The organism is Streptomyces sp. NBC_01537 (assembly GCF_045040445.1).
Taxonomy (GTDB): Bacteria; Actinomycetota; Actinomycetes; order Streptomycetales; family Streptomycetaceae; genus Actinacidiphila.
This window is the reverse complement of record NZ_CP109392.1, coordinates 3599638-3654967: the sequence shown is the minus strand read 5'-3', so window position 1 is coordinate 3654967 and position 55330 is coordinate 3599638. Positions and strand designations below refer to the sequence as shown.

The following is a 55330-nucleotide window of genomic DNA, read 5'->3' as shown; positions in this document are numbered from 1 at the left end:
GCAGCGTCGTCACCTCGCGCTTCGCCCCGTTCGTCGGATTCGTGTACGTGATCCGCGCCCTCGGGTCCATCCCGTGGAACCGCGCCATCGCTCCCGCCAGCCGCACCAGCGCCGCCCCCGCCGCCTCGGTCGGCCCCTGCTCCACCAGCGTCCCGAGCAGCGCGATCCCGATGTTCCCCGAGTTGAACCCCGCCACGTGGAAGCCCGTCACCACCCTGCCCTGCCGGTCGTGCCCGGGCAGCCCGTCATTCCCCGACCAGCGGCCCTCGTAGATCCGGCCCGCCTCGTCGATCAGGAAGTGGTAGCCGATGTCCCCCCAGTCATTGGTGATCGCGTGGTGCTCGTAGATCGCCCGCACCGTCGCCGCCGGATCCGGGTCCCCGTTCTGCGTATCCGTGTGATGCACCGTCATCGCCTGCGCCGGCTGGTACACCGTCGGCGAGTTCTCCGTCCCGTCCGCCTTGAACCGCTTCCCCTCATCCGCCCCCCAGGCCGCGCGCGGTACGTACTCCACGTCGTACGCCGCCTCAGCGGCCGCCTTCGGCGCGAACGCGATCCCCGCCGCCACCGCCGCAGCCGCGCCCGCGGCCCCGATCACCCCCCGACGGGACAGCCGGGACGAGAAGCTGACGCTGCGGGCGGCGCGATGCGCGGGAGGAATCCACATGAATCAACCCTAGAAAGATAATCCTTGAAATATCAGGCGAAATGCCGCGATCTCACCCATATGGGTTGCGCCCTTTACCCTCCGGCGAGACGCTGTATACGAGCCCAAGAACCGCTAGCCGGAAGGTTGAGCGCCATGCGCATGCTCCTGACCGCCCGCTTCAACACCGAGGCCTCAAATCATCTCGTCGCCGACGGCACCATGCCCAAGGTCATCGAGGGCATCCTCGAGCACCTCAAGCCCGAATCCGCCTACTTCACCGCCATGGAGGGCGAGCGCACCTGCTTCATCGTCTTCGACATGAAGGAGTCCTCCCAGCTGCCCCCCATCGCCGAGCCCTTCTTCCAGGCCGGCGCCAAGGTAGCCGTCCGCCCGGTCATGAACTTCGAGGACCTGCGGACCGGCCTCTCCCAGTACCCCGGCTGAGCCCTCTCGCCCCGTCTCAGCCCGTCTCACCCGGCCTGGAACTGGAACCGGGTATCCGAATCCACCGGCAGCATCAGGCAGTTCCCGTTACCCGGTGCCCACTGGTCCGGGATCAGGAACACCCGCCCATTCGACTGCGCCAGCAGCCGCAGCCCCCGATAGCGGTATCTGAACTTCGGGAAGATCGGCCGGTTCGAGCCGACCTCCCAGGACTGCTCCGTGTGTGGCATCAAGGACGGCCCCAAACCCCTCCACGTCCGGGAATGGACGTGCAAGGAGTGCGGGACCGTCCACGACCGCGACGAGAGCGCGGCACACAACACTCTGGCCGCCGGACGGGCGGACAGGCTAAACGCCTCGCAGAGCGCAGGTAAGACCAGGGCGAGAATCCCGGCACAGCGTGTTGAAGCAGGAAGCCACCCAGGCGGTCACGCGACCGTGGCAGGAATCCCCGGTGGATAACTAAAGGCCGGGGAGCACGTCAAGACGTGCAGACGTTCTTCAGTTCGGCGGCCGCGTCGTCGATCTTGCTGGAGTCCGGATTGGTGTCGCCGTTCAAAATGGCCTTGTTGTAGTCCTTGATCGCCTCGTTGAGGTTGTCGACCGCCTTGTTGACCTTGCCGTCGTCCGTCTTGTCGCTGATCTTGTCGAGGTTCTTGTCGATGGTGTCGATGGACTTGTCGGTCTGCGTGGGGTCGTTCGCCGCGTCCACGCCGGCCTCATGGATCGCCTTGAGGCTGTCGGCGATCGTGTCGGCGTTCTGGAAGCAGCCCAGTGACTTGTCGACACTGTCGCAGCCGGTGACGAGTCCGGCGGTCAGCGTGACGGCCACTGCGGCGGTGGCGATGGCGGCAATACGGCGTCCACGTCGGCGGATCGCGGTCATGGAAGGGGTCCCTTCATCGATTGGCCTTGCAGGTGACTGCGGGAGTCACCATCGGCTTGTCTTGACGTCAATTGCGGGCTTGCGGGCTTGCGACTTGCGGCTTGCCGTGCAGGTCAGGCGCGGTGCTGGGCCCCGGCCCCGGCCGGCTTCTTGCGGCCCGCGATGAGGCCGCCCGCCGCGCCCAGCGAGACCAGGCTCATGCCGGCGGCGGTTGCGATCCCCTTCACGCCGTCCATGGTGAAGTAGCAGTACGCGGCCACGCCGCCGTTGAACAGGAACAGGAACCAGAGCGTGGACGGCTTCGACAGGAACGCCTTGATCCTCGGCTTCTTCGCGATGCGCGAGCCCGCCAGCATCGAGACGGCGATGCCCGCGTAGGTGGCCACACTCTTCTGCGTGCCGTCCAGGACGGTGCCGGAGGCGGTGCTCGCGGCGAGGCCGCCCACGAAGAACGACCAGAGCAGCAGGTTGGCGACGAACGACTTCACGGCGGCGAGCAGCGACTTCACGGGATTTTCCTTCGGGACGGGGACGCGTAGGTCTCTTTCGATCTCTGCCGACTACGATCCCGTCGCCCGCTCGCCGCCACGAGGGACCGCTCACCCGAATCCGTGGTGTAGCCCGCTACACCATGGCCCCCAGCAGCCGGCTGACCAGCCGTACAGACCTCAGCGACCGTCCTGCCCTTGGTTCTGCATCGAGGGGGTCGGTTGCGAAAGCCCCACGGCCGTCGGTCACGCTTTGAGCCTGGTCAGGGTGAGCAGCCACATTGCTTGGAGGGGCGAGTTCATGGCCGTACATCCCGCTGTTGAGGCACTTCTCAGAATCGTGCCAGCGGATCACGGAGCGGATGAGCAGCTCGACTGGTCGACAGCCGAGGGAACGTTGGGTGCCAAGCTGCCGAGCGATTACAAGTCGTTCATGGCTGTCTACGGCGGTGGGGACATCGGGGAGCTGGGCATTCTGCTTCCGCTCCCTGTCGAATATCCCCAGTGGGATCCAGGCAGCATTAGTGAGCACAGTGAGACCTTGCGTGCTATCTGGGATGAGGAAGGCGGAGTACGCGGTGTTTCCCTGGGCGCGGACGCTGTCCTGGCTTGGGGCACTGGCTGCAATGCGAACGAGATGGGCTGGCTCATGGCCGGCGCGGACCCGGACCGTTGGCCGGTGGTGGTGTGGAGGCGCCACGGCCGACCGCGATGGGCGATGTTCGACTGCGGCATGGTCGAGTTCGTGAGACGGATGATGCTTGCTGAGTTCGACGAGTGCCCACTCAGCGACAAGTCGCTGTGGGGACGCGTCGAACCCTTCGTGCACTGGCGCGAGCAGCAACGCCGGTATCTGGCGGGGCTGGACCCGATGACCGGAGAACCCGATCCCGTGATCCAGGGCTTCCTCGAATGGCCCAAACCTTGACCGAAGGGCGTGCCAGGGCCTCCGGCGCCAAGGAACTACGCCCGCGAGGAGACCGCCCGCTGTGATCGGCTGGCGCTACTCCCGAACGACGCGGCCACCACACAGGGAGATACACACTTGCGGTTGAGCTGAGTCGCCACGACGATGCGGGTATGGCGCTTGACTCCTACGGACAGCCTGCCGTTCGTGGCGAGGGGCCGTTCCAGTTCTTGATCATTGGCGTGTCGGGGGTGACCCCGGACGGTGGCGTTCGCGTCTTCGGTCACCACCGCGCAGGCGCTTGGGAGGACCGACAATCTCTTGAGCTGGTCTATCGCGATGGCGTCGCACACCGCATAGAGCGAGCAGATATGGAACCGCCTCTCAACTCCGTGTGCGCTGCGAGGGGCCAACGGGTGCTTGTCCTCCATGGCTTTCGGGTCGAGCAGGTCCACCGCAACCACTGGGTACGTGCGCAACGCGAAGGTCTGTTGTCAGAGCTGTACGGCACCGAAGTGCAGCAACCACCGCGACCGCAGCCGACCGTCACCGACTCCAGCCAACCGACTGGCCAGCCGAGCATGCATCGTCGACCGACCCGCCTGTAGTTCGGAAATCGGCCGCGGGGCGGTGTCAGTTGGTCAGGTGTCTCATGTGCTGGTCGTCCTCGCTCATGAGCTCTAGCGAGTACCGGAGCCCGAGCTCTTCCAGGACGCCGGCCAGGTTCTCGAAGCCGCCGAACGAGCCGGGCCAAGGCCCGGTCAGTGAACGACCACGCCTGGGACAAGGGCTGCGAGGGCGGATACGAAGCTGCCTACGCCCGCCAGCGTGACGATGGTGGCCTTGCCGTCCGAGAACAGGCCCGCGCAGAACGCGCGAATCTGGCGGCGGAGGATGAGCATCCTTAGCTTCTGCCAGCGGTGCTGCCGGATGTGACAGCCCAAGAGGAGCCCGGACGCGTTGTTGCGGCAACCGTCCTCACGCCCGCGTACCGGTGCACCGCACGTCACGGGTGCCTGGAAGAAGCACCACACGGCCGTGAGCGCCGAGAGCACGATCACCACGGCTGGCCCGGCGGCCGAGTTCACCCATGCTGCTATCAACAGAAAGCCGGCCAGAACGCCCCACCACTGACCCAGGCCGCCGAACGCTTTTGTCCTTGCCCCCGAAATCGCCATGGGGGGATCTGCGACTCGGGAGCCGCGGTCATGCAGGCTGACCCTCACAATGGCTTGATCGCTGCGCAAGCAGGCCGGTTCCTCACGGAACCGGGGTCCTCCGCTTAGTCGTCGTCGATCGGGGCCATGGCGAGAAGGTCCTCGTGGGGTGCGTCGAGCGGGCGGTGGCTGTTTCTACGAGGACCCAGCCCGGCAGTTCCTTGCGGAGGTCGGGCTGGAGATCATCGCTGTCGGGGTCGGCCAGCCGGTACAGCACGTTGAAGGTGGTCTCGCGGGCGATCAGGCGGGCGATCTTGCTCAGGTCCTGCGGGGTGACGCCGAGTTCCAGGGCACGGCCGATGGCGGTGCCCTCTGCGCCTGGGTTCTCGCCGAGAGCACCGACGGATGCCTCGTTCCAGGCTCGGATGTCCTGCGCCAGCCCCCGTAGAAGCCGGTAGCGGGCTACCTGAGGGATGTTTTCGTCAGCTTCCGATTCCGCCCAGACCTGTGGTTCGTCGGCGCCGAGGGCCGCAAGCAGTCGGGTCAGCTTTCGCCTGTCGGCCACTCTGGTTCAGCCGTCGGTCTTGGCTACCCCGATCCGGCAGGACTGGCCCGTGCCGCCGATGCCGCAGTAGCCGGCGGGGTTTTGTCGAGGTACTGCTGGTGGCTGCAGCCTCTGGCATTAACTGCACAAGCGGTATTGCTCCGTGTTCTGTGGGCGGATCTCAAGCGGATCCAGTTGGCATCGACTGGCACGCGGCCCGGACGCTTTGCGCGAGGCCAGGCTCGCGATCACAAACTCTGCACAGGCGGCACAATCCTGACGACGATGATCAACTTTCCTCTGGGGGCGACCAGAAAATAGAACCACCCGCCTGCGGCGTCCATGCGGCGCAGGCCGCCAGGGCGCGGTCCGTTCCCAACGTCTGCAAGGTCGACACCCACGTGGGCGAGTTCGACGAGTTGATCGGCAAGACGCTCAACTTCGGTGACGGTCTCCGAAGGAATGCCATCGGTCACGTGTGCGCAGTCTGGGTCGTACTCCCAGCGCCAGGCATCGTTCACCGCTGTGGCGGGGTGACCGCTGTGTGTGCCTCGTCCAGCATGTGGCCGATCTCGGCAGCGGCGGACCTGGCCTGGGCCGTGTCGCCCGTGGCGGCGGTGTCTTCCAGTTGCCGCAGCCGTTGGGCGAGATGCGGTAGCCGCTGGATGTGTACGTAGGCCGCCCATTGGGCGATGAACCGTCGGAGTGGAAGCAGGTCCGACTCCTGCCGGGCGGTGTCGGCTGCCTGGTCGAGCTCGCGGGTGAAAGCGGGAAGGGCTGCGGGAGCGATCTGGGCGACAGCCTGCCGGAGGGCCGTGACGGTTGAGGGCGGCTGCGGAATCAGTGGCCGCCTGGCGGCAGGGCTGGTCATGGTTTCTCCCATGGGTGAGATCCTGCTCCTCGCGACCACCCTACTCAGCGCAAACTGGCTGCCGCCCTCCGAACGAGTGACCTTCAGCCGGTCAGCCGTCGGTCTTCGCCACGCCGATGGGGCAGGACTGGCCCGTGCCGCCGATGCCGCAGTAGCCGGCGGGGTTTTTGTCGAGGTACTGCTGGTGGTAGGGCTCGGCGGGGTAGAAGGGGCCGGCGGGGAGGATCTCGGTGGTGATGTCGCTGTAGCCGGCGCGGGTGAGGACGGGCTGGTAGGCGGCGCGGGAGGCGTCGGCGGAGGCGGACTGGGCGGGGGAGTGGGTGTAGACGGCGGAGCGGTACTGGGTGCCGGTGTCGTTGCCCTGGCGGAAGCCCTGGGTGGGGTCGTGGGCTTCCCAGAAGACCTTGAGGAGGGCTTCGTAGGAGACGAGGGCGGGGTCGTAGACGACGCGGACGGCTTCGGTGTGGCCGGTGAGGCCGGAGCAGACCTCTTCGTAGGTGGGGTTGGCGGTGTGGCCGCCCTGGTAGCCGACGAGGGTGGTCCAGACGCCGGGGGTCTGCCAGAACTTGCGCTCGGCGCCCCAGAAGCAGCCGAGGCCGAAGTCGGCGATGGCCAGGCCGTCCGGGTAGGGGCCGGCGAGGGGGTTGCCGAGGACGGTGTGGCGGGCGGGGAGGGCGAATCCGGGGGTGGCGCGGCCGGGGAGGGCCTCGTCGAGGGTGGGCAGCCGGGGCGTGCGGCTGAACAGCATGCGGTGCTCCTCCTGGGCGGGACGGATGATGTATCCGGTCAACGTATGGGCGGGGTGGTGGATTCCCCTCAGCGGCTGCGGGCGGCGTTCGCTACGGCGATGTCGCGCAGCCGGCGGATGTACCAGAACGCACTGTGCCCGCAATAGGTGCTGACCTGCGCATTTATCCGCCCGGAAGGCGCCGGGTGTTGCGGGCGTGTGTCGATCCGGGCGTCGGCCCCGGCGGTTGGCGCGCCGCGCCCCACGGCGAGCACTACGCTCGACGGCATGACCGACAGGCACCAGCAGCAGCACCAGAACTTCGAGACCCTCGCCATTCACGCGGGCCAGGCCGCCGACGCGCAGACCGGCGCCGTCGTGACGCCGATCTACCAGGTCTCCACGTACAAGCAGGACGGGGTCGGCGGGCTGCGCGGCGGCTACGAGTACAGCCGTTCCGCGAACCCGACCCGCACCGCGCTGGAGGAGAACCTCGCCGCGCTGGAGGGCGGCCGGCGCGGCCTGGCCTTCGCGTCGGGGCTGGCGGCGGAGGACTGCCTGCTGCGTACGATCCTGGCCCCGGGCGATCACGTGGTGATCCCGGACGACGCGTACGGCGGCACCTTCCGGCTGTTCGCCAAGGTCGCCGAGCGGTGGGGTGTGCGGTGGTCGGTGGCCAACACCTCGGACCCGGCGGCGGTACGGCAGGCCATCCGGCCCGAGACGAAGGCGATCTGGGTCGAGACGCCGAGCAACCCGTTGCTCGGCATCACCGACATCGAGGTGCTGGCGGACATCGCGCGGCACGCGGGCGCGCGGCTGGTCGTGGACAACACCTTCGCCAGCCCTTATCTGCAGCAGCCGCTCGCGCTGGGCGCGGATGTCGTCGTGCACTCCACGACCAAGTACATGGGCGGGCACTCCGATGTCGTCGGTGGCGCGCTCGTCGCGGCCGACGCCGCGCTGGGCGAGGAGCTGGCGTACCACCAGAACGCGATGGGGGCGATCGCCGGGCCCTTCGACGCGTGGCTGGTGATGCGCGGCATCAAGACGCTCGCCGTGCGCATGGACCGGCACAGCGAGAACGCGACCAAGGTCGCGGAACTGCTGCGCTCGCACCCCAGGGTCGAGCAGGTCTACTACCCCGGGCTTCCCGAGCACGCCGGGCACGACATCGCGGTGAAGCAGATGAAGGCCTTCGGCGGCATGGTCTCCTTCCGGGTGGCCGGAGGCGAGGAAGCGGCGGTCGAGGTCTGCAACCGGGCGCGGCTCTTCACGCTCGGCGAGTCTCTCGGCGGCGTCGAGTCGCTCATCGAGCACCCCGGGCGCATGACGCACGCCTCGGCGGCCGGCTCAGCCCTTGAGGTCCCGGCCGACCTGGTCCGGCTGTCGGTCGGCATCGAGTCGGCGGACGACCTGCTCGCGGACCTGCGGCAGGCGCTGGGCGGCTGAGCTGGGGTTTTCGGCCACCTCGCCGGACGGGCTGAATTTCAGCCCGTCCGGCGTTTGAGGACACGCCCGGAGGGCGTTCGGAGTCCAGAGGCAGCGCCCATGGTTGCCTGCGACCTCGGCGGCCGGAGGCCGGCGCAGCGGGCCGAAGCAAGCGAAGCGCCCGCGAGGGGCGCAGGGGGAAAGGTCCCCTCAGAAGCCGGTTGACGGCGTCGTGTCCAGCGGGTCCGGCGTCGGCCACCACATCGCGAGCAGCACGATGGCCGTGATCACGGCGGCCAGCAGCAGCACCCCCAGCACCAGGTGCGCCGTCCGGCGGCGCCGCAGGAGGCGGCGGCCGCGGTCGGCGGCGCGGGCGGCGAGGTCGGCGGCGACCGCCGGGTGGGGGGTGTCCAGCAGGCGGCGGACCTGCTCCTCCTTGCGGTCCATGTGGCCATGGCACCGCAAGGAGGAGGGCGGGTCAAGAGGAGCGCGGCTCCCGTACGACGGCCACGCCGCCCGGGGGCAGGGTGAGGGAGCCGGAGACAGGCTTGCCGGTGAGGAGTTCGAGGCCGTCCGCGACGATCTCGGCGCCGGAGCCGGTGTGGTCGATGAGGAAGAGGTAGTCGGCGTCGGTGCCCCGGCGCCGTACGGCCTCGACGCCGGCCGGGACGGCATGCGCGTGCGCGGGCCGTACTCCGGCGTCGGCGGTGATGCGGCCCAGCAGGGCCGCGAGGGTGGCCGGGTCGGGGTGGGTGGCCAGATACCAGGCGCGGCCGTGCCGGGTGACGGCGGGGACGCCGGCAAGGGGGCCGTCGGCGAAGGAGGCGACGACCTCGGCGCCGGCCGCCTGGACGCGTACGCGCTCGCTCCACAGGTCGGCCGTGGCCCCGGGCGGCACGTCGCCGGTGAGGCCGACGGTCTCGCCGGGAAGGAGCGGGAACAGCTCGTCCGTGCGGACGCCGAGCAGGTCGCGGAAGGCGCCGGGGTAGCCGCCGAGGCGGATGTGGCAGTTGGGGTCGACGGCGCCGCTGTGGAAGCCCACGGCCAGGGTGCCGCCGGCCTCGGTGAAGCGCCGCAGGTTGTCCGCTCCGGCGTCGTCGACGAGGTAGAGGCTGGGGGCGAGGACCAGCTTGTAGCCGTCGAGGGAGTCGCCCGGCCGGACGAAGTCCACGCCGATGCCGGCCCGCCACAAGGGCGCGTACCAGTCCCGTACGAGCTCCTGGAAGCGCAGCAGCTCGCTGGGCTGTGAGGGCAGCTCCAGGGCCCAGCGGGCGTCCCAGTCCCAGACGATGGCGACGGAGGCGTCGCCGGTGCTGCCGCGCACCTCGGCGAGGGCGGCGAGGTCGGCGCCGAGCTGGACGGTGTCGCGCCAGATCTGGCTGTCGGTGCCGGCGTGCGGGAGCATCGCGGAGTGCCACTGCTCGGCGCCGGCCTTGGCGGCGCGCCACTGGAAGAAGGCGATGCCGTCGGCGCCGTGGGCGACATGCGCGAGCGCGTTTCGGCGCATCTCGCCAGCCGTCTTGGCGCGGTTGACGGGCTGCCAGTTGACGGCGCCGGTGGAGTGCTCCATGAGCAGCCAGGGGCCGCCGGCGAGGGAGCGCATGAGGTCGCCGCTGAGCGCGATGTCGATCTGCGACTGCGTGTCGGTCGAGATCAGGTAGTGGTCGTTGGAGACGACGTCCAGCTGCGGGGCCCAGCGCCAGTAGTCCAGGGCGTCGAAGTTCTGCATCACCATGAAGTTGGTGGTGCAGGGGATTTCGGGATCCGCCGCGCGCAGGACGTCCCGCTCGGCGGTGTACAGCGACAGCAGCTCGTCGGAGCAGAAGCGGCGCCAGTCCAGCTGCTGTGTGGGGTTCGGTACGGCGCCTGTCGCGCGGGGCGGCAGGATCTCGTCCCAGGCGTAGTACCACTGGCTCCAGAAGGTGGTGCCCCAGGCGTGGTTGAGGGCGGCCAGGTCGTCGCCGTAGCGGGCGCGCAGCCACCGGCGGAAGGCGGCCGCGCTGGTGTCGCAGTAGCAGGCGGCGTTGTGGCAGCCGTACTCGTTGTGGATGTGCCACATGACGACGGCCGGGTGCGAGGCGTACCGCTCGGCCAGTACGCCCGCGATGCGCAGCGCGGCCTTGCGGTAGGCGGGGCTGCTTGCGCAGAACGTCTGGCGGCTGCCGTAGGACAGCGTGCGCCCGTCGTGGTCGACCGGGAGGGCCTCGGGGTGGGCGCGGAAGAACCAGGCGGGCGGGGCGGCGGTGGGGGTGGCGAGGTCGGCGGCGATGCCGTTGTCGTGGAGCAGGTCCAGGAGGCGGTCCATGCGCGAGAAGTCGTAGACGCCCTCGGCGGGTTCGAGCAGGGCCCAGGAGAAGATGCCGACGCTGACCATGGTCACGCCGGCCTCGCGCATGAGGCGCATGTCCTCGGCCCAGATCTCCTCCGGCCACTGTTCGGGGTTGTAGTCGCCGCCGTAGGCGAGGCCGGGGAGCCGCAGTTCGGGGTGGTGCGTCATGGTGCTTCTCTCTGGGTGAGGCCTCTGAGGCGTGGAAACGCCGGACGGGCTGAGGATTTCAGCCCGTCCGGCGTATGGGGTCGATCGGCTCGATCAGCCCTTGTTCGCGCCCAGGGTCAGTCCGCTGACGAACTGGCGCTGGAGGGCGAAGTAGACGATCAGGGTGGGGATGGCGGTGAGCAGCGCGCCGGCCGCGACCAGGTTGGGGTCGGTGAAGTACTGGCCGGAGAGGTTCTTCAGCGCCGAGGTGATCGGCATGTTCTCGCCGGTGGAGATCAGGACGACGGCCCAGAAGAAGTCGTTGTAGATCCAGATCGACAGCAGGGTGGCCAGCGCGGCCATCGCCGGCTTGCACAGCGGCAGCACGATCTGCCAGTACAGCCGCCACACCGAGGCGCCGTCCACCAGGGCGGCCTCGGTCAGCTCGTGCGGCAGGGAGCGCATGTAGTTGCTCAGGACGAACGCGCAGAAGCCGGACTGGAAGGCCACATGGATCAGGACCAGGCCGAGCGCGGAGTCGTAGAGCTTGCCGGAGACCGTGATGCCGGGCAGGTCGACCAGCAGGTAGAGCCGGTAGAGCGGGGTGATGATGACCTGCTGGGGGAGCAGGTTGCCGGCGGTGAAGACCAGCAGCAGCGACAGGTTGATCCGGAAGTCGAAGCGGCTGACGTAGAAGGCGACGCAGGACGACAGGAACAGGGTCAGCAGCACCGCCGGGACGGCGATGATGAGCGTGTTCACGAAGTAGTGCGTCATGCCGGACTGGGTGAAGGCGTTGGTGAAGTTGTCCAGGCTCAGCTTGTCGGGCCAGGACACGTAGCCCTTGGTGCTGGTCTCCTCGTACGGCCGCAGGGCGGCGTACAGCGCCCACAGCAGGGGCGCGAGCCAGGCCAGCGCGGTGCTCGCGAGGAAGACGTGCAGCAGCACCCGGGCCGGGCGGACCCGCCCGGTCTTGCGTGGAACGGCAACGGAGGCGCTCATGCTCGCCGCTCCTTCCGGAAGGTGCTGATCAGGTAGGGGATGATCACGCCGAGGGAGATCAGCAGCAGGACTACGGCGATAGCGGAGCCGTATCCGATGCGGCTGGACTCGCCGATGATGTTGTTGGTGACCAGGATCGAGAGCAACTCGGTGCCCTGGGTGCCGCCGTTGAAGACGTAGACCAGGTCGAAGGCGCGTAGCGACTCGATGATGGTGACGACCAGCACGATGGTGTTGATCGGCCGGAGCACCGGGAAGATGACGTTCTTGAACGTCTGCCACTCGTTGGCGCCGTCCAGCGCGGAGGCCTCGCGCAGCGAGGGGTCCACACCCTTCAGGCCGGCGAGGTAGAGGATCATCATGTAGCCGGCGTGCCGCCAGGCGGCGGCGACGAGGATGGCCCAGAGGTTGAGGTTCGGGTCGCCGATCCAGTCGATGTAGTGGCCCGGCTTGTTGGCCCCGATGACGCTGTTGATGAGGCCGGTGTCGGGGTTGTAGACGAGCTGCCACACGAACCCGATGACGGCCATGGACAGCACGACCGGCAGGAAGTACGCGGCCTGGTAGATCCGGGTGAAGCGGATCTTCTTGTCCAGCTGCACGGCCAGGAACAGGCCGAACGGGGTCGGGATCAGGAACAGCACGACGAACCAGATGACGTTGTGCTGGACCGCCGGCCAGAACTGCGGGTTGTCGTTGAACAGCTGCTGGAAGTTGTCGAACCCGACCCACTTGATGGAGCTGAAGCCGATGCCGTCCCAGGTGGTGAAGGCGAGGGCTATCGACGCCAGCGCCGTGACCCACACCAGGGCGACGTGCAGGATCGTCGGCACGCCGGCCATCAGGCCGAGCGTGAGCCGGTCGCGCCGCGTGAGCAGGCGCCGGTGGCCCTGGGGCACCCGGCGCTTCTTGACGGCGGTTGTTCCGGGGGTGCCCGGAGGCGGCGCGGCGGCCGCCTCCGGGGTGCTGGGGGTTCCGGTCCCGGTCCCGGTGATCTGGGAACTCATGAGGAGGCGAAGATCGTCTTCTTCTGGCGTTCGATCGACGACAGCAGGCTGTCGATGCCCTTGGGGTTGCGGATGAAGTTCTGCATGGCGGGCTGCATGACGGTCGAGGTGAAGTCGGGGCGGCTGTCGCGGTCCATGTACTGGGTGAGGTGCTTGGCGCCCGCGATCAGGTCGTATCCCTTCTTCTGAAGGGCGGAGTACGCGCTGGTGCTGGCCTTGTCCGAGGCGGCGACGACGCTCGGGTCGGCCTTGAGGTACGTCTCCTCGGCCTTCGGGGTGCCCAGGAACTCCAGCAGCTTGACGGCGCCGGCGTGGTTCTTGGGGCTCTTGCTCATCATGTAGCCGTCGGTGGGCGCCTCGACGGTGTCCTGGCCGAAGGACGGGTCGATCTCGGGGAAGGGGAAGAAGTCCAGGTCGGCCAGGTCGGCGGCGTTGGTGAACTGCTGGGCGACGAACATGCCCAGGAGGTACATGCCGGCCTTCTTGGAGACCACGGACTGCGCCGCGTCCTGCCAGGTGCGGCCGACGGAGCCGTCCTGGTGGTAGGGGAGGATCTCGGTCCAGTTGTCGAACGTGGCGCGGGTCTTGGCGTCGGTCCAGGACGCCTCGCCCTTCATCAGCGAGATGTGGAAGTCGTAGCCGTTGGTGCGGCAGTTGATCTGGTCGAAGGTGCCGAGGGCGGGCCACGCGTCCTTGTCGCCGAAGGCGATCGGGACCAGGTTGTCCTTCTTCATCTGCTGGCACAGGGCTATGAAGGCGGACCAGGTGGTCGGGACCTCGTAGCCGTACTTCTTGAAGACACTCTTCCGGTAGAAGATCGCCCAGGGGTAGGTGGTCAGCGGCACAAAGTAGAACTTGCCGTCCGCACCCTTGCTCAGGTCCTGCATGGCGGTCGGGAAGTTGCCGCTGATCGTCTTCCACACGTCGTCGATCGGCGTCGACAGGCCCTTGGCCGCGAAGAACTGCATGCGGTAACCGGCGAACCAGTTGAACACGTCGTCCGGCGTGCCCTGGAGGTAGGAGTTGATCGACTCCTGGAAGGTGTTGTGATCCTTTGTGTTGACGTCGACGCTGATCCCGGAGGACGCCTCGAACGCCTTGTAGACGCTCGCGTAGGCCTTCTTGGGCACCGCGTCCGAGCCGTTGGAGCCGAGGGTGACCGTCTTGCTGTCGGACGAGGTCGAGCTGCCGCCACAGGCGCTCAGCAGCGGAATTCCCGCTCCGAGTGCCACTGCGCCGCCGACGCCGCGCAGCACGCTGCGGCGGCTCGGGCCAGGGAGGTGGAGGGGAGAGGGTGAGGGGCGCATTCCGTACTCCTGACGTGTATGCCCGCACGGCAAGAGTGTTCGGGGGGACACCGAACCACTCAGAAACCAACGCAACCGAACAGGCGTGGGAGTAATAACAGCCGTATGTCCGGTCAGGCGTCAAGGGTTTCGGTTTCACTTTGTGGAAACGTAATCGACACGTTTCGAACGGGCCGGATGATCAACGTGCCTGCGGCTGCCCGGGGGGCGCCAGCACCGCACCGCGCGCTGTCGGGCGGCTGCGCAGCGTGGCGGTCGCCCGCAGGCAGATGGCCCGTACGCGGTCGGCCGGCAGGCCGAGCTGGGCGGCGGTCTGCTCCTCCGCGACGCCCTCGAAGAGCCGCAGTACGACCACCAGCCGCTCCTGCGGGGTGAGCCGGGCCAGCACCCCGTCGCCGGGGCGGTGCCACCAGGGACGGTGCGCGTAGCGGCGTACGAGGTCGGCGCGCGTGTAGGCGTAGGGGTCCTCGCCGCGCATGCGGTACCAGTCCGCGTAGGTGCGCGACAGCGCCGCGCAGAGCAGGGCGTCGGCGGCGGGGTCGCCCGTGAGGAGGGTGGCGGCATGCAGGAGCCGCCCGGCCGCGCCGGCCGCGAAGGCGGCGAACTCGGCGCTGCGCAGGCGTTCGGCTGCAGCCCGGCGCTGTCCCACAGCGCCATGGGACGGCAGGGCGATGCCTCAGGTCAAGAGGGCTGGCAGGAGGGCGGCTAGGAAGGCTGCTCGTCCGGCTGGGTGACCGACGAGTGGTAGTCGGAAAGAGCGATGTTGAAGCGGCCCAGGAGCTCGCAGAAGGTCTCGCGCTCCGCCTCGCTCCAGCCCTCCGTGACAACGGCCATCAGCTGCTGCCGGGAGGCCCGTACCTCGTCAAGACGTGAACGTCCGCGCGGGGAGAGCGCGAGGACGACCGCGCGCCCGTCCTCGGGGTGCGAGGTGCGCTTGACCAGGCCCGAGTCGACCAGCGGGGCGACCTGGCGGGTGACGGTGGAGGAGTCGATTCCCATGCCTTCGGCGAGTGCCTTGACACCCATCGGGCCTTCGAGGTCGAGGCGGTTGAGCAGCAGATAGGCGGCCCGGTCCATGGAGTTGCGGGCCTTGCCCACCCCACCCAGGCGGGTCTGCTCCGCGCGCCGGGCGAAGAGCGCGACTTGGTGCTGCAGGCGCTCGAGGAGGTCGGTCGTTGTCTCCGATGGAATGGGCATGGCCGGAAGCTCGCGTTCTGTCGGTCCTGCGAAGGTTGGGAGAAGAGTACGCGGAGGAGATGCGGCCCGGACCCCGCCGCGGAAAAGAAGGTCGGAGCCGGTACGTTGCCGCGCGCACGCGCGGATCATGCGCTGTGGCTGGACCGTACTTGCGCGACGACTGCGTACGTTTCAGGCCACCCCGGCCGGGCTGCGACACTGGGCCCCATGCAAAGCCCTGCGCATGGCCCCGCGGCACACTCGATCACGCTCGACGACATCCGTGGCGCCCACAAGATGCTCTCCGGCGTCGCGCGCATGACGCCCATGGAGGGCAGCCGCCACCTCTCCGCCCTGGTCGGCTCCCCGGTGCACCTCAAGTGCGAGAACCTGCAGCGTACGGGCTCCTTCAAGATCCGTGGGGCCTACGTGCGCATCGCCGGGCTGAGCCCCGAGGAGCGCGCGGCCGGCGTCGTGGCCGCCAGCGCCGGCAACCACGCGCAGGGCGTGGCGCTGGCCGCCTCCCTGCTCGGGGTGCGCTCGACCGTCTTCATGCCGGTGGGCGCGCCGCTGCCGAAGATCGCGGCGACGCGGGAGTACGGGGCCGAAGTGCGGCTCCAGGGCCAGGTCGTCGACGAGTCGCTGCGCGCGGCGCAGGCGCATGCGGAGCGGACGGGCGCCGTCTTCATCCACCCCTTCGACCACCCCGACATCATCGCCGGGCAGGGCACGGTCGGCCTGGAGATCCTGGAACAGTGCCCCGAGGTGCGCACGATCGTTGTCGGCATCGGCGGCGGCGGTCTCGCGGCCGGGGTCGCGATCGCCGTCAAGACCCTGCGGCCCGACGTGCGCGTCGTCGGCGTCCAGGCGGCCGGCGCGGCCGCGTACCCGCCCTCGCTGGCCGCCGGGCGGTGCGTACAGCTCGATGCCGTCGCCACGATGGCCGACGGCATCAAGGTCGGACGGCCCGGCGATGTCCCCTTCGCCGTCATCCGCGACCTTGTCGACGAGGTCCGTACCGTCTCCGAGGACGACCTCTCCAGCGCGCTCCTGCTCTGCCTGGAGCGCGCCAAGCAGGTCGTCGAGCCCGCCGGCGCCAGCCCCGTCGCCGCGCTCCTGGCCGCCCCCGGGGCCTTCGAGGGGCCCGTCGTCGCCGTCCTGTCCGGCGGCAACGTCGATCCCCTGCTGCTCCAGCGCATCCTCCGCCACGGCATGGCCGCCGCCGGACGCTACCTCTCGCTGCGGATCCGGCTGACCGACCGCCCGGGCGCCCTGGCCGCCCTGCTCGAGGTGCTGTCGGCGAACGACGCGAACGTGCTCGACGTCGGCCATGTGCGGACCGATCCCCGGCTGGGGCTCACGGAGGTCGAGGTCGACCTCCAGCTCGAGACGAAGGGGCCCGAGCACTGCGAGGCGGTGACGGTGGCGCTTCGGGCGGCGGGTTACGCGGTGCGCTGACGGGGCGCAGCTCATGGGCCACTGTCAGTGGCCCATGGCACCGTGGAGGGGAATGCCGCAGTCGCGGGAAAAAGGGTTGACGCGATATATCGCGTCTGGGAGGCTCGCTCGCGCTGAGGTAAACCCTGGACAGGAGAGACGGGATGACGGGCGCCATCTATGCCGAAGGCCTCGTGAAGACCTTCGGAGACGTACGCGCACTGGACGGAGTGGACCTGGACGTGCCCGAGGGCACGGTGCTGGGGCTGCTGGGTCCGAACGGCGCGGGCAAGACCACGGCGGTGCGCGTGCTGACGACGCTGCTGAAGCCGGACAGCGGCAAGGCGGTCGTGGCCGGGGTCGACGTGCTGCGGCACCCGAACGAGGTACGCCGCCAGATAGGCCTGTCGGGCCAGTTCGCGGCGGTGGACGAGTATCTGACCGGCCGGGAGAACCTCCAGATGGTCGGGCAGCTCTACCAGATGAGCGGAAAGGCGGCGAAGGCCAGGGCGGGGGAGCTGCTGGAGCAGTTCAACCTCGCGGAGGCCGCCGACCGCACCGCGAAGACGTACTCCGGCGGTATGCGCCGCCGCCTGGACCTGGCGGCGGCACTGGTGGTGCGGCCCCCGGTGATGTTCATGGACGAGCCGACGACCGGCCTGGACCCCCGCAACCGGATGGCGCTGTGGGACGTGATTCAGGACCTGGTGGCGGGCGGCACGACGCTCCTGCTCACCACGCAGTACCTGGAGGAGGCGGACCGCCTCGCGCACGACATCTGCGTCATCGACCACGGCAAGGTCATCGCACGCGGCACCTCGGACCAGCTCAAGGCCCAGACGGGCGGCGAGCGCGTCGAGGTGGTCGTGCACGAGCGCGATGACCTGGCACCCGCGACCGAGGTGTTGCGGGGCTTCGGGAAGGGCGAGCTGAAGGTCCAGGACCACACACGGCAGATCACGGTCCCGGTGACCGGCGGGGCGAAGCTGCTCGCCGAGGTCATCCGGGAGCTGGACACCCGCGGCATCGAGATCGACGACATCGGGCTGCGCCGCCCGACCCTGGACGACGTTTTCATCTCGCTCACGGGGCACGCCGCGGAGCTCAAGGAGGAGGAGAGCGAATGACGGCCACCGTCGCCGCCCAGCCTGCCGCGGCGCAGCCGCGCAACCCGGTCAGCCAGTCCGTACGCGACTCGCTCGTGGTCGCCAAGCGCAATCTGATCAGGATGATGCGCATCCCGGAGATGATCATTTTTGGCATGATCCAGCCAATTATGTTCGTGGTGCTCTTCAGCTACGTCTTCGGCGGGTCGATGAACGTCGGCGGCACCACCGACCCGGCCGTCTACCGCGAATTCCTGATGGCCGGCATCTTCGCCCAGACCGTCACCTTCGCCACGGCCGGCGCCGGGGCCGGCATCGCCGACGACATGCACAAGGGCCTCGTCGACCGCTTCCGTTCCCTGCCCATGGCCCGCGGCGCGGTCCTCACCGGACGTACGCTCGCCGACTCCGTGCAGACCGCCCTGACCCTGCTCGTGCTCGCCGTCGTCGCCCTGATCGTCGGCTGGCGGGTGCACGAGGGCATACCGAAGGCGCTGGGCGGCTTCGCCCTGCTGCTTCTGCTCGGCTACGCCTTCTCGTGGATCGGCGCGCTCATCGGCCTCTCCGTCCGTACCCCCGAGGCGGCCACCTCGGGCGGGCTGATCTGGCTGTTCCCGCTGACGTTCGTGTCGAACGCCTTCGTGGACTCCAGCCAGATGACGCCCTGGCTGCGGCACCTCGCGGACTGGAATCCGTTCAGCGCCACCGTGCAGGCCTGCCGTGAGCTGTTCGGCAACCCCGGGGTCTCCTCCTCCGGTGCCTGGCCGATGCAGCACCCGGTGTGGGCCTCGCTGATCTGGTCGGTCCTGATCATCGTGGTCTTCCGGACGCTGGCGGTGCGCAAGTACCGCTCGGCGACCTCCTGACCACGTCCTGGTCACGTCCTGACGCGACGGTGCCCCCGGCCTGTACGAGATGTACGAGACCGGGGGCACCGAGGGCTCGGGCTCAGGCCTGGTACGGCTTGACCGCGAGGATCTTCACCGAGGCCTTCTTGCCGTTGGGCAGCTCGTAGAACGCGTCGTCGCCCGCCTTCTTGCCGTTGACACCCGAACCGAGCGGGGACTGCGGCGAGTAGGTGTCCAGGTCGTCCGACACGTACTCGCGCGAGCCCAGCAGGAAGGTCAGGGTGTCGTCCGGGTCGCCGTCGAAGGCGATCGTGACGACGGTGCCGGGAGCGACCACGCCGTTGTCGGCGGGAGCCTCGCCCACCTTGGCGTGCTCCAGGAGCTGGGTCAGCTGACGGACCCGGAGCTCCAGCTTGCCCTGGTCCTCGCGTGCCGCGTGGTATCCGGCGTTCTCCTTGAGATCGCCTTCCTGGCGGGCTTCCTCGATCTTGGCGACGATCTCGGCGCGTGCGGGACCCGACAGATGTTCCAGCTCGGCCTTGAGCTGGTCGTACGCCGCCTGGGTCAGCCAGGTGACGCTGTCGCTGGTCTGGGTCACAGGTGCTCCTCGTCGGTACTCGGTCTTAAGAGGCCGCGCCGGTGGGGCGCGCGGCGTCGCGGGATGATGGGCGGCGCCTGGCGGCGTTGTCGTCGGTCGCCGCAGCTCCGCCGCGTCTCCCTCCTCCGCCTTGCCAGGCTTGCCCCTCGCCCCGCTCCTTCTCCCGCGCTCCCCATCGGCGCGGCCTCTTACTTACAAATGAACGCCCTACCCACAAAGATGCGTCTTCGAGGGTGGGCGAAACCACGAGCGTAACAATTTCCGCCCACAAAGGGCGAGAGGGATACGTCGCGGAAGCGTCAGGCGGGCTGGCAGCCGACCAGTTCGGCGCTCGTTCCCCGGGCTGTTGTGCGAATGGTGACCACAGTATCGATTTGGGTCTTGTGCGCACTCAGCCGCACATCCCGGCGGCCGACCTCGTCGCCGTCCTCGGAGACCGAGCGCAGCGTGCACACAGCGGTGGTCCCGGCGTCCTTGAGGACCTCGATATGGGCCTGCACCGCCGCGTCCGAGACCACCTGGAACTTGATCACCTCGCCGCTGACCTGCGTACCGGTGATCTTCGCCCAGCCGAACCAGCCGACCAGCACCAGCGCGATCGCCCCGAGCACGATCCCGACCCGCTTCAGGGTGCGGTCGGCCCGCGCGTCGGCGTCGGAGCCGCGTCCGTAACGCCCCTCCGGGAGCTGTTCGCGCACGGCGGTCATGTCGGTGGTCCTCCTGGGAGGGGCTCCGGGATTAAACAGCTCCTCGTTTCGGTCACTATAGAAGCCGCGTCCGCGACCGATGACAGAGGATCCCGCCTTGACCGAGCAGCTGCGACTGATGGCCGTCCACGCCCACCCCGACGACGAGTCGAGCAAGGGCGCGGCCACCATGGCGAAGTACGTGTCCGAGGGGGTGGACGTCCTGGTCGCCACCTGCACCGGCGGGGAGCGCGGGTCCGTCCTCAACCCCAAGCTCCAGGGCGACACCTACATCGAGGAGCACATCCACGAGGTCCGGGCCAGGGAGATGGACCTCGCCCGCGAGATCCTCGGCGTGAAGCAGGCCTGGCTCGGCTACGTCGACTCCGGCCTCCCCGAGGGCGACCCCCTGCCCCCGCTCCCCGAGGGCTGCTTCGCCCTCCAGGACGTGGACGAGGCGGCGGGCACCCTCGTCAGGCTCATCCGCGAGTTCCGGCCGCACGTGATCACCACGTACGACGAGAACGGCGGCTACCCGCACCCCGACCACATCATGACCCACACGATCTCCATGGCCGCCTTCGAGGCAGCCGGTGACCCCCAGCGGTACCCCGAGGCCGGCGAGCCCTGGACCCCGCTCAAGCTCTACTACAACCAGGGCTTCAACCGGCAGCGCACCGTCGCCCTCCACGAGGCGCTTCTCGCTCGCGGCCTGGAGTCCCCGTACGGCGAGTGGCTGGAGCGCTGGAAGTCCTTCGACCGCCCCGAGCGCTCGATCACCACCCACGTGCCCTGCGCCGACTTCTTCGAGATCCGCGACAAGGCGCTCCTCGCCCACGCCACCCAGATCGACCCCGACGGCGCCTGGTTCCACGTCCCCATGGACATCCAGAAGGAGGTCTGGCCCACCGAGGACTACGAGCTCGCCAAGTCCCGCGTCGACACCTCGCTCCCCGAGGACGACCTCTTTGCGGGCGTCCGCGAGGCCGGGTAGACAATGGGTCCCGTGACTTCGACATTCGGCACGGCCGCCGCCCAGCTCGTCCCGCTCGCGGTGAAGGACCTGGACGAGAACAAGGTGACGCCCGGTCTTCTGGGCTTCGTGATCTTCGCCTTCATCGGGCTCGCCCTGTGGTGGCTCATGAAGAACATGGCCAAGCAGTTCAAGAAGATCGACTTCGACGAGACGCCGCCGGAGGAGCCGCAGGCTCCGGCGGCTCCTCCCGCGACGGCGGGCGCGCCCGCGTCCGGCTCCGGCAAGGCCGAGCGCGAGGAGTAGCCGGGCGGGGTGACCCAGGCCCGGTCGCTCCCTGCGAAGGAGGTCCGCCGCGCATGGCCGCAGCCGCACTGCTGGAGGACACCTTCGACAGGGTGAGCGCGACCGTCCCCGAGGGATGGCGCGTGGAGCTGATCGAAGGGGAAATCCACGTCAGGCCTCCCGTGGATTCGGAACATGAGGAGATCATCTCCGAGCTGACAGGCCAGGTGCGTGATCACCGTAAGGATCTGACGCGCTTCACCAACATCGGGCTCAGGATTCCCGGTGCCTCGATGAGCGGGAAGGTCATCCCTGATGTGGTGATCGTTCCGAAGCGGAGCTATCCGTTCGAGGTGGAGTACTACGATCCGTCCCCTGTAGTGCTCGTTGCCGAGGTGACGTCGCGCAGCACCGGAGACCGCGATCGTGGTGCCAAGCTTCGCGGTTACGCCCGTGCCGGGATCCCGGCATACCTACTCATTGACCGGGCTGCGGGCATAGTCACCCTGTACACCCAGCCCCGAGGTGAGCGATACGCCATCAGGGCGGAGGTCGAGATCTCCCAGGTGATCACTCTCCCTGAGCCTCTCGGGTTCGACCTCGACACGAGCGAGTTCTGAACGGAGTCATACCGATCCGAGCAGGCCGTTGAGGATGCCCTCCTCGGCGAGGTGGAAGGCGAGACCGCCCACGGGAGCGAGCACGGTGCACAGCCAGTAGCGGTGCACCCCGGCACGCGCCAGGTAGGCAGTCAGGAGAGCGGTGAGCAGCGCGCCGACGGTCAGGAAGACGACTGCCTGTCCCCAGTAGTGGAGCGTCAGACCCAGCCAGGATGCCTCCCCCAGCACCACCATGGTGATGACCGCCCCGGCCACCGCCCGCACGTCCCCCCGCCCGCGCCGTACCGTCCATCCGGCCCACCCCAGCAGCGGCCCTCCGGCCAGCCCTGCCACCGACCACACGGCGGCGGTTCCGAGCCCTGCGGCCCCGAACGTGTCCCCGAGCGCGGATGAGGCGTAGTAGCTGCCGCAGGTGGCGAGCATCATCAACGCGCCGCCCCAGACGGCGAGCGGCCGGACACGGATCAGAGCGCCGGCCGCGGCTGTCCAGATGATCCAGGTGGACACCGAGTTGGTCGCCCGCTCCAGCAGGGGGGTCGTCCCGTGCAGGCCGTACGTTGCCCAGCCGAGAAGCAGCCCGAAGCCCACGGTCGCGGCGAGGACGGTGATGGGGGTGTCGCGACGGGACGCGGTTGCGGTAGCCATGCCACAGCACTATACACATGGTGTATACGCGCGATGAATAGTTGCTGCGGCGCGAAGACCAGCAGTCCGCCGCAGGCCGTCATGCGCCCGCGACGGCCAGGACCGTGCGCGCTCCGCGCGAGGGCATCATGCCGAGTTCCCAGGCGCGCCAGGGGGAGCCGACCGGGATGCCGCGGTCGAGGAGCAGGGCGAAGGCGTCGGCGTACTCCTCGAGGTCGAGGTCGCGGGCCTCGTAGGTGTCGGCGAGCAGGGCGGCGAGGTCGGTGCGGGCGCGGGCGGCCTGCTCCTGCGACAGGAGGGGGCGGAGGGTGCACTGGAGGAAGACGGACCAGTCGAGGCCGCGGCGGTCGCCGATGGAGGCGAAGAGGTGCTCGGCCTGTTCGGTGAGGGCGAGGGCCTCGGGGACGCGGGTGTTGCCGGCGTCGATGACGGCTAGTTCGAGGCAGGTCCAGGCTTCGCCGTGGGGGACGCCGATGCGGTGGAAGTCCTGGCGGGCGTCCTGGAGGAGCTGGCGGGCGAAGCCGCTGTTGCGCAGGTTGCCGGTGCGGGCGGCGCGCTGGTCGCGGGTGACGCGGGCGGAGTGGTGGCGGGCGCAGGCGAGGCCGTAGACGTCGCGCATGCGGGAGAACATGGTGCGGGAGCGTTCGAGGGAGCGCAGGGCGGCGTCGAGGTCGCCGGATTCCTCAAGGGTGTGGCCGAGGTAGTAGAGGGACCAGGCTTCGCCGCGGGCGTCCTCGCAGGCGCGGTGGCGTACGAGGGCGTCGCTGAGCTGCTGGGCGGCGGCCTGGGGGTTGCCGTGCAGGAGCTGGGCACGGGCGAGCTGGGTGGTGGCCCAGGCCTGGCCGCGGGCGTCGCGGGTGGCGGTGAAGGAATCGAAGGCGGAGTGCAGCTGCTCCTCGCCGCGCGTCACGTCGCCGGTGCGCAGGAGGAGCTGGCCGAACTGGAGGCGCGCCCAGCCCTGGCCGTTGGCGCTCTCGCTCTCGCGGTGGAGGACGAGCGACTCCTCCAGCAGCGCGCGGGCCTCGGTGAGGCGGCAGGCGTCGCGGACCACGGCGGCCAGGGCGTGCAGGGTCCAGGCGCGGTCGCCGCGGGTGTCGTCGCCGTCCTGCAGGGCCAGGGCCTCGCGGAGCTTCTCCTCGGCCTCGGGGAGGTTGCCCTGCTGCTGCAGCGTGATGCCGAGGCTGCTGAGCGCGCGGGCGGCGCCCGAGGGGTGCTGGGCGTCGAAGTAGAGGTTGACCACCGACGACAGCGTGGAGCGGGCCTTGTCGAGCTCGCCGAGCTGGCGGGCCGCGATGCCGGTGCGCCACTGCACGGAACGGATGAGGGCCGGGCTGTCCGGCGCCTGGGCCGAGGATCCGCCCCCGGCCGCGGTGGCCAGGTCCTGGTACCGCTGTGCGAGGTCGTTGATCTCGCCGAGCCGGTAGAGGTCGCCGCGCAGCACGCAGTAGTCGCACAGGGCGCCCAGCAGGTGCTGTACGGCCCGCTGGTCGACGCCCTCGACGTGGCGCAGCGCGGCGGTGATGAAGCTGGACTCGTCGTCCAGCCAGCGCAGGGCGAGGTCGAGGGAGGTGAAACCGTGCCGGGCGGCCGCGTTGGCGGAGAAGTCGGCGCGGGTGGAGGTCCGGCCCTCGACGAGGCGGATGACGGAGCCCGCGAGCTCGGCGTAGTTGCGGATCAGGCGTTCGTGGGCGGCGGCGCGCTCGGCGGGTTCCTCCTCGTCGAGCAGCCGGTCGTGGGCGAAGCTCCGTACGAGGTCGTGCAGGCGGTAGCGGCTGCCGCGTACGTGGGTGATGAGCCCGGCGTCGGCGAGGTCTCGCAGCCGGCGGTCGGCCTCCTGCTCGTCGGTGGCGAGCAGCGCGGCGGCGGCCGCCCCGCCGAGGCTCGCGCGGCCGGCCAGGGCGAGTCTGCGCAGCAGGCGGCGGGAGGCGTCGGGCTGGTCGTGGTAGCGCAGCGCCAGCGCGCGGTCGACGGGATCCTGCGGACCGTAGACCGCAAGGTCGGCGGCGAGCCGGCCGACGGAGCGGTGCCCCAGGGCGGATCCGGCGACCCGTAGGGCGAGCGGCAGCCCGCCGCAGAGCCGGCGGACTTCCTCGGCGGCCCGTGGGTCGAGAGAGCCGGGGGCGGCGTAGGCGGTGAGCAGTTCGTACGAGGCGTCGGAGTCCAGCGGCTCGACGGCGAGGGTGTGCACCCGGGCGCCCGGGGCCGGCAGGTCGATCGGCTCGGCGGTGGTGACCAGGACGAGGCTCTCGGAGTGCCGGGGGACCAGGGCGCGGATCAGGCCGGGGTCGGTGGCGTCGTTGAGGACGACGATGACCGGGACACCGGTGAGGTGCTTCTGGTACTGCTCGCTGAGGCGCCGCAAGTGCTGCTCGTGCGACGGCCGTTCGCGGAACAGCAACTGCTCGCGGGGCGCGCCGAAACGATTGAGCAGGTGCAGCAGCGCGTCGCGCGTGGACAGCGGCGGCTCGTCGGAGGCCGCCCCGCGTACGTCCACGACGCAGGCGCCACGGAACTGGTCGCGCAACTGCCGGGCGGCGTGCAGCGCGAGCGCCGAGCGGCCCGAGCCGCTCGGCCCGTGCAGCACGACCACCACCGGCCCGGCGTCCGGCGAGACCCGCGCCTGGTGAACCCACTGGGAGATCTGCCGCAGTTGGTCCTTGCGGCCGGTGAACGGCCCGTCCACGTCCGGGACATGGCCGAAGGACTGCTCCAGCAGGCTCCGGGCGCGGGCCGCCGCGCTCCGGTCCGTACGGCGCGGCGCGGGCACCGCCTTCACAGCGGGCGCGGGCGCGGCCGGGACCGCCTCGGCCGGCGCGGAGGCCTCCACCCCCTGCCGCTCCACGAACGGCCGCACCCCGCGCTCCTCCACCGCCGCCAGCCACCGCTGCCGCGCCTGCTCCCGGGCCTGCTCCGGCGACCGCTCCGGCGCGCCCCCCGTCGCTCTCAGCGCCACCGCCGCTCCGGCCCCCACCACGGCCACCGCCGCCGCCGTCCCGGCCGCCGTGCCCGCCGACGCGCCCAGCCCCAGGTCCGCCGCGAACGCCGCCACCGCGCCCGCCGCCGCGACCAGCACCGGCCCGGTCGGCATCCGCTGCCGCTCCTGCCCCGGCGCCTGTACGTACGCCGCGTACTCCGCGTCCGCCGCCTCCGCTATCTCGTCCAGCGCGGCCCACGCGCGCTCCAGCAGCGGCCCGGCCCCGATGCTCCGTTCCAGCAGTTGTTCGACCTCGGCCCGGTGTGCTGCCCGCAATCGCGTCGTCAAGACGTCTCCCCCCTGTGGTCCGCCACCCCGCCCGCTGTGTGTGAGGCTGGGAACATGGCCAATCGACTCAGCGGTTCCACTTCCCCCTACCTCCTCCAGCACGCCGACAACCCTGTCGACTGGTGGCCATGGGGCGACGAGGCCTTCGCGCAGGCCCGCGAGCGGGGCGTGCCGGTGCTGCTGAGCGTGGGATATTCCAGTTGTCACTGGTGCCATGTCATGGCGCGGGAATCCTTCGAGGACGAGGCCACGGCCGCCTACCTCAACGAGCACTTCGTGCCGGTCAAGGTCGACCGCGAGGAGCGGCCCGACGTCGACGCCGTCTACATGGAGGCCGTCCAGGCCGCCACCGGCCAGGGCGGCTGGCCCATGACCGTCTTCCTCACCCCCGGCGCCGAGCCCTTCTACTTCGGCACCTACTTCCCGCCCGAGCCCCGGCAGGGCATGGCCTCCTTCCGCCAGGTGCTGGAGGGCGTGCACGCCGCCTGGCGCGACCGCCGCGACGAGGTCGCCGAGGTCGCCGCGCGGGTCGTCAAGGACCTGGGCGGGCGGTCGCTGGCCTACGGGGGCACCGCGCCGCCCGGCGAGTCCGAACTGGCGGCGGCGCTGCTCGGGCTGACCCGCGAGTACGACTCCGTACGCGGCGGATTCGGCGGCGCCCCGAAGTTCCCGCCGTCCATGGCCCTGGAGTTCCTGCTGCGCCACCACGCCCGCACCGGCGCGGAAGGCGCGCTGCAGATGGCGCACGACAGCTGCGAGGCGATGGCCCGCGGCGGCATCTACGACCAGCTCGGCGGCGGCTTCTCGCGGTACTCGGTGGACCGGGACTGGCTCGTGCCGCACTTCGAGAAGATGCTCTACGACAATGCGCTGCTGTGCCGGGTCTACGCCCACCTGTGGCGCGCCACCGGCTCCGACCTCGCGCGCCGCGTCGCCCTGGAGACCGCCGACTTCATGGTGCGGGAACTGCGCACCGCCCAGGGCGGGTTCGCCTCCGCTCTGGACGCGGACAGCGACCGCGCCGACGGCACGCACGCCGAGGGCGCGTTCTACGTCTGGACCCCGGACGAGCTCCGCGAGGTGCTCGGCGAGGCCGACGCCGCCCTGGCCGCCGAGCACTTCGGGGTCACCGAGGACGGCACCTTCGAGGAGGGCGCGTCCGTGCTGCGGCTCGTGGGCGGCGAGCTGGCCGACGCCGAGCGCATCGCCTCCGTACGGCAGCGGCTGCTCGCGGCCCGGGAGGCCCGGCCGCGCCCCGGGCGCGACGACAAGGTGGTCGCCGCCTGGAACGGGCTCGCGGTCGCCGCGCTCGCCGAGACCGGGGCGTACTTCGAACGGCCCGATCTGGTGGCCGCCGCCGTGGACGCGGCGGATCTGCTGGTCAGGGTCCACATGGACGAGCACGGCCGGCTCGCCCGGACCTCCCGCGACGGCGCCGCGGGCGCGCACGTCGGCGTCCTGGAGGACTACGGCGACGTCGCCGAGGGCTTCCTCGCGCTGGCCGCCGTCACGGGGGAGGGCGTGTGGCTCGACTTCGCCGGGCTGCTGCTCGACTCCGTACTGCGGCACTTCGTCGGAGAGGAGGGCACCCTCTACGACACCGCCGATGACGCCGAGGCCCTGATCCGGCGGCCCCAGGACCCCACGGACAACGCGGCCCCCTCCGGGTGGACGGCGGCGGCCGGCGCCCTGTTGTCGTACGCCGCCTACACCGGCTCCGCCACGCACCGCGACGCCGCCGAGGCCGCCCTCGGCGTCGTCGGCGCCCTGGCCGGGCGGGTGCCCCGCTTCATCGGCTGGGGGCTCGCCGTGGCGGAGGCCGCGGTGGACGGGCCCCGGGAGGTCGCGGTGGTGGGCGCGGCCGGGGACGCGGGCTTCGCAGCCTTGCACCGGATCGCGTTGCTCGGGACGGCGCCGGGGGCGGTGGTGGCCGCAGGCGAGCCGGGCAGCGAGGAGTTCGCGCTGCTGGCGGACCGGCCGCTGGTGGACGGCCGGGCGGCCGCGTACGTCTGCCGGCATTTCGTGTGCGCCGCGCCCACGGCTGACGCGGACGTGCTGGCGGCGGCGTTGGGCGCCGAGGCGTTGTGAGGGGGCGTTCCACCGCCCAAGCGCCGGGCGGGCTGAGATTCAGCCCGTCCGGCGCCGGTACAGGACGCGGTCGACCACCACGAACCGCAGGGCGAAGACCACCACCAGGCTGAGCGCCGTGGCCGGTATCGGCGGGATGCCGAGAGCGGTGACGAGCAGGGCAAGAAGCGGGATGCGCACGACGAGGTCCGCGTTGCCGAGGGCGGCGAAATTCAGCATGCGCAGGGAGCGTCGGCGCTGGCGCCGGTGGTCGCGGTAGACGAGGGAGTCGATGATGAGGAAGTTCCAGATCAGGCCGGCCTGGTTGGCGATGATCTCGGCGGGGACGTAGTGCATGCCGGTGCCGTGGATGAGCAGCCACAGAACGGCCAGGTTGGGCAGAAAGCCCGACGCGCCGACGAGGCCGAAGGCGATCATGCGCGCGCGGGATTCGGCGGTGCGCAGCAGCGCGAGGTGGCGGAGGAAGCGCAGGCCTTCGCGGATGGTGGACTTGGACTCGCCGGCGAAGCGCTCGCCGAATTCGTAGGGGAGTTCGGCGACGCCGCGCGGGCGGCAGCGGACGGCGAGCTCGAGCAGGATCTTGTAGCCGAGCGGACGTAGACCCTCGCTGCGCGTGCCGCGTTCGACCGCCTCGCGGCGGATGGCGAAGAACCCGCTCATCGGGTCGGAGACGCCCCGAAGGGCGCGCGGGAAGATGGCCTTGGCCACGAACGTGGAGGCACCGGAGACGAGCACCCGGTAGCCGCCGGCGAGGCCGCTGCGGCTGCCGCCGTCGGCGTAGCGGCTGGCGACGACGAGTTCGGCGCCGGTTCGCTCGCCGCCGGCGATCAACTCGGGGACGAGGTGCGGCGGGTGCTGCAGGTCGGCGTCCATGACGACGATCCAGGGCGCGGTGGTGCGCGCGATGCCCTCGACGACGGCGCCGCCGAGGCCGCCGTGCGGTTCGGAGCGGTGGTGGACGGCGACGGGGATCGGGCAGCGCATGGCGGCGTCGCGGACGACCTCGGGGGTGTTGTCGGTGGAGTCGTCCACGAAGAGCACCTCCACGGCCGCGCCGTCGGGCATGGCGGCGCAGATCCGGGACAGCAACTCGTCAATGTTGGCGGCCTCGTTGAAGGTCGGCACGACCAGCGAGACGGCGGGCAGGGTCGTGGTCGGTGCGACATCGGATGGGGGAACGGGCCGGGGCGCGCTGGTGGTCACAGTGCCTCCTGAGGCTCGGGACTGGCCGTGGCCGTGGCCGTGGCTGTGGCGGTGGCTGTGGCGGATGTGCGGCTCGGCTCAAGCTCCTGCTGCTGGTGCTCGCGCTCGTGCTCCGGCGCCAGGTGGGCGCCGATGTGCGAGGTGAGCTCCCAGTCCTTGCGTCCCGTGTATTCGCGCCATACGGCCCGCACCGCCGCCGCGGCGAGGACGAGTCCGTATACCGGCGTGCCGATGAGCAGCTTGGCGTAGTGCACCGGCGTGATGCGGAAGCCGTACTCGCGGCCGAAGTCGTGCAGGGCGACGCACTCGAAGACCGTCATCGTGGCCATCGGCAGCACCGGCAGCCACGCGAACAGCGAGATCGGCAGCGGGATCCCGCCGAACACGGCCACCAGTACGCCGAAGGGCACCATCACGCCGGTGAAGGCCTGGACGAAGGGCGTGGTGAGGGTCCAGCGGGCCAGCACGCGCTGACGCAGCGGCAGCCGCCGCCATTCGCCCTTGCGCAGCACCTGCAGGAAGCCCTGGTTCCAGCGGGTGCGCTGCTTGTACAGCGAGTAGAGGGAGTCGGGCGTCTCCTCGCGGGTGACGAGGGCGGCGTGGTAGGCGACGACGACCTTGGCGCCGCGGCTGGAGAGGCGGACGCCGAGGTCGCAGTCCTCGGCGAGGCAGTCGCCGTCCCAGCCGCCGGTGGCGCGCAGCAGCTCGGCGCGTACGAAGACGGTGTTGCCGCCAAGCGGGATGAAGCCCTTGCGGGCGTGCAGGTGGAGCCGGCTGCGGAACCAGAAGAAGTACTCGAGGCAGTTGCGCAGGCTGTACCAGCTGCTGCGGTAGTTGACGAGCTGGACGCCGCCCTGCACGACATCGGCGGAGGCGGTGCGGAAGGCGTGGTCGACGTGCCTGAGCAGCTCGCGGTGGACGATGTCCTCCGCGTCGAAGACGCCGACGATCTCGCCCTCGCAGTGCGGGAGCGCGGTGTTGAGCGCCCGGGGTTTGTTCTTGGTGCCGTGGGTGTCGGTGACGACCTTGACCCGGTCCGGGTGGCTCTCGGCGAGCCGCTGGGCGATGAGGGCGGTGTCGGGGTCGTCATGGCCGACGACGATCACCACCTCGAAGTCCGGGTGGTCGATGCGTAACATCCCCTCGACCGTGTGCGCCAGCACCTTCTCCTCGTGCCGGGCCGGGACCAGCAGCGAGAAGGACAGCCGGGACTCGCCGTCCGGCTCGGCGAAGGCGGTGGCGTCCAGGGTCTCCGGGGTGCGCCAGGCGTGCATCATCCACCAGAGCGTGACGCCGGCCGCCGCCATGAGCAGCAGCGATTCAAGTAAAAGGGCAGTGGAAATCCACATTGCCAAAATCCCCCCTGTGTTCAGTAATCCCCGGCGGGACGCTAGCAGCCGATTTTCCGCGGCGTCAATAAGGCCCTGAGGGAGTCCGTGGCACCAAGATCGATGATTTTGAAGATTCATATAGACGGAATGAATTGGTTACGTGGAGGCAATGTAAAGGCTGTGCACTCGCTGTGGACTGATGTGCGACATTTCCGCCTCCTGGGGGTATGGAGGCGGCTTGGTGCAGTCTTTTAGGGGGTTATGTCCTGTGGGGGGCTCGGTTATTTCCGCCGAACCACTGGTGTACTCCCCGGTAACTCCGGATGGTGAAACACCGTCCGGAGGTGCTGGGTCAGGGGATTCCAGAAAAAGGCGATGGCCGGATTTCGTGTTTCCGGCAGTGGTACTTTCGGTGATCGTTTATTTACGTGCCTGGAATATCGGGCGCACGCCCTTCCCGAATGACGACGAGGGCACATATCTCGCGCAGGCGTGGGCGGTACGCCACGGCGTCGGCCTGGCTCACTACACGTACTGGTACGACCACCCGCCGCTGGGCTGGATCCAGCTCAGCTGGCTGTCCTGGCTGCCGGCCTGGCTGGCGCCGGACGAACCCACCTTCGTCCAGGGCCGGATCGCCATGCTGCCGGTCGCCGCGGCCGGAGCGCTGCTGGTCCACCTCGTGGCCCGCCGCGTAGGACTCGGCCGGCCCGCCGCCCTCGGAGCGATGCTCCTGTACGGGCTGTCGCCGCTCGCGGTGACCATGAGCCGCCAGATCTACCTCGACAACTTCGCCGTGGTCTGGGCGCTGGCCGCGTTCGCACTGGCCCTGTCCCCGCGCCGCCACCTGTGGCACCACGTGGCCTCCGGGGCGGCCCTGGCGGCGGCCGTGCTGTCCAAGGAGACCATCCTGGTCGTCCTCCCGGCCCTGCTCGTCGCCCTGTGGCAGGGCAGCGACCCCAGGACCCGCACCTTCTCCTTCGCCGGATTCGCCTCCGGCTTCGCCCTGACCGGCATGTTCTATCCGCTCTACGCCCTCCTCAAGGGCGAGTTGCTGCCCGGCCCGGGCCACGTCTCGCTGGTCGGCTCCCTCGGCTTCCAGCTGGGCAGCCGGGCCGGCACCGGCTCCATGTTCCGCTCCGGCACCGAGGCCCACACCCTGCTCGGCGACTGGTTCGCCGCCGACCCGCTCCTCATCGCCGGCGGCAGCGCCGCGGCGCTCGCGGCCCTGGCCGTGCGGCGGCTGCGGCCCGTCGCTCTCGCCGCCGTCATCCTGGCGCTCGTCGCCGCGCGCCCGGGCGGCTACCTGCCCAAGATGTACGTCATCCAGCTGCTGCCCTTCCTGGCCATCGCCCTGGCCGGGATCGCGCAGACCGCCGTTCGGGCCGCCGTACAAGCCGTGCCCGGCAGCGCCGGCCGACCCGCGATCCGGCTCACCGCGGGCGCGGCCCTGATCGCCACGACGGCCGCGCTCTTCGGCCCCGTCTGGTACCGGGGCGACCGCGACACCATCCGCACCGACGACACCACCGTCTACTACGACGCCGCCCAATGGCTGCGCGCCGGCCACATCGCGGACCCGGCCCGCACCCGCGTCGTGACCGACGGCGTGCTGTGGCTCGACGCCGTGGACGCGGGCTTCACCCCGGGCACCGGCGTCATCTGGCACTACAAGCTCGACAACGACCCGGCCATCGAGAAGACGATGCCGCACGGCTGGCGCGACATCGACTACGTCGTCTCCACGCCCGCCCTGCGCGGCGAGCGCAAGAACCTCCCGACCGTGCGCGACCTGCTCGCCCACTCCACGGCCGTGGCCACCTTCGGCGAGGGCGACGGCCGCATCGACATCCTCAAGGTCGGCGAGGTCAGCAAGGGCGGCGAGGTCGCGAAGGGCGGCGCAACGCCATGACCAGAATCCGAAGAAGCACCGGCAGACGCCTGCACTGCCCAGGGCCTGTCCGGCGGATCTGGGCCGGGTCCGCGACGCCACAGCGACATCAGCCGCTGGCGCGGCGGGCGGCGCCTCGCGGCGTTGCCGAAACGCCCTCAGGAAACCACCCTGCGGGCATTCCGGCGCCTTGCGATGCACCGCACCAGACGCCGCGGCCTATCCGACCCAGATCCGCCGGACAGACCCTAGTCGCCGTCCTGCTGCTCACCATCGGGCTCGCCCTCGCCCCCGAGACCGCCTCGCCCGCCCACGCCGCCGTGAACCTCGTACAGAATCCGGGACTTGAGACGATCGACGCCGCCACCGGCTTCCCGACCTGCTTCGAGAAGTCCGGCTACGGCGACAACGACTACACCTTCACCGTGACGGGCGCCTCCGGTGCCCACTCCGGCAGCCATGCCGTCGAGATCGGCATCACCCGCCTCGCCTCCGGCGACCGCAAGACGATGATGCTGGAGAACGACTGCGCGCCCGCCGTCGTCCCGGACCACCAGTACGACCTGTCGCTGTGGTACCGGACGACCTCGCCCAACAGCGTCCTCACGATGTTCCGGCACGACACCACCGCCGGGTGGGTCTTCTGGACCGACCTCAACACCCTCCCGGTGAGCGGCACTTACACCCAGGCGTCGGTCCGCACCCCGGCCGTCCCGGCCGGCACCGACCGGATCACCTGGGGCGCGACCCTCTACGGAACCGGCACCCTGGCCACCGACGACTACGCGATGACCGACGCCACCGTCCCCGATCCCGGCCCGGACCCGTGCGTCACCGCCCCCACGAGCCCGGCCTGCATCGGCCAGTGGACGGTCGTCGAGATGCCCTCGCCGGTGCGCGCCATCCACTCCGTACTGCTGCACGACGGCCGGGTGCTGCTCATCGCCGGCTCCGGCAACGACCGGGACGCCTTCGCCGCCGGCACCTTCAAGACGACGGTCTTCGATCCCGTCAACTACACCTACACCGACGTCCCCACCCCCGCCGACTTCTTCTGCGCCGGGCACGTACAACTGCCCGACGGCGAAGTCCTGGTGATGGGCGGCAACAAGGACTACGCCTCCGCCGACGGCACCGTCGGCTACAAGGGCCTGAAGACCAGTTACATCTTCAACCCCGACACCATGACCTACACCCGCACCAACGACATGATCGCCGGCCACTGGTACCCCTCGGCCACCGAGATGGGCAACGGCGACGTCGTCTCCCTCGGCGGCCTGGACGAGTCCGCCGCCGGCACGGTCATCAACGAGCGCTTCTCCGCCGCCACCAACACCTGGAAGGGCTGCTGCGACCAGCAGACCTGGTCCTTCTGGGGCCTGTACCCGGCGGCGATCCTGCTCCAGGACGGCCGGCTGTTCTACTCCGGCAGCCATGTCTTCGGTGTGGGCCTGTCCGGCACCGGGGCCTCCCTCTACGACTACGACACGGGCACCATCACCGACGTCCCCGGCCTGCGCAAAAAAGACGAACGCGACCAGTCGATGTCCGTCCTCCTGCCGCCCGCCCAGGACCAGAAGGTGCTCACCATCGGCGGCGGCAACCACACCGTCTCGCCGGACGCGCACCGCCTCACCGACCTGATCGACCTCGCCGCCGCCTCGCCCGCGTACGTACCCGGGCCTGACCTCCCGCAGGGCGTCTACGCCGACGGCAGCCCGCAGACCGGCGACCAGGGCAAGGTCTACGTCTCCGCCGTGATCCTGCCCGACGGCAAGGTCCTGGAGACCGGTGGCGCCCTGCACACCTACCGCGAGGACCCGGTCTTCGAGGCCTCCATGTACGACCCGGCGACCAACACCTTCGACCCCGGCCTGGCCACCGACCCGGTGCCGCGCACGTACCACTCCTCGGCGATGCTGCTGCCGGACGGCCGCGTCCTCACCGTCGGGAACAACCCCGGCGACGGCTCCTTCGACCGCCGGATCTCCATCTACTCGCCGCCGTACCTCTTCCGGGGCGACCGCCCGCAGATCACCTCCGTCGCCTCCACCGAGTGGGCCTACGGCTCCGCCCAGCGGATCACCACCGACTCCGCGATCACCAAGGCCTCGCTGATCCGCCCGGCCGCCGTCACCCACTCCTCCGACCCCAACCAGCGGTACGTGGACCTGCCCCTGACCGTCGTCGACGGCAACACCGTCGACCTCAACCTGACCGGCAACCCCGATCTCGCCCCGCCCGGCTGGTACATGCTCTCCGTCGTCGGAGCCTCCGGCGTCCCCTCGGCCGCCACCTGGGTGCACATCAGCCCGGCCACCGCCGCGCAACAGGCCACGGCCCGCGTGCAGACCTTCGCCGACGACCTCGGCGACGCCGAGCCCGCCAAGGCGAAACCGAAGAAACCCCAGAAGAGCGGCGTGAAGGTCGCCGAGGGCTACGACGGCTGCGACCACACCTACGGCGAGATCAGCCAGTGCGTTCCCTGGACGTTCCCGGCCATGGCGAGGGCCGAGCGCTGCGGCTGGCTGCGCGAGCACGGATTCGGCCCGCTCACCGTCCACGGGCGCGACCGGCACAAGCTCGACACCAACAAGGACGGGGTGGCCTGCTACCGCGGTGACCTGGGTGTTTAGTCCAGGTTATGCCGGTCTGTGACTTGCGTGGCAGGCTTGACATGAGTGAGTCGAGCTGGGAGGTGTCCCAAAATGGCCAGTCACGCAGGCCACACAAGTCGCACGGGGTACACGGAACGGGCAGGGACCGGGGGAATGGCGGTCACCGGACTGACCGCCTTCGCCGGCGTCATGATGGTCTTCGGCGGCATCATGGCGATCTTCCAGGGGATAGCCGGAATCGCCGAGGACGACATCTTCGTCGTCACGCGCAACTACGCCTACACCTTCAACCTGACCAGCTGGGGCTGGATCCACCTCACCCTCGGCGTTCTGGTCGCCCTCGCGGGAATCGCCCTGTTCACCGGCGCGCTGTGGGCGCGGATCACCGGAATCGTGCTGGCCAGCCTGGCGATGGTCGCCAACTTCATGTGGCTGCCGTACTACCCGCTCTGGTCCGTCGTACTGATCGCCGTCGACGCCTTCGTCATCTGGGCGCTGTGCGTGGGAACGAAGAGCGCCCAGAGCACGGCCTAGCCCGATGACCGAGAACGGGCTGACCGGACACGAGACACGGGACCGCACGCCGCAGGAGCGGGCCGCGCTCGGCAAGGCCGCCAGGGCAGAAGTGCCCCGGTCCAGCCACGCCGAGTTCGCCCCCTCGGAGCGGCGGGCGGACCCCGTGGACATAGTCGAGCGGCAGTCGGCCTCGCGGGTCCCGGAACTCGTACCGATCCGGTACGGCCGGATGACCGAGTCGCCCTTCCGCTTCTACCGGGGCGCCGCCGCCATCATGGCCGCGGACCTCGCGGACACGCCGAGGTCCGGGATCAAGACGCAGCTGTGCGGCGACGCGCACATGCTGAACTTCCGGCTGCTGGCCTCGCCCGAACGCCGTCTGATGTTCGACATCAACGACTTCGACGAGACGCATCCCGGCCCCTGGGAGTGGGACGTCAAGCGGCTGGCCACCAGCTTCGTCATCGCCGGCCGGGCCAACGGCTTCTCCACCAAGGAGCGGGCCGGCATCGTCCGCGCCGCCGTCCGCTCCTATCGGGAGCACATGCGCGAATTCGCCGGCATGGGCAATCTGGCCGTCTGGTACGCCCAGTTCGACGTGGAGTGGGTGCGCGAGCACTTCGGGGCGGAACTGACCTCGCGGGGCCGGGAGCGCTGGGCGAAGGCCACGGACAAGGCACGCTCGCACGACACCCTCCAGGCCTTCGAGAAGCTCACCTCCGTCGTCGACGGCCAGCGCCGCATCGTCGCCGATCCGCCGCTGATCACCCCGCTCCAGGATCTGCTGCCGAATGTCGAGCGCAGGGCGTTGGAGCAGCAGATCCGCCAGATGCTGGAACGCTACGGCCGGACCGTCCCGTCCGACCGGCGCTTCCTGCTGGAGCAGTACCGCGTCGCTGACATGGCCCGGAAGGTGGTCGGTGTCGGCAGCGTCGGCACCCGCTGCTGGATCGTCCTGCTGCTCGGGCGCGACGACCAGGACCCGCTGCTCCTCCAGGCCAAGGAGGCCGACCGCTCGGTGCTCGCCGCCTTCGCCGGGGCCACCACCCCCTACCCGAACCAGGGCGAGCGGGTCGTCGCCGGCCAGCGGCTGATGCAGGCCACCAGCGACATCTTCCTGGGCTGGGAGCGGGTCGACGGCATCGACGGAAAGCGGCGGGACTTCTACGTACGCCAGCTGCGGGACTGGAAGGGGGTCCCCGTCGCCGAGGACTTCGTCCCGGCCGGCATGAGCACCTTCGCCGAGCTCTGCGGCGCCACCCTGGCCCGCGCCCACGCCCGCTCCGGCGACCGGATCGGCATCGCCGCGTACCTGGGCTCCGGCCAGTCCTTCGACCGCGCGCTGGTCACCTTCGCGGAGGCCTACGCCGACCAGAACGAGAAGGACCACCATGCCCTTGTCGAAGCGGTGCTGACGGGACGGGTCAAGGCCGCGGGGTCCGAAGGGGCCGAGGAGGCCTGAGGTCCGGGATCCGCGGTCCCGGGGGCAGCAACTCCGTCGTCACGAACGCCACCACGGCGGCGAGCACGACCACCGGGACCGTGTCCGAGTTGCCCAGCAGCAGCACAACCAGGACCACGCTGCTGACCGGCAGCCGCAGCGCGGCGGCGCTGGAGGCCGCCATGCCGGCCGCCATGGCCGGCACCAGCCCGAGCCCCGGCAGTGGCGCGAGGAGCGCCCCCGCCGCCCCGCCCAGGAACAGGGAGGGGAAGACCGGGCCGCCGCGCAGGCTGCCCAGGCTGATCGCGTAGGCGACGGACTTGAACGCCAGCACCGCCACCAGGGCGCCGACCGACCAGGCATGCGGGTCGGAGGCCAGCTGTTCGAGCGTGGTCTGCCCGGAGGAGGCCACGTCGTACGGCGAACGGCCGGTGATCCCCGCGTACGCTGCCGCGCAGCCGGCCGCCGCGAGGGCGCACATCACGGTGTTGCGCAGCGTCCGGGCGGGCACGAAGACGGCGGTGTGGCGGCCGATCACCTGGATGTAGTGGATGAGGAGCCCGATCGCCAGCGCCATCGCCACGGCCCACACCACGTCCCCGGTGTCCAGGACCGGCGGGCGGGGCAGCCCGATCTTGAGGCTGTCGATCTTGAGCCCGGTCCAGTCGCCGAAGCCGGTGAAAACGATGGCGCCGACGCCGCTGGCCAGCAGCGCGGGCAGCATGACGGCGAACAGCTGCGGCCCGCCCACCCCCGCGACCTCCATCAGCAGGATCGCCCCCACCAGCGGGTTGCCGAAGATCGCCGAGATCGCCGCCGCGGAACCGGCCGCGCCCAGCAGATTGTTGCCGGCCTCGGTCGCCGGGGCCCGTACGAGGTCCCGGAAGAGCAGCGCCAGCCCGCCGCCCAGCGCGATCAGCGGCGCCTCCGGCCCGAGCACCACCCCCAGCGGCAGGCAGGACAGCGCGGCCAGCACCACCCCGGGCAGCGCGGCCTTCGTCATGCCTCCCGCGTGCAGGCCGGCCGCCGGGATGTGGCCGCCCGCGCCGGGCAGCCGCAGCACGATCAGCGCGACGGACACACCCGAGACCAGGGCCCAGGGCAGCGGCCACCACCACGGCGGATCCGCCCAGCCGAGGTGGTGCGGCCAGGTCACCCAGATCAGGTGGTCCAGCTCGTGCAGCGCGGCGAGGAACCAGAACGCGATCAGCGACACCGGGATGCCGATCAGACCGCTCAGCACCAGCGCCTTGCGGTACGCGGGCCGTTGCAGCATCGCCCGCAGCTCGTCCGCTTCATGCTTCAGCTCGGCGATGTGCGTCTCCTGGGGCCTCGGTCAGATCGCGAAGTAGCCCGAGATTACCCAGTACGGGACGATTTGCTATGCAGGACCGCGCGAGGTTGGTCCTCAATCGCCGGACGGGCTGAATTGCGCTACGCGGAGAAGTTGGCGCTGAGCAGCCGCAGCGTGCGGTCGAGGACGTCGCCGAGGTCTTCGCGGCCCTCGGCCTCGGCCCAGGCCATGATGGCCTCGCTCCAGGCGGCGAGCAGGGCGCTGGCGACGACGCGGAGCTCGAACTCGTTGCCGGAGCCGCCGTCGCGCTCGGCGAGGGCGCGGGCCACCATGCCGCAGGAGAGCTGCATGTTCTCGCCCATGCGCGCCCGGATCGCGGGGACGTCGCGGACGAGCCGCATGCGGGCGAGCAGGTCCAGCCGCTCGGTGGCGTACATCTCGCGGATGAGCCCCACCACGGCCTGCCGTATCGACTCCACGAACGGCTCCCCGGCCGGACGCGCCCGCAGGGCCGCCTCCATGAGGGGGTCGTACTCGTCGGAGAGGACGATGTCCTCCTTGGTCGGGAAGTAGCGGAAGACCGTGCTCGCCGAGACGTCCGCCGCGGCCGCGATCTGCTCCACCGTCGTGCCGTCGTAGCCCTGGTCGGCGAAGAGGCGGTAGGCGGCGTGGCGGATCGCCTGGCGGGTCTGGATCTTCTTGCGCTCGCGCAGGCCGGGCTTGGGAGCGGTCGTGGGGGCCATGACCGTCATTGTCAGGCATCGACGGCCTGCGCGGCCACGTCGGCGGCGTCGGCGGGCTTCGCCGCGCCTCTGGGGTTGGGCAGGAAGACCGCGACCAGGACGGCCGCCAGCAGCGAGGCGACCCCGCAGGCGAGCAGGGCCAGGTCCATGCCGTGGACGTACGCGGCATTGGCGGACGCGGCCAGGGCCGGGTTGCCCAGCGCCTCGGCCACCGCGTGCGCGGCGCCGACCGAGCCGGAGGCGGCGTCGGCCGCGGCGGCGGGCAGTCCGGTGGTGTCGAGCCGGCCGGAGTAGGCCCCGGCGATGACGCTGCCGAGGATGGCCACGCCGATCGCGCCGCCCGTCTGGCGCAGCGTCATCAGCAGCCCCGAGCCGCTGCCGGCCCGCTCGGGGGGCAGCGCGCCCAGCGCCGAGTCCATGGCGGGGATCATCGCGAAGCCGAACGCGAAGCCGGTGACGGCCAGCCACAGCGCGGTGGCGCCGTACCCGTCGCCGACGGTCGTACGGGAGCCGAGTACGGCGGCGGCCGTCAGCACCAGCAGCCCGGCCGTGATCACCGGGCGCGGCCCGAAGCGCCTGGTCATCGGGGCGCTGCCGCGCGACGCGACGAGCAGGCCGCCCATCAGCGGCAGCAGCCGTACGCCGGTGCCGAAGGCGTCGTTGCCGAGCACGACCTGGAGGTACTGCGGCACGAGGAAGAGCAGCCCGGTGAGGATGAAGGTCACCAGCGTGGCCGACACGCTGCTCCACAGGAAGCCCCGGTGCCGCAGCAGCTCGAGGTCGAGCATGGGCCGGGTCATCCGCCGCTCGCGCAGGACGAGCCCGGTCAGCAGGGCGACGGCGGAGAAGAGCATGAGCAGCACCAGCGGGTCGGTCCAGCCGTCGCGCGGGGCCTCGATGATGCCGAAGACCAGCGCGCCGAGCCCGGCGACGGTGAGCAGGGTGCTGGCGGCGTCGACCCTGGGCGCGGCCGGGTCGCTGGTCTCGGGCAGCAGGAAGACGCAGGCGGCGATCCCGATGGCGACCATCGGGATGTTGATCAGGAAGATCGAGCCCCACCAGAAGTGGTCGAGCAGGGTGCCGCCGATGATCGGCCCGAGCGGCAGACCCAGCGCCGAGGCCGCCGTCACCGCCCCGATCGCCTTGCTGCGCTCCTCGGGCCCGAACAGCGAGGGCAGTACGGACAGGGCGAGCGGCATGACGAAGGCGGCCCCGAGGCCCATGACCGTACGGGCGGCGATGACCGGGCCCGGCGAGCCGACGAGGGTGCCGATGAGCGAGCCGGCCAGGAAGACCAGCAGGCCGGCGATGAGCATCCTGCGGCGTCCGAAGCGGTCGCCGAGCAGCCCGGCCGGGAGCATCGCGGCGGCGAACACGACGGTGTAGCCGTCGACGATCCACTGCTGGTCGCCGATGTCGGCGTGGAGCTGGGTGGCCATCGTGGGCAGGGCGACATTGAGGATCGTCATGTCGAAGCCGATGACGATCATGCTGGCGACAAGGGCGCCGAGCGCCCACCAGCGGCGCGGATCGCGCTGGGGCTCGGTCTCAGGGGTGGTCATCGCGACTCCATGATGAGAGTGAACATCAAATGACAGTGACTCTCAAAAGAGAGTATCCCTCAATCCGGGCATGCGAAAGCCCCGCCCCCGGATGCCCGGGAACGGGGCTCAGGCGCGCAGGCCGTCGGCTGCGTGCGCGGCTACGTGTGCGTGTACGCCACCAGCGAGATGCCCACGTAGTGCACCACGAAGGCCGCCAGCGTGAACGAGTGGAACACCTCGTGGAAGCCGAACCACCTCGGTGACGGGTTCGGCCGCTTCGTCCCGTAGATCACCGCGCCCGCGCTGTAGAGCAGGCCGCCCACCACGATCAGGACCATCACCGCTATGCCGCCCGTGCGCAGGAAGTCGGGCAGGAAGAAGACCGCCGCCCAGCCCAGCGCTATGTAGCAGGGCGTGTAGAGCCAGCGCGGCGCGCCGACCCAGAAGACCCGGAACGCTATGCCGGCCAGGGCCCCGACCCAGACCATCCACAGCAGGATGTCCTGCTTGCCGCCGTCCAGCAGCAGGATCGTCAGCGGTGTATACGTTCCCGCGATGATCAGGAAGATGTTGGCGTGGTCGAGCCGGCGCAGGATCGCCTCACCGCGCGGACCCCAGTCGTTGCGGTGGTAAAGGGCGCTCACGCCGAAAAGGGCGCAGGCTGTAACGGTGAAGATTGCGCAGGCGATCCGTCCCCTGGTGCTCTCGGCGAAGGCCGTGAGCGTGACACCCGCGACGAGGACCGCTGGAAACATCCCGGCGTGCAGCCAGCCCCTGAGTTTCGGTTTTATCGAGTGCTGCGGCGGCTCGTGCTCTGCTTCGTCTGGGGTCACAGCGGAAGTCTGGTCGACCGTCGTCATGCGGTCAATGCTAGCTACGCCACCGTAGGTTACGGCACCGTAGGTTCCTGTGTTACGAGTGGCGATGCTCACCCCATGCCCTCTGGACAGATCCCGTTTCCTGTCTTGATACTCATATGAGTGCGGTCGGCACCGGATGAGCAACCCACGAACGCGGCATCCGGGTCGCAGCCCCCAAGGGGCCGTCAGAGCAGGACCAGCGGTACCGAACAGAACACCCTCAAACAACACACGCCAGGTGAGTGCACACCCGGCGGAACGGAGCGATCGTGGCGCGCGTCAAAGCGGCTCCCACCAATCACAAAGAACTGATCGCATGGGTCGAGCAGATCGCCGAGCTCACCCAGCCTGACGAGATCGTGTGGTGCGACGGCTCGGAGAGCGAGTACCAGCGCCTCGCGGACGAGCTCGTGGCGAAGGGCACGTTCATCAAGCTCGACCCGGTCAAGCGCCCCAACTCGTACTACGCCGCCTCCGACCCGACCGACGTCGCTCGTGTCGAGGACCGCACCTTCATCTGCTCCGAGAAGGAGGAGGACGCGGGCCCGACCAACCACTGGAAGGCCCCGGACGAGATGAGGGCCATCTTCACGGGCGAGGGGGCCTCCGGCGAGCAGGGTCTCTTCCGTGGCTCCATGCGCGGCCGCACGATGTACGTCGTCCCCTTCTGCATGGGCCCGCTCGGCTCCGAGCTCTCCGCCATCGGCGTCGAGATCACCGACTCGGCCTACGTCGCCACCGCCATGCGCACCATGACCCGCATGGGCCAGGAGGTCCTGGAAGAGCTCGGCGAGGACGGATTCTTCGTCCGCGCCGTGCACTCCGTGGGCGCCCCGCTGGCCGAGGGCGAGGCCGACGTCCCGTGGCCCTGCAGCTCCACCAAGTACATCTCCCACTTCCCCGAGACCCGCGAGATCTGGTCCTACGGCTCCGGCTACGGCGGCAACGCCCTGCTCGGCAAGAAGTGCTACGCGCTGCGCATAGCGTCCGTCATGGCCCGCGACGAGGGCTGGCTCGCCGAGCACATGCTCATCCTCAAGCTCACCCCGCCGCGCGGCGGCGCCGAGGCCGTCAAGTACATCGCCGCGGCCTTCCCCAGCGCCTGCGGCAAGACCAACCTCGCCATGCTGGAGCCCACCATCTCCGGCTGGACGGTGGAGACCATCGGCGACGACATCGCCTGGATGCGCTTCGGCGAGGACGGCCGCCTCTACGCCATCAACCCCGAGGCCGGCTTCTTCGGCGTCGCCCCGGGCACGGGTGAGGCGACCAACGCCAACGCGATCAAGACGCTCTGGGGCAACTCCGTCTTCACCAACGTCGCCCTCACCGACGACGGCGACGTGTGGTGGGAGGGCCTCACCGAGGAGACCCCCGCCCACCTGACCGACTGGAAGGGCAACGACTGGACCCCGGAGTCCAGCACCCCCGCCGCCCACCCGAACGCCCGCTTCACCACCCCCGCCGGCCAGTGCCCGATCATCGCGCCCGAGTGGGAGGACCCCAAGGGCGTGCCGATCTCGGCCATCCTGTTCGGCGGCCGGCGTGCCTCGGCCGTGCCCCTGGTGACGGAGTCCTTCGACTGGCAGCACGGCGTCTTCCTCGGCGCCAACGTCGCCAGCGAGAAGACGGCCGCGGCCGAGGGCAAGGTCGGCGAGCTGCGCCGCGACCCCTTCGCGATGCTCCCCTTCTGCGGCTACAACATGGGCGACTACATGGCCCACTGGGTCAAGCTCGGCCAGACGCACGACGCCGCCCTGCTCCCGAAGATCTACTACGTCAACTGGTTCCGCAAGGACGCCGACGGCCGCTTCGTCTGGCCCGGCTTCGGCGAGAACAGCCGCGTCCTGAAGTGGATCGTCGACCGCCTCAACGGCGTCGCCGAGGGCGTCGAGACCCCCATCGGCATCCTCCCGGCCGACGGTGCCCTCGACACGGACGGCCTCCAGATCTCCCAGGAGGACCTGGACCTGCTCCTCTCCGTCGACGTCGACGTCTGGCGTGACGAGGCCGCGCTCATCCCCCAGCACCTGGAGACCTTCGGTGACCACACGCCGAAGGAGCTGTGGGACGAATACCGCGCGCTCGTCGCACGGCTCGGCTGAGGGCTGCGCCTACGGCGGGTGTTTCCCACCCGCAGTCGCCCGTGCAGATCCGTTGGCGGCTGCGGGCACAACCCGCCCCGTAAGACTTCGGACCGCCGACCCTCACCTGCGCGTGCGGCGCGGGGCAGCGGCCCGAATGGTGCGGCACGGCCCAATCGGCAGGGAACCCCGACCCTGACCTCCTGCCGGACGGGCTGAGCCAACCCTCAGCCGGAGGGCCCCGGCCGTGGCCTGCGCGTCACGGTTGGGGCCCTTTGGCGTACGCGGAGACGGCCCGAGGCATCGCCTCGGGCCATCCGGCTTTTACGGGTTCAGGCCGCGGCGACCGCGGCTTCGTGCGCGTCGAGCCGCTTCGCGGCAAGCGTGGCGCTCGCTGTGTCCTGGCGGGAGGCGGCGACGACGAGGGCGCGGCCGGCGAGGGCGTGGGCGCGGCGGTGGAGGGCGGTGATGCGGTCCGTGGGGGCGCCGGTTTCGGAGGGGCGGGGGAGGCGGGCCGGGGGGTGGCCGTGGCGGAGCCGGGTCACGGAGGCGGCGAGCTGGTCGGCGGCGTGGCCGAGGTCGTCGCTGGGGGCGAGGGCGCGCAGCTCGTCGGTGACGGTGAGCAGCGCGGAGAGGTGGCCGGCGAGCTGGAAGTCCAGCTCTTCGGCGCGGCTGCGTCGTGGGGGCGCCGAAGTGGTCGTGGCCGCCACGCTGTGGACCGATTTGGTGCGTATCGGCTCGTACATGGATGCACTCCTCCTACATTCAGGAGCACATCTTAACTTAGACATTGTCTAAAAGGCTAGGCGCTACGCCTACGGCTGGCTGTAGCCGTCCAGGAACTTGCCGATCTTGGTGACGGCCTCCGCCAGGTCCTCCTTGCTGGGCAGCGTCACCAGCCGGAAGTGATCCGGCTCCGGCCAGTTGAAGCCCGTGCCCTGCACCACCAGGATCCGCTCGGCCCGCAGCAGGTCCAGGACCATCTGCTGGTCGTCCTTGATCCGGTAGACCTTCGGGTCCAGCTTCGGGAAGGCGTACAGCGCGCCCTTCGGCTTGACGCACGTCACGCCGGGGATCTGCGTGAGCATCTCGTACGCCACGTCCCGCTGCTCCACCAGCCGCCCGCCCGGCAGCACCAGGTCCTTGATGGACTGCCGGCCGCCGAGGGCGGTGGCCACGGCGTGCTGGGCCGGCACGTTCGCGCACAGCCGCATGTTGGCGAGGATCGTCAGGCCTTCGAGATAGCTGGACGCGTGCTTCTTGGGGCCGCAGACCGCGAGCCATCCGCTACGGTAACCGGCGACGCGGTAGGCCTTGGACAGGCCGTTGAAGGTGAGCGTCAGCAGGTCGGGGGCGATGACCGTGGTCGGGGTGTGGGTGGCGTCGTCGTAGAGGATCTTGTCGTAGATCTCGTCGCTGCAGACGACCAGGCTGTGGCGGCGGGCGATGTCGGTGAGCTGCCGCAGCAGCTCGTTGTCGTAGACGGCGCCCGTGGGGTTGTTCGGGTTGATGATGACGATGGCCTTCGTGCGGTCGGTGATCTTCCGCTCGATGTCGGCCAGGTCCGGATACCAGTCCGCCTGCTCGTCGCAGCGGTAGTGGACCGGGGTGCCGCCCGACAGTGACACCGCGGCCGTCCACAGCGGGTAGTCGGGGGACGGGATCAGGACCTCGTCGCCGTCGTCGAGCAGCGCCTGCATCGACATCTGGATCAGCTCGGACACGCCGTTGCCGAGGAAGATGTCCTCGACGTCCAGGTCCACGCCCTTGGTCTGGTAGTGCTGCATTACCGCGCGCCGCGCCGGCAGGATGCCCTTGGAGTCGCCGTAGCCGTGGGCGCTGCCCAGCGAGCGCAGCATGTCCTCAAGGATCTCCGGCGGGCACTCGAAGCCGAACGCCGCCGGGTTGCCCGTGTTCAGCTTCAGGATGCGGTGGCCCGTCGCTTCGAGCCTCATCGCCTCCTCCAACACCGGACCCCGGATGTCGTAGCAGACGTTGGCGAGCTTCGTGGACTGGATCACCTGCATGGCTGGAGCTTACGGGGCCGCAAACCGGTCCGCACCGTGCTTTTGGCCACGTCGGGGTCAGCGCGCGGGGCCGGACGGGCGATGCCGGGAGCCGAAGCCGGTCTCCCAGGACCAGACGTGGGTGCAGCCGGGGCACTGCAGGTGCACGAGACTGCCCTTGTTCGACAGCAGGTAACGCCAGTGGTCCGGGCAGTTGCGCCCCGCCTCGCAGGTCGCGCAGCCCCGGTGGTCCTCGCACCGGGGGCACGGCACCCACGCCTTGCGGCCCAGGTCCGCGGCCGGGTCAATCGGAAGCAGCACCCCGGCCCCCTCCCTCGCCCGTACGCGCAGGCAGCACCCCGGCGGCCACCAGCATCCGGTAGGTCTCCTCCTGCTCTGCGTCCAGCCCGGAGTAGAGCAGCCGGTACGCCTCCTCTTCCCCCTGAAGCGCCGCCACCGGGTCCCAGCCGTCGCCCAGCGCGGCGACGACCTCGGCCCGGCGCCGGGTCTCGTGGTCGGTGAGGTCGACATCGAAGGGGTGAAGCATGTCTTGCGCTCCCGGGGACATCGGGGATGAATCAAACGTGTGTATCAAAATGTGGCACTTGGGTGAAAGGCCACAGGTCCCGATGTGACACACCCCATGCCACGTGGCCGGTGCGGTGACCGGAGTGGTTCGCCGGGTCCGTCCGGCTCCCGGTTGGCTGCGCAACCCGGCGAACGTACGCGGCCACGGCCTACCGCCGCCGGACCGAGCGCCCGGCCAGGATGTCTGTCCGTCGGCTGTCCTCGATGACGAAGCGGCCGTCGATGAGGACGTGCGGGATGCCGGCCGGCAGGGTGCGTGGCGCCTGGAAGGTGGCGGTGGCGTCCACGGTGTCGGGGTCGAACAGGACGAGGTCGGCGCGGTAGCCGTTCCGGACGAGGCCTCGGTCGGGGAGGCGTAGGCGGGCCGCCGGGCGGCCGGGCCCCCTTTTTTTCTGCGTCTCTCGCGGGCGCTTCGCTTGCTTCGAGTCGCTGCGCCGGCCTCCGGCCGTCGGTCGGTGCGGGTCTAGCGCCGCCGGACCGAGCGCCCGGCCAGGATGTCTGTCCGGCGGCTGTCCTCGATGACGAAGCGGCCGTCGATGAGGACGTGCGGGATGCCGGCCGGCAGGGTGCGTGGCGCCTGGAAGGTGGCGGTGGCGTCCACGGTGTCGGGGTCGAACAGGACGAGGTCGGCGCGGTAGCCGTTCCGGACGAGGCCTCGGTCGGGGAGGCGGAGGCGGGCCGCCGGGCGGCCGGTGAGGTGGGCGACGCAGTCTTCGAGGGTGAGGAGGGCGAGGTCGCGGGTGTAGTGGCCGAGGTAGCGGGGGAAGGTGCCGTAGGCGCGGGGGTGGGGTTTGGCGCCGGTGAGGAGGCCGTCGCTGCCGGCGGTGTGGGCGGGGTGGCGCATGATCGCGCGGACGTTCTCCTCGTGGCCGACGTGCTGGAGGATCGTGGGGCCGAGGCTGTCGTCGATGAGGAGGCGGCGGGCCGTGGCGAAGTCGGGGACGGGGCGGCCGACGTGGAGGTGCAGGGCGGGGTCGGTGACGCCGGAGATCTCTACGGTGGACCAGTCCACGGGGACGCCGTGGCAGCCGTCGGAGCCCTCGACCTCCATGACGTGGCGGATGCGGGCGGCGGTGGCGTCGTCGCGGAGGCGGGCGAGGGTCGCCTCGGGCCCGCCCTCGGTGGCCCAGCCGGGCAGGAGCGCGGCGAGGGTGGTGGAGCCGGGGAGGTAGGGATAGGTGTCGAGGGTGATGTCGGCGCCGGCGGCGAGGGCGCGGTCGAGGAGGGCGATCAGCTCGGGAGCGCGGCCCTTGTTCTCGTCGAAGTTCATGGTGGCGTGGGCCAGATGGAGGGCGCAGCCCGCCTCGCGGGTGACGGTGAGCATCTCGGCGTACGCCTGGAGGGCGTCCTTGCCGTAGCTGCGGTGGTGGGGGCAGTAGTAGCCGCCGTACCGGGCCACGACGCGGCACAGCTCGGTGAGCTCGGCGTCGGAGGCGTACATCCCGGGGGTGTAGGTGAGGCCGGACGACATGCCGACGGCGCCGTCCGCGAGGCCTTCGGCGACGAGCTGCTTCATGCGGGCGAGCTCGGCGGGGGTGGCGGGGCGGTCCTCCCAGCCGAGGGCGAGCATGCGGACGGTGCCCTGCGGGACCAGGTAGGCGGCGTTGACGGCGATGCCGCGGTCGAGGCGGTCGAGGTACTCGCCGACGGTGCGCCAGTCGTAGTCCAGGCCGGGAGGGTCGCCGTTCCAGCCGGTGATCTGGCGGCGGACCTCGGCAAGGGTGCGGTCGTCGACCGGCGCGTAGGACAGGCCGTCCTGGCCGATGACCTCCAGGGTCACACCCTGGGCGGCCTTGGCCTCGTGGGCGGGGTCGGTGAGCAGCGCGAGGTCGCTGTGGGCGTGCATGTCGATGAAGCCGGGGGCGAGGGCGAGCCCGGCGGCGTCCAGGACGCGGCGGCCGGTGGTGACGCGGCCGATCTCGGCGATCCGGCCGTCCCGGATGCCGACGTCGGCGGTGTACGAGGGCCCGCCGGTGCCGTCGACCACCCGGGCGCCGCGCAGTACGAGGTCCATGGTCAGAAGAAGGTCCGGATGTAGTCGCCGACGGTGGCGCCGTCCGCCTCCGTCAGCGGGATGAGCTGCCACTTGTCGAAGGCCGTGCAGGGGTGCGAGAGCCCGAGGGCGACCCAGTCGCCGACCTCCGCTTCCGCGCCCGGGGCGACCTGGACGAAGGCGTGCTGGTCGGCCAGGGCGGTGACGGTCAGGCCGTCGGCCGGGCGGGTCGTGCCGTCGGAGCGCCGCACCAGCTGGGGGACGGGCAGGTCGAGGTCGTAGGGCGCGTCGCGCTTGCCCGCGTTGAGGAGCGCGAGCCCGGGCTCGGGGCGGGAGACGACCTGGGCCCACAGGCGCAGGGCGGGTTCGAGGGAGCCCTTGTCGGGGATGCGCTCGTGGAAGGGGGTGACATCGCTGTAGTGGACGTCGTCATGGCTGACGTACGCGCCCGAGCGCAGCAGCTTCAGGACGGGGCGGGACAGGCCGCCGACCGGCTCGAACGCCTTCGCCACGAGGTCGAACCACTGGCTGCCGCCCGCGCTCAGCACGATCTCGTCGGTGTCCGCGAAGCGCCCCGCCGTGTCGAACCCCTCCGCCAGGGCGACGAGTTCGCCGAGCCACGCGCCGACATCCGCCGCCGGCGCCTCGTACCCCGCGACTCCGACCAGCCGCAGGTGCCGCGCGGCGGCCACCGCGTCGGCGACCTCGGCCGCGGCGCCGGGGCCGCGTACGCCGGTGCGGCCGCCGTCGGTGCCCAGCTCCACGACCACGTCGACGCGGCGCGTGAGCGCGGCGTCCATCAGCTCGACGCCCCGCACGGAGTCGACGTAGCAGATGAACCGGAAGTCCGGATCGGCGTCCAGCTCGGCGGCGAGCCAGCGCAGCGCGGCCGCGTCGACCAGCTCGTTGGCCAGGAAGACGCGCCGGACGCCGAACGCTCGGTACACCCGCACCTGGTGCGGCACGGCGGCCGTGATGCCCCAGGCGCCCTGGGCGAGCTGCCGTTCGAAGAGCTGCGGGGCCATGGAGGTCTTGCCGTGCGGCGCGAAGTCGAGGCCGTACGCGCGGGAGTACGCGGCGAGCTGGGTGAGGTTGTGCTCCAGGGCGGGGGCGGAGAGCGTGAGCAGCGGTGTGGTGAATCCGCCGTCGAACAGCGAGCGGCGCTGGGCTGCGAGTTCGCGCACGGTCAGGCCCGCGGCGTCGGCGGGCAGCCCCTTGAAGCGATGGTCGATCCGCTCCTCGTACAGCTTGGACAGCTCGTGCAGCTCGTGCAGCTCGTCGGCTCCCAAGGGAGACCCCTCCCGTTGCAATATCCGCAATGAATGTTGCGTACTGTGCTTCACGTTGTCTAACATCCCGGCCAGTGCCGGGTCAACGACATGAGGACACGAGGACACGCGAACATGAGCCAGACAGTGGACCGCGCGCTGAGCATCCTGCCCCTGCTCGCCGAGGGACCTGCCAGCCTGGCCGACGTGGCGACCCGCCTGGACGTCCACAAGTCCACCGCGCTGCGCCTGCTGCGCACCCTCCACGAGCACGGCATGGTCTACCGCCAGGAGGACCAGCGCTACCGCCTCGGCTCCCGGCTCTTCGCCCTGGCCCAGGAGGCGCTGGAGAACCTCGACGTACGCGGCATCGCGCACCCGCACCTCCTGGCGCTGAATGAGAAGACCGGCCACACCGTCCACCTCGCGGTCTACGAGGACGGCGAGGTGATCTACATCGACAAGGTCGACAGCCGCTACCCGGTCCGCATGTACTCACGGATCGGCAGGCCCGTCGCCATCACCGTCGCCGCCGTAGCCAAGCTGCTGCTCGCCGACCTGCCGGAGTCCGAGCGCCGCGTCCTGGCCGAGAACCTCCAGTACCCGCGCTACACCGCGAAGTCCGTGACCGACGCCGCCGCCTTCCTCGACGAGCTGACCCGGGTCCGCGAACTGGGCTGGGCCAGCGACCTGGGCGGGCACGAGGAGTCCATCAACTGTGTGGCCGCGCCGATCCGCGGCGCCGACGGCCGGGTCGCGGCCGCCTGCTCGATCTCCGCGCCCAACGTCGTCGTCACCGCCGAGGAACTGCTGAAGCTGCGCCCGCTGATCCTCCGTACGGCGGAGGCCATCAGCCGGGAGATGTCCGGAAGACCGACCTCCACCGAGGAAGAAACCGCATGAGCGCCAAGACCGCGATCACCCCCGCCACCCACGCCGCACCGCCCGCGAAGTTCTCGCACGGCGTCCGCAAGGGCAACATCCTCCAGGTCGCCGGACAGGTCGGCTTCGGCCCCGCCGTCGAGGGCCGGGCACCGGCCCCGGTCGGTCCCTCCCTGCGCGAGCAGACCCTGCAGACCCTCGCCAACGTCCAGTCGGTCCTGGAAGCGGGCGGCGCGAGCTGGGAGGACGCGGTCATGATCCGCGTCTACCTCACCGACACCGCCCACTTCGCCGAACTCAACGAGATCTACAACGACTTCTTCGCCGACCTCAAGAGCCCCCCGGCCGCCCGCACCACCGTCTACGTCGGGCTCCCGGCCGGTCTGCTCATCGAGATCGACGCCCTGGCCGTCCTGGACTGACCGTCACCGCCACGGCGGCGGCCCGTCCATCGGCCGTCCGACGACCCCCGGGCGCCGCTGCCACGGCAGCGGGCCGCTTGGCGGCCGGTACTCGACGCCCAGCGCGTCGAGCCGGCCGTAGTGGGCGGCGGTCATACGGTCCGCGAAGCCGGCGAAGTCCCGTTCGGCGGGCGGCGGCAGCGGACGCCACACGACCTCGGCGAAGGCGCACAGCCGGGGGAAGGACATGTAGTCCACCACCCGGGCGGAGTCCATCACCTCCGTCCAGGCGTTGGCCTGGGCGCCGATGACATGCCGGGCCTCCTCCGGGGTGAGCCCGTCCGGCACCGGCTCGAAGCGGTAGACGTCCTCCAGACTGCGCGCGTGGGCGATCGGCACCGGCTCGTCCGCGCCCTCGGACTGCCGCCAGTCCAGGTAGACGTACTGCTCGGGGCACATGACCACATCGTGGCCGGCCCGCGCCGCGTCGATTCCGCCCGCGTAGCCCCGCCAGGACGAGACCGCCGCGCCCGGCGCCAGGCCCCCTTCCAGGATCTCGTCCCAGCCGATCAGCCGCCGCCCGCGCGCGGCCAGCCAGCCGTCGAAGTGGCGTACGAACCAGCTCTGCAGCTCGTCCTCGTCGGCCAGGCCCTGTTCGGCGATGCGCTGCTGGGCGGCGGGGCTGGCCTTCCACTGTTCCTTGGGGCACTCGTCGCCGCCGATGTGGACGAAGGGGGAGGGGAAGAGGTCCAGCAGCTCCGCGAAGACGTTCTCGTAGAAGGCAAGGGTCGCGTCCGACACCCCCAGCACATTGGGGTTGACGCCCCAGGCCGTCCAGGGCTCCAGGGCGGCGGTGTCCACCACATCGGTGTTGCCGAGCTCCGGATAGGCGGCGATGGCGGCCTGCGAGTGGCCGGGGATGTCGATCTCGGGGACGACGGTGATGTGCCGTTCGGCGGCGTAGGCGACGATCTCGCGGATGTCGTCCTGCGTGTAGTGGCCGCCGTGCGGCCGCTCGTCCCACAGAGTGCTCTCCCGCAGGCCGACCTTCGTACGCGCCCGCCAGCCGCCGACCTCCGTCAGCAGCGGATAGCGCTTGATCTCCACGCGCCAGCCCTGGTCGTCGGTCAGATGCAGGTGCAGGACGTTCAGCTTGTGCGCGGCCAGCAGATCGAGATAGCGCAGCACGCCGTCCTTGGGCATGAAGTGCCTGGCCACGTCCAGCATCATGCCGCGCCAGCCGAACCGGGGCGCGTCGTCGATCTCGACGCCCGGCACCCGCCACAGCGCCGCCGGGTCGAGCGGGGCCCGCCGGTACGCGGCCGGGCCGAGGAGCTGCCGCAGCGTCTGGACACCCCAGAACACCCCGGCCGCCCCGCCGCCCACGATGCGTACGCCGGCCGCGTCCACGGACAGCCGGTAGGCCTCCGGCGCCAGGGTGCCGTCCACGGAGAGGCCGATGCCGGAGCCCTCTCCCGGCGGCAGCGGCAGGCCGGTCGCGGCCCCCAGCGTGGATCGTAGCCAGCGGGCCACGTCCTCGGTGCCGGGGCCGGCGGAGACGGCGGTGTGCTGGTCGATGACGTATGACGCGCCCTCGACGGGGCGGCAGCTCAGCGGGGCGGGGATGAGGTCCATGGTGTCGCTCATGGTGCTGTTCAACCTTTCACGGCCCCGGCGAGGCCGGAGACGAGTCGGCGCTGGACGAGGACGAAGAAGACCAGCACGGGCAGGGTCATCACGGTGGAGCCCGCCATGATGCCGCCCCAGTCGTTCTGGTCGGGTTTGAAGAAGACCAGCAGGGCCATCGGGAGGGTGGAGTTCTCGGTGGCGCTGATGATGAACGACTTGGCGAACAGAAAGTCGTTCCAGGTGCTGATGAAGGAGAAGATGCTGGTCGCCGCGAGCCCCGGCAGGACCAGCGGGAACAGCACCTGCCACAGGAAACGGGCCCGGCTCGCGCCGTCGATCATCGCCGCCTCCTCCAGCGACTCCGGGACCGCCTGGACGAACCCGCGCAGCATCCAGACCGCGAAGGGGAGGGAGAAGGCCAGATGGACCAGGATCAGCGAGCCCAGCGTGTTGAGGCCGACGCCCGGGACGGCGTCGCCCAGATCCCGCATGAGGAAGAACAGCGGAATGGTGAGCGCCTCCACCGGGACCATCTGCGCGACCAGGAACATGATCAGCACGGTCGTACGGAAGCGGAACCGGAAGCGCGTCACGGCCGTCGCCGCGAGGAACGCGGCCAGCGCGGACAGCACCACCACCGCGCCCGCCACGAGCAGGCTGTTGAGGAAGTACCGCCCGAAGTCCTCCTGCCAGAAGACGCGCCGGAAGGAGTCCAGGCTCGGGTGCAGCGTCCACGGCTTCGGGTGCAGCGACTGGACCTCCCCGGCGGGCTTGAACGCCGACAGCACCATCCAGTACAGCGGGAAGGCCACGACCAGGGCGATCAGCACCGCCGAGGCCTCGGCGGCCAGCCGGTAAGGACGACGTATCCGGATCACAGTTCCTCCCCCTGCCGCCGCAGCAGCCGCAGATAGCCCAGCGTCACGGTGAGCAGGATCAGCAGCATCACGACGCCGATCGCGGAGCCGAGTCCGTACTCGGACGAGGCGAACGCCTTCTGGTACGCGTACACATTGAGGACGAGGTTCTGGCCGGCGATGCCGCCGCCGCTGGTCATCACATAGATCTGGCCGAAGACCTTGAAGTCCCAGATGATCGACTGGATGGTCACCACCAGCAGGATGGGCCGCAGCATCGGCGCCATGACGCTGCGCCAGGTGCGCCAGGAGGACGCGCCGTCCAGCGCCGCCGCCTCCAGGACCTCGGCCGGGATCGCCCGGATGCCCGCGTACAGGGTCACCATGACGAACGGGAACGAGCACCAGACGATCTCCATCAGCACCAGGGCGAAGGCGCTGTACCGCCCGTACGTCCAGGAGTAGTCCTGGAAGCCGGTCAGGCCCAGCCACACCAGGGCCTTGTCGACCGGGCCGTAGTCGGAGTCGAAGAGGAAGACCCAGACGGTGGAGCCGGTGACGGCCGGAGTGGCCCAGGCGCCGAGCGCGGCGAACATCAGGAGCAGCCGAGGCAGGGCGCGCACCTTCGTCAGGAGGACGGCCAGCGCGCAGCCGACGGCGAGGGTGCACACGACGCAGGCGGCCGCGAACAGCAGGGTGGTGAGCAGGACCTGCCAGAACTGGGGGTCCTTGAAGAGGGTGTTGTAGTTGTCGAAGCCCACGAAGGCGGTCGGCTGGCCGCCGCTGACCTGCGCCTGGGTGTAGCGCAGGAAGGAGATCAGGCCGAGCTGGTAGATCGGGTAGACCAGCAGGCCGCCGAGGAGGATGAGGGCGGGGGCGAGGTAGAGCCACGGCGTCCAGTGCCCCGCCCCCGTCCGGTTCCCCTTCACCGGCTTGCGCGGGCGGGGAACCGGACGGGCGACGGAGATGACGTCGGACCTGACATCGAGGTCACGAGCCATGTGCGAGGTCCTGTTCAGCCGGCTGAGGCGAAGGCGGCGTCCATCTTCTTCGCCGCGTCGGCGGTGGCCTGGTCGACGGACTTCTTGCCGGTGACGATCTCCTGCATCATCGTCGGGACCACCGCCTGCGAGTCGATCGCGCTCCAGGCCGGGGTGACCGGCACGAACTTGGTGCCCGACTGCAGCGTCTTGACGAACGGTGCCTCCCACGCCGTCTTCTGCGCGACCGCAGACTGCACGTCGCTCAGCGCCGGCATGTTGCCCATCGCGTCGAACATCTTCTGCTGGTAGTCCGCCCCGCCGAGCAGTTCGGCGAAGTCCGCCGCGAGCGTGCGGTGCGAGGTGCTCTTCATGACGCCGAGGTTGTTGCCGCCCGCGAAGGCGGGCGCGATCGATCCCGAGGTCAGACCGGGAAGCGGAACCACCGCGTACTTGCCCTTCACCGTGCCCGCCTCGACGGCCGCGTGGCTGTAGTCGCCGCCGATCGCCATCGCCGATTTGCCCGACGCGAACGCCTGGATGCCGGCGTCGCCGCCCATGGCCGCGCACTGCGCGGGCGGGCAGTTGGTCTTCGCGATCAGGCTGGTGTAGGCGGCGACGCCCTTCCTGGACGCCGCGCTGTCGATCGTCGCGGTGTACTTGCCGCTCTTCTCCGTGGCCAGGTCACCGCCGTTGGCCCACACGAACGGCAGCATGCCGAAGACGTTCATCGCGCCCGCCGCCACGCCGTACAGCTGCGAGTTCTTCGCGTGGATCTTCCGCGCCGTGGTGATGAGCTCGGCCTGTGTCGTCGGGGGCTTCAGGCCCAGGGTCTTGAAGACGTCGGTGCGGTAGTACAGGGCCCGTACGCCCACGAACCAGGGGACGCCGTAGACCTTGCCGCCCACGCTGACCGAGGACTTCACGGAGTCCGTGACGTTCTTGGCGTCGGCCCAGGCGCCGAACTCCGAGCTGATGTCGGCCAGTCCGCCGTCCGCCACGTATCCGGCGGTGTCGGTGTTGCCGAACTCGACGACGTCCGGGGCGCTCTTGGGGTCGTTGAACGCGGCCTTCATCTTCTCGGCGCGGGTGTCGATCGGGATGTAGGTGACGTCGACCTTGGCGCCGGAGTGCGCCTTGGTGAACTCCGAGACGGCCTGGGCGACGACCTTCTGCTTGGGGGCGTTGTTGACTTCCTGGAACAGCCAGACGCGCAGGGTGCCGCTCTTGGAGTCGCTGCTCGATCCCTGGTTCGACGAGGTGGAGGGTGCGCAGGCCGTTGCCGCCGCGAGCCCCGCGGCGATCAGCAGGACGGGAAGGGCTCTGCGGGAGGGACGGTGTGAACGGTTCATGGGGAGCTTCTCTCGCGAGGGTATTGCAACATGTGCAACGCTCGATTCAGAATGCACAACGGAGGCTAAAGGCCCGCCGTGAACGGCCACAAGAGGTCTGTACCTCTGTGTTCGTAAAGCCGTCATTTCGCGGTGCCGCAAACCCGCGCGATCCGCAAGAAAACGTGATCCGCATCGAGGACAGAAGCTGACCGCAAGGGTCCGTAGCGTCGTAGTCATGACCAACGAC

The 55330-nt window shown here is 70.3% G+C and carries 55 protein-coding genes and 2 pseudogenes (2 of these 57 running past the window's edge); 19 read left to right on the top strand and 38 right to left on the bottom strand.

The window, feature by feature from the left end:
* On the bottom strand, positions 1 to 667 hold the 5' portion of the coding sequence (locus OG607_RS16665; RefSeq protein WP_405723958.1) for a peptidoglycan recognition family protein. Its footprint begins 101 nt before the window's first position; 667 of the gene's 768 nt are visible here — the first part of the coding sequence; its start codon is at positions 665 to 667; the stop codon falls past the left edge of the window.
* Positions 668 to 802: 135 nt separating this feature from the next.
* Between OG607_RS16665 and OG607_RS16660 the strand changes: the two genes are divergently transcribed.
* A complete protein-coding gene (locus OG607_RS16660; RefSeq protein WP_405723957.1) occupies positions 803 to 1093 on the top strand; it encodes a hypothetical protein in 291 nt (96 codons plus the stop codon).
* Between the two features lie 26 nt (positions 1094 to 1119).
* On the opposite strand, the gene OG607_RS16655 is transcribed toward OG607_RS16660, so the two are convergent.
* On the bottom strand, positions 1120 to 1323 hold the full coding sequence (locus tag OG607_RS16655; RefSeq protein ID WP_405737503.1) for a hypothetical protein: 204 nt from the start codon (positions 1321 to 1323) through the stop codon (positions 1120 to 1122).
* On the opposite strand from OG607_RS16655, the gene OG607_RS16650 reads away from it, so the two are divergent.
* On the top strand, positions 1313 to 1555 hold the full coding sequence (locus OG607_RS16650) for a zinc ribbon domain-containing protein (RefSeq protein ID WP_405723956.1): 243 nt from the start codon (positions 1313 to 1315) through the stop codon (positions 1553 to 1555). The two genes, OG607_RS16655 and OG607_RS16650, sit on opposite strands and share 11 nt — an antisense overlap.
* Positions 1556 to 1574: 19 nt before the next feature.
* Here the strand turns inward: OG607_RS16650 and OG607_RS16645 are convergent, their stop codons facing one another.
* Positions 1575 to 1979 (bottom strand): hypothetical protein, encoded by a 405-nt coding sequence (locus OG607_RS16645; protein WP_405723955.1) that lies wholly within the window; start codon positions 1977 to 1979, stop codon positions 1575 to 1577.
* Positions 1980 to 2092: 113 nt separating this feature from the next.
* Positions 2093 to 2488, bottom strand: coding sequence for a hypothetical protein (locus OG607_RS16640; RefSeq protein WP_405723954.1), 396 nt, complete (start codon positions 2486 to 2488; stop codon positions 2093 to 2095).
* Between the two features lie 280 nt (positions 2489 to 2768).
* Here OG607_RS16640 and OG607_RS16635 point away from each other — a divergent pair, with 280 nt between their 5' ends.
* Positions 2769 to 3395, top strand: a complete 627-nt coding sequence (locus tag OG607_RS16635; RefSeq protein WP_405723953.1) for an SMI1/KNR4 family protein — start codon at positions 2769 to 2771, stop codon at positions 3393 to 3395.
* Between the two features lie 740 nt (positions 3396 to 4135).
* Here the strand turns inward: OG607_RS16635 and OG607_RS16630 are convergent.
* The 6 genes and pseudogenes from OG607_RS16630 to msrA form a co-directional block, all read right to left on the bottom strand.
* On the bottom strand, positions 4136 to 4552 hold the full coding sequence (locus tag OG607_RS16630; protein ID WP_405723952.1) for a hypothetical protein: 417 nt from the start codon (positions 4550 to 4552) through the stop codon (positions 4136 to 4138).
* Positions 4553 to 4634: 82 nt separating this feature from the next.
* On the bottom strand, positions 4635 to 5096 hold the full coding sequence (locus OG607_RS16625) for a hypothetical protein (RefSeq protein ID WP_405723951.1): 462 nt from the start codon (positions 5094 to 5096) through the stop codon (positions 4635 to 4637).
* A gap of 6 nt (positions 5097 to 5102) precedes the next feature.
* A pseudogene (locus OG607_RS16620) lies at positions 5103 to 5197 on the bottom strand (peptide-methionine (S)-S-oxide reductase); the annotation flags it as partial.
* Between the two features lie 126 nt (positions 5198 to 5323).
* Positions 5324 to 5551, bottom strand: coding sequence for a hypothetical protein (locus OG607_RS16615; RefSeq protein ID WP_405723950.1), 228 nt, complete (start codon positions 5549 to 5551; stop codon positions 5324 to 5326).
* Positions 5552 to 5592: 41 nt separating this feature from the next.
* Positions 5593 to 5946 (bottom strand): DUF6247 family protein, encoded by a 354-nt coding sequence (locus tag OG607_RS16610; RefSeq protein WP_405723949.1) that lies wholly within the window; start codon positions 5944 to 5946, stop codon positions 5593 to 5595.
* A 91-nt stretch (positions 5947 to 6037) separates the two neighbouring features.
* A complete protein-coding gene (gene msrA, locus OG607_RS16605) occupies positions 6038 to 6694 on the bottom strand; it encodes a peptide-methionine (S)-S-oxide reductase MsrA (RefSeq protein ID WP_405723948.1) in 657 nt (218 codons plus the stop codon).
* A 267-nt stretch (positions 6695 to 6961) separates the two neighbouring features.
* On the opposite strand from msrA, the gene OG607_RS16600 reads away from it, so the two are divergent.
* Positions 6962 to 8125 (top strand): cystathionine gamma-synthase, encoded by a 1164-nt coding sequence (locus OG607_RS16600; RefSeq protein WP_405723947.1) that lies wholly within the window; start codon positions 6962 to 6964, stop codon positions 8123 to 8125.
* 189 nt (positions 8126 to 8314) lie between these two features.
* On the opposite strand, the gene OG607_RS16595 is transcribed toward OG607_RS16600, so the two are convergent.
* From OG607_RS16595 to OG607_RS16565, 7 genes are all read right to left on the bottom strand, one after another.
* On the bottom strand, positions 8315 to 8551 hold the full coding sequence (locus OG607_RS16595; RefSeq protein ID WP_405723946.1) for a hypothetical protein: 237 nt from the start codon (positions 8549 to 8551) through the stop codon (positions 8315 to 8317).
* A 31-nt stretch (positions 8552 to 8582) separates the two neighbouring features.
* Positions 8583 to 10601 carry a beta-galactosidase gene (locus OG607_RS16590; protein WP_405723945.1) on the bottom strand — a complete coding sequence of 673 codons (2019 nt, stop codon included), beginning with the start codon at positions 10599 to 10601 and terminating at the stop codon, positions 8583 to 8585.
* A gap of 93 nt (positions 10602 to 10694) precedes the next feature.
* Positions 10695 to 11582 carry a carbohydrate ABC transporter permease gene (locus OG607_RS16585; protein ID WP_405723944.1) on the bottom strand — a complete coding sequence of 296 codons (888 nt, stop codon included), beginning with the start codon at positions 11580 to 11582 and terminating at the stop codon, positions 10695 to 10697.
* A complete protein-coding gene (locus tag OG607_RS16580; protein ID WP_405723943.1) occupies positions 11579 to 12589 on the bottom strand; it encodes a carbohydrate ABC transporter permease in 1011 nt (336 codons plus the stop codon). Before OG607_RS16580 ends, OG607_RS16585 begins: the two co-directional genes overlap by 4 nt.
* Positions 12586 to 13896 carry an ABC transporter substrate-binding protein gene (locus OG607_RS16575; protein WP_405723942.1) on the bottom strand — a complete coding sequence of 437 codons (1311 nt, stop codon included), beginning with the start codon at positions 13894 to 13896 and terminating at the stop codon, positions 12586 to 12588. Before OG607_RS16575 ends, OG607_RS16580 begins: the two co-directional genes overlap by 4 nt.
* Before the next feature lie 181 nt (positions 13897 to 14077).
* Complete coding sequence (locus OG607_RS16570) at positions 14078 to 14545, bottom strand: sigma factor-like helix-turn-helix DNA-binding protein (protein WP_405723941.1); 468 nt, start codon at positions 14543 to 14545, stop codon at positions 14078 to 14080.
* A gap of 56 nt (positions 14546 to 14601) precedes the next feature.
* Positions 14602 to 15093 carry a MarR family transcriptional regulator gene (locus tag OG607_RS16565; protein ID WP_329313205.1) on the bottom strand — a complete coding sequence of 164 codons (492 nt, stop codon included), beginning with the start codon at positions 15091 to 15093 and terminating at the stop codon, positions 14602 to 14604.
* Positions 15094 to 15300: 207 nt separating this feature from the next.
* Between OG607_RS16565 and ilvA the strand changes: the two genes are divergently transcribed.
* The 3 genes from ilvA (at position 15301) to OG607_RS16550 (ending at position 18481) form a co-directional block, all read left to right on the top strand.
* Complete coding sequence (ilvA, locus tag OG607_RS16560; protein ID WP_405723940.1) at positions 15301 to 16530, top strand: threonine ammonia-lyase; 1230 nt, start codon at positions 15301 to 15303, stop codon at positions 16528 to 16530.
* Positions 16531 to 16673: 143 nt separating this feature from the next.
* Positions 16674 to 17636 carry an ATP-binding cassette domain-containing protein gene (locus OG607_RS16555; RefSeq protein WP_405723939.1) on the top strand — a complete coding sequence of 321 codons (963 nt, stop codon included), beginning with the start codon at positions 16674 to 16676 and terminating at the stop codon, positions 17634 to 17636.
* Entirely contained in the window at positions 17633 to 18481 is an 849-nt protein-coding gene (locus tag OG607_RS16550; protein ID WP_405723938.1) for an ABC transporter permease, read from the top strand. The genes OG607_RS16555 and OG607_RS16550 overlap by 4 nt, the downstream gene beginning before the upstream one ends.
* An 82-nt stretch (positions 18482 to 18563) precedes the next feature.
* Here OG607_RS16550 and greA read toward each other — a convergent pair whose 3' ends face one another.
* A complete protein-coding gene (greA, locus tag OG607_RS16545; RefSeq protein ID WP_405723937.1) occupies positions 18564 to 19061 on the bottom strand; it encodes a transcription elongation factor GreA in 498 nt (165 codons plus the stop codon).
* Between the two features lie 299 nt (positions 19062 to 19360).
* Positions 19361 to 19768: a DUF4307 domain-containing protein gene (locus tag OG607_RS16540; RefSeq protein ID WP_405723936.1), complete on the bottom strand. Its 408-nt coding sequence runs from the start codon at positions 19766 to 19768 to the stop codon at positions 19361 to 19363.
* Positions 19769 to 19865: 97 nt separating this feature from the next.
* Here OG607_RS16540 and mca point away from each other — a divergent pair, with 97 nt between their 5' ends.
* From mca to OG607_RS16525, 3 genes are read left to right on the top strand one after another with little or no spacing between them, the layout of a single operon-like run.
* Positions 19866 to 20741: a mycothiol conjugate amidase Mca gene (mca, locus tag OG607_RS16535; protein ID WP_405723935.1), complete on the top strand. Its 876-nt coding sequence runs from the start codon at positions 19866 to 19868 to the stop codon at positions 20739 to 20741.
* Between the two features lie 12 nt (positions 20742 to 20753).
* Positions 20754 to 21026 (top strand): hypothetical protein, encoded by a 273-nt coding sequence (locus tag OG607_RS16530; RefSeq protein ID WP_405723934.1) that lies wholly within the window; start codon positions 20754 to 20756, stop codon positions 21024 to 21026.
* Between the two features lie 53 nt (positions 21027 to 21079).
* Positions 21080 to 21625, top strand: coding sequence for a Uma2 family endonuclease (locus OG607_RS16525; protein WP_405723933.1), 546 nt, complete (start codon positions 21080 to 21082; stop codon positions 21623 to 21625).
* Positions 21626 to 21631: 6 nt separating this feature from the next.
* On the opposite strand, the gene OG607_RS16520 is transcribed toward OG607_RS16525, so the two are convergent.
* Together OG607_RS16520 and OG607_RS16515 are read right to left on the bottom strand one after the other, a co-directional pair.
* Positions 21632 to 22270, bottom strand: coding sequence for a DUF6518 family protein (locus OG607_RS16520; RefSeq protein WP_405723931.1), 639 nt, complete (start codon positions 22268 to 22270; stop codon positions 21632 to 21634).
* 79 nt (positions 22271 to 22349) lie between these two features.
* The gene (locus OG607_RS16515; protein WP_405723929.1) at positions 22350 to 25532 is read right to left on the bottom strand and encodes a tetratricopeptide repeat protein; all 3183 of its coding nucleotides are present in this window, start codon (positions 25530 to 25532) and stop codon (positions 22350 to 22352) included.
* 54 nt (positions 25533 to 25586) lie between these two features.
* Between OG607_RS16515 and OG607_RS16510 the strand changes: the two genes are divergently transcribed.
* Positions 25587 to 27620, top strand: a complete 2034-nt coding sequence (locus OG607_RS16510; protein WP_405723927.1) for a thioredoxin domain-containing protein — start codon at positions 25587 to 25589, stop codon at positions 27618 to 27620.
* 39 nt (positions 27621 to 27659) lie between these two features.
* On the opposite strand, the gene OG607_RS16505 is transcribed toward OG607_RS16510, so the two are convergent.
* Both OG607_RS16505 and OG607_RS16500 read right to left on the bottom strand, forming a co-directional pair.
* Positions 27660 to 28823 (bottom strand): glycosyltransferase, encoded by a 1164-nt coding sequence (locus OG607_RS16505; RefSeq protein WP_405723926.1) that lies wholly within the window; start codon positions 28821 to 28823, stop codon positions 27660 to 27662.
* Positions 28820 to 30172 carry a glycosyltransferase family 2 protein gene (locus OG607_RS16500; protein WP_405723924.1) on the bottom strand — a complete coding sequence of 451 codons (1353 nt, stop codon included), beginning with the start codon at positions 30170 to 30172 and terminating at the stop codon, positions 28820 to 28822. Before OG607_RS16500 ends, OG607_RS16505 begins: the two co-directional genes overlap by 4 nt.
* A 394-nt stretch (positions 30173 to 30566) precedes the next feature.
* Between OG607_RS16500 and OG607_RS16495 the strand changes: the two genes are divergently transcribed.
* The 4 genes from OG607_RS16495 to OG607_RS16480 all read left to right on the top strand — a co-directional run bounded on the left by OG607_RS16495 (position 30567) and on the right by OG607_RS16480 (position 36641).
* On the top strand, positions 30567 to 32066 hold the full coding sequence (locus OG607_RS16495) for an ArnT family glycosyltransferase (RefSeq protein ID WP_405723922.1): 1500 nt from the start codon (positions 30567 to 30569) through the stop codon (positions 32064 to 32066).
* Between the two features lie 200 nt (positions 32067 to 32266).
* Positions 32267 to 34681, top strand: coding sequence for a galactose oxidase-like domain-containing protein (locus OG607_RS16490; protein ID WP_405736825.1), 2415 nt, complete (start codon positions 32267 to 32269; stop codon positions 34679 to 34681).
* 135 nt (positions 34682 to 34816) lie between these two features.
* On the top strand, positions 34817 to 35197 hold the full coding sequence (locus tag OG607_RS16485; RefSeq protein ID WP_405723921.1) for a hypothetical protein: 381 nt from the start codon (positions 34817 to 34819) through the stop codon (positions 35195 to 35197).
* 4 nt (positions 35198 to 35201) lie between these two features.
* The gene (locus OG607_RS16480) at positions 35202 to 36641 is read left to right on the top strand and encodes a DUF2252 domain-containing protein (RefSeq protein ID WP_405723919.1); all 1440 of its coding nucleotides are present in this window, start codon (positions 35202 to 35204) and stop codon (positions 36639 to 36641) included.
* On the opposite strand, the gene OG607_RS16475 is transcribed toward OG607_RS16480, so the two are convergent.
* From OG607_RS16475 to OG607_RS16460, 4 genes are all read right to left on the bottom strand, one after another.
* A complete protein-coding gene (locus tag OG607_RS16475) occupies positions 36604 to 37896 on the bottom strand; it encodes a chloride channel protein (protein WP_405723918.1) in 1293 nt (430 codons plus the stop codon). The genes OG607_RS16480 and OG607_RS16475 overlap by 38 nt on opposite strands.
* A 158-nt stretch (positions 37897 to 38054) precedes the next feature.
* Entirely contained in the window at positions 38055 to 38657 is a 603-nt protein-coding gene (locus OG607_RS16470) for a TetR/AcrR family transcriptional regulator (RefSeq protein WP_405723916.1), read from the bottom strand.
* Between the two features lie 11 nt (positions 38658 to 38668).
* Entirely contained in the window at positions 38669 to 40219 is a 1551-nt protein-coding gene (locus tag OG607_RS16465) for an MFS transporter (RefSeq protein WP_405723915.1), read from the bottom strand.
* 140 nt (positions 40220 to 40359) lie between these two features.
* Positions 40360 to 41061, bottom strand: coding sequence for a hemolysin III family protein (locus OG607_RS16460; RefSeq protein WP_405723913.1), 702 nt, complete (start codon positions 41059 to 41061; stop codon positions 40360 to 40362).
* Positions 41062 to 41330: 269 nt separating this feature from the next.
* Here OG607_RS16460 and OG607_RS16455 point away from each other — a divergent pair, with 269 nt between their 5' ends.
* Positions 41331 to 43166: a phosphoenolpyruvate carboxykinase (GTP) gene (locus tag OG607_RS16455; protein WP_405723911.1), complete on the top strand. Its 1836-nt coding sequence runs from the start codon at positions 41331 to 41333 to the stop codon at positions 43164 to 43166.
* Between the two features lie 311 nt (positions 43167 to 43477).
* Here OG607_RS16455 and OG607_RS16450 read toward each other — a convergent pair whose 3' ends face one another.
* From OG607_RS16450 to OG607_RS16420, 7 genes and pseudogenes are all read right to left on the bottom strand, one after another.
* Positions 43478 to 43891, bottom strand: a complete 414-nt coding sequence (locus OG607_RS16450; RefSeq protein ID WP_405723909.1) for a hypothetical protein — start codon at positions 43889 to 43891, stop codon at positions 43478 to 43480.
* A 69-nt stretch (positions 43892 to 43960) separates the two neighbouring features.
* The gene (locus OG607_RS16445; RefSeq protein ID WP_329313159.1) at positions 43961 to 45172 is read right to left on the bottom strand and encodes a pyridoxal phosphate-dependent aminotransferase; all 1212 of its coding nucleotides are present in this window, start codon (positions 45170 to 45172) and stop codon (positions 43961 to 43963) included.
* A 57-nt stretch (positions 45173 to 45229) separates the two neighbouring features.
* Positions 45230 to 45469, bottom strand: a complete 240-nt coding sequence (locus OG607_RS16440) for a hypothetical protein (protein WP_405736823.1) — start codon at positions 45467 to 45469, stop codon at positions 45230 to 45232.
* Complete coding sequence (locus OG607_RS16435) at positions 45456 to 45698, bottom strand: DUF6400 family protein (protein ID WP_405723906.1); 243 nt, start codon at positions 45696 to 45698, stop codon at positions 45456 to 45458. The genes OG607_RS16440 and OG607_RS16435 overlap by 14 nt, the downstream gene beginning before the upstream one ends.
* A 190-nt stretch (positions 45699 to 45888) precedes the next feature.
* Positions 45889 to 46113, bottom strand: a pseudogene (locus tag OG607_RS16430) (amidohydrolase family protein); the annotation flags it as partial.
* A gap of 89 nt (positions 46114 to 46202) precedes the next feature.
* Positions 46203 to 47753 carry an amidohydrolase family protein gene (locus tag OG607_RS16425; RefSeq protein ID WP_405723904.1) on the bottom strand — a complete coding sequence of 517 codons (1551 nt, stop codon included), beginning with the start codon at positions 47751 to 47753 and terminating at the stop codon, positions 46203 to 46205.
* A 2-nt stretch (positions 47754 to 47755) separates the two neighbouring features.
* On the bottom strand, positions 47756 to 49021 hold the full coding sequence (locus OG607_RS16420; protein ID WP_405723903.1) for an alanine racemase: 1266 nt from the start codon (positions 49019 to 49021) through the stop codon (positions 47756 to 47758).
* Between the two features lie 114 nt (positions 49022 to 49135).
* On the opposite strand from OG607_RS16420, the gene OG607_RS16415 reads away from it, so the two are divergent.
* Both OG607_RS16415 and OG607_RS16410 read left to right on the top strand, forming a co-directional pair.
* Positions 49136 to 49903, top strand: a complete 768-nt coding sequence (locus OG607_RS16415; RefSeq protein WP_405723901.1) for an IclR family transcriptional regulator — start codon at positions 49136 to 49138, stop codon at positions 49901 to 49903.
* Entirely contained in the window at positions 49900 to 50304 is a 405-nt protein-coding gene (locus tag OG607_RS16410; protein WP_405723899.1) for a RidA family protein, read from the top strand. The genes OG607_RS16415 and OG607_RS16410 overlap by 4 nt, the downstream gene beginning before the upstream one ends.
* 3 nt (positions 50305 to 50307) lie before the next feature.
* On the opposite strand, the gene OG607_RS16405 is transcribed toward OG607_RS16410, so the two are convergent.
* The 4 genes from OG607_RS16405 to OG607_RS16390 are packed head-to-tail and all read right to left on the bottom strand — an operon-like array spanning position 50308 to position 55101.
* Positions 50308 to 51930 (bottom strand): beta-N-acetylhexosaminidase, encoded by a 1623-nt coding sequence (locus tag OG607_RS16405; protein WP_405723897.1) that lies wholly within the window; start codon positions 51928 to 51930, stop codon positions 50308 to 50310.
* Positions 51931 to 51938: 8 nt separating this feature from the next.
* The gene (locus OG607_RS16400; RefSeq protein ID WP_405723896.1) at positions 51939 to 52790 is read right to left on the bottom strand and encodes a carbohydrate ABC transporter permease; all 852 of its coding nucleotides are present in this window, start codon (positions 52788 to 52790) and stop codon (positions 51939 to 51941) included.
* Entirely contained in the window at positions 52787 to 53770 is a 984-nt protein-coding gene (locus OG607_RS16395; protein ID WP_405723895.1) for a carbohydrate ABC transporter permease, read from the bottom strand. The genes OG607_RS16400 and OG607_RS16395 overlap by 4 nt, the downstream gene beginning before the upstream one ends.
* 14 nt (positions 53771 to 53784) lie before the next feature.
* Positions 53785 to 55101, bottom strand: a complete 1317-nt coding sequence (locus OG607_RS16390) for an extracellular solute-binding protein (protein ID WP_405723893.1) — start codon at positions 55099 to 55101, stop codon at positions 53785 to 53787.
* A gap of 217 nt (positions 55102 to 55318) precedes the next feature.
* On the opposite strand from OG607_RS16390, the gene OG607_RS16385 reads away from it, so the two are divergent.
* A protein-coding gene (locus OG607_RS16385) for an epoxide hydrolase family protein (protein ID WP_405723891.1) crosses the window boundary here: on the top strand, positions 55319 to 55330 show its start. It continues 1131 nt past the right edge of the window; only the first 12 of its 1143 coding nucleotides appear in the window; its start codon is at positions 55319 to 55321; the stop codon falls past the right edge of the window.

What these genes read in the sequence shown, in the direction of transcription:
- OG607_RS16390 (WP_405723893.1), bottom strand. Translation starts at nt 55,101, where the DNA reads ATGAACCGTTCACACCGTCCCTCCCGCAGAGCCCTTCCCGTCCTGCTG.
- OG607_RS16600 (WP_405723947.1), top strand. Translation starts at nt 6,962, where the DNA reads ATGACCGACAGGCACCAGCAGCAGCACCAGAACTTCGAGACCCTCGCC.
- OG607_RS16510 (WP_405723927.1), top strand. Translation starts at nt 25,587, where the DNA reads ATGGCCAATCGACTCAGCGGTTCCACTTCCCCCTACCTCCTCCAGCAC.
- OG607_RS16480 (WP_405723919.1), top strand. Translation starts at nt 35,202, where the DNA reads ATGACCGAGAACGGGCTGACCGGACACGAGACACGGGACCGCACGCCG.
- msrA (WP_405723948.1), bottom strand. Translation starts at nt 6,694, where the DNA reads ATGCTGTTCAGCCGCACGCCCCGGCTGCCCACCCTCGACGAGGCCCTC.
- ilvA (WP_405723940.1), top strand. Translation starts at nt 15,301, where the DNA reads ATGCAAAGCCCTGCGCATGGCCCCGCGGCACACTCGATCACGCTCGAC.
- OG607_RS16525 (WP_405723933.1), top strand. Translation starts at nt 21,080, where the DNA reads ATGGCCGCAGCCGCACTGCTGGAGGACACCTTCGACAGGGTGAGCGCG.
- OG607_RS16585 (WP_405723944.1), bottom strand. Translation starts at nt 11,582, where the DNA reads ATGAGCGCCTCCGTTGCCGTTCCACGCAAGACCGGGCGGGTCCGCCCG.
- OG607_RS16405 (WP_405723897.1), bottom strand. Translation starts at nt 51,930, where the DNA reads ATGAGCGACACCATGGACCTCATCCCCGCCCCGCTGAGCTGCCGCCCC.
- OG607_RS16595 (WP_405723946.1), bottom strand. Translation starts at nt 8,551, where the DNA reads ATGGACCGCAAGGAGGAGCAGGTCCGCCGCCTGCTGGACACCCCCCAC.
- OG607_RS16470 (WP_405723916.1), bottom strand. Translation starts at nt 38,657, where the DNA reads ATGGCCCCCACGACCGCTCCCAAGCCCGGCCTGCGCGAGCGCAAGAAG.
- OG607_RS16485 (WP_405723921.1), top strand. Translation starts at nt 34,817, where the DNA reads ATGGCGGTCACCGGACTGACCGCCTTCGCCGGCGTCATGATGGTCTTC.
- OG607_RS16575 (WP_405723942.1), bottom strand. Translation starts at nt 13,896, where the DNA reads ATGCGCCCCTCACCCTCTCCCCTCCACCTCCCTGGCCCGAGCCGCCGC.
- OG607_RS16630 (WP_405723952.1), bottom strand. Translation starts at nt 4,552, where the DNA reads ATGGCGATTTCGGGGGCAAGGACAAAAGCGTTCGGCGGCCTGGGTCAG.
- OG607_RS16590 (WP_405723945.1), bottom strand. Translation starts at nt 10,601, where the DNA reads ATGACGCACCACCCCGAACTGCGGCTCCCCGGCCTCGCCTACGGCGGC.
- OG607_RS16550 (WP_405723938.1), top strand. Translation starts at nt 17,633, where the DNA reads ATGACGGCCACCGTCGCCGCCCAGCCTGCCGCGGCGCAGCCGCGCAAC.
- OG607_RS16460 (WP_405723913.1), bottom strand. Translation starts at nt 41,061, where the DNA reads ATGACGACGGTCGACCAGACTTCCGCTGTGACCCCAGACGAAGCAGAG.
- OG607_RS16415 (WP_405723901.1), top strand. Translation starts at nt 49,136, where the DNA reads ATGAGCCAGACAGTGGACCGCGCGCTGAGCATCCTGCCCCTGCTCGCC.
- OG607_RS16610 (WP_405723949.1), bottom strand. Translation starts at nt 5,946, where the DNA reads ATGACCAGCCCTGCCGCCAGGCGGCCACTGATTCCGCAGCCGCCCTCA.
- OG607_RS16520 (WP_405723931.1), bottom strand. Translation starts at nt 22,270, where the DNA reads ATGGCTACCGCAACCGCGTCCCGTCGCGACACCCCCATCACCGTCCTC.
- OG607_RS16475 (WP_405723918.1), bottom strand. Translation starts at nt 37,896, where the DNA reads ATGCTGCAACGGCCCGCGTACCGCAAGGCGCTGGTGCTGAGCGGTCTG.
- OG607_RS16425 (WP_405723904.1), bottom strand. Translation starts at nt 47,753, where the DNA reads ATGGACCTCGTACTGCGCGGCGCCCGGGTGGTCGACGGCACCGGCGGG.
- OG607_RS16410 (WP_405723899.1), top strand. Translation starts at nt 49,900, where the DNA reads ATGAGCGCCAAGACCGCGATCACCCCCGCCACCCACGCCGCACCGCCC.
- OG607_RS16500 (WP_405723924.1), bottom strand. Translation starts at nt 30,172, where the DNA reads ATGTGGATTTCCACTGCCCTTTTACTTGAATCGCTGCTGCTCATGGCG.
- OG607_RS16660 (WP_405723957.1), top strand. Translation starts at nt 803, where the DNA reads ATGCGCATGCTCCTGACCGCCCGCTTCAACACCGAGGCCTCAAATCAT.
- OG607_RS16445 (WP_329313159.1), bottom strand. Translation starts at nt 45,172, where the DNA reads ATGCAGGTGATCCAGTCCACGAAGCTCGCCAACGTCTGCTACGACATC.
- OG607_RS16655 (WP_405737503.1), bottom strand. Translation starts at nt 1,323, where the DNA reads ATGCCACACACGGAGCAGTCCTGGGAGGTCGGCTCGAACCGGCCGATC.
- OG607_RS16645 (WP_405723955.1), bottom strand. Translation starts at nt 1,979, where the DNA reads ATGACCGCGATCCGCCGACGTGGACGCCGTATTGCCGCCATCGCCACC.
- OG607_RS16555 (WP_405723939.1), top strand. Translation starts at nt 16,674, where the DNA reads ATGACGGGCGCCATCTATGCCGAAGGCCTCGTGAAGACCTTCGGAGAC.
- OG607_RS16540 (WP_405723936.1), bottom strand. Translation starts at nt 19,768, where the DNA reads ATGACCGCCGTGCGCGAACAGCTCCCGGAGGGGCGTTACGGACGCGGC.
- OG607_RS16435 (WP_405723906.1), bottom strand. Translation starts at nt 45,698, where the DNA reads ATGCTTCACCCCTTCGATGTCGACCTCACCGACCACGAGACCCGGCGC.
- OG607_RS16565 (WP_329313205.1), bottom strand. Translation starts at nt 15,093, where the DNA reads ATGCCCATTCCATCGGAGACAACGACCGACCTCCTCGAGCGCCTGCAG.
- OG607_RS16395 (WP_405723895.1), bottom strand. Translation starts at nt 53,770, where the DNA reads ATGGCTCGTGACCTCGATGTCAGGTCCGACGTCATCTCCGTCGCCCGT.
- OG607_RS16580 (WP_405723943.1), bottom strand. Translation starts at nt 12,589, where the DNA reads ATGAGTTCCCAGATCACCGGGACCGGGACCGGAACCCCCAGCACCCCG.
- OG607_RS16450 (WP_405723909.1), bottom strand. Translation starts at nt 43,891, where the DNA reads ATGTACGAGCCGATACGCACCAAATCGGTCCACAGCGTGGCGGCCACG.
- OG607_RS16465 (WP_405723915.1), bottom strand. Translation starts at nt 40,219, where the DNA reads ATGACCACCCCTGAGACCGAGCCCCAGCGCGATCCGCGCCGCTGGTGG.
- OG607_RS16635 (WP_405723953.1), top strand. Translation starts at nt 2,769, where the DNA reads ATGGCCGTACATCCCGCTGTTGAGGCACTTCTCAGAATCGTGCCAGCG.